Origin of the sequence: Paracidovorax anthurii (genome assembly GCF_003269065.1) — a bacterium.
GTDB lineage: Bacteria > Pseudomonadota > Gammaproteobacteria > Burkholderiales > Burkholderiaceae_C > Paracidovorax > Paracidovorax anthurii.
This window is the reverse complement of record NZ_QLTA01000044.1, coordinates 1-42,310: the sequence shown is the minus strand read 5'-3', so window position 1 is coordinate 42,310 and position 42,310 is coordinate 1. Positions and strand designations below refer to the sequence as shown.

At 67.7% G+C, this 42,310-nt stretch carries 50 protein-coding genes; 10 read left to right on the top strand and 40 right to left on the bottom strand.

Annotation, left to right across the window (positions count from 1 at the left end):
• Nucleotides 1-314 (top strand): integrase core domain-containing protein (locus tag AX018_RS18515; protein WP_146749364.1); only part of this gene is annotated, 314 nt, incomplete at its 5' end.
• A 131-nt stretch (nucleotides 315-445) separates the two neighbouring features.
• On the opposite strand, the gene AX018_RS18510 is transcribed toward AX018_RS18515, so the two are convergent.
• From AX018_RS18510 to AX018_RS18500, 3 genes are all read right to left on the bottom strand, one after another.
• A complete protein-coding gene (locus AX018_RS18510; RefSeq protein ID WP_111880304.1) occupies nucleotides 446-994 on the bottom strand; it encodes a DUF2946 family protein in 549 nt (182 codons plus the stop codon).
• Complete coding sequence (locus AX018_RS18505) at nucleotides 987-2,057, bottom strand: YheT family hydrolase (RefSeq protein WP_111880301.1); 1,071 nt, start codon at nucleotides 2,055-2,057, stop codon at nucleotides 987-989. Before AX018_RS18505 ends, AX018_RS18510 begins: the two co-directional genes overlap by 8 nt.
• 84 nt (nucleotides 2,058-2,141) lie before the next feature.
• Nucleotides 2,142-2,591, bottom strand: a complete 450-nt coding sequence (locus tag AX018_RS18500) for a YybH family protein (protein ID WP_111880299.1) — start codon at nucleotides 2,589-2,591, stop codon at nucleotides 2,142-2,144.
• 211 nt (nucleotides 2,592-2,802) lie between these two features.
• Between AX018_RS18500 and AX018_RS18495 the strand changes: the two genes are divergently transcribed.
• The 3 genes from AX018_RS18495 (at nucleotide 2,803) to AX018_RS18485 (ending at nucleotide 5,075) form a co-directional block, all read left to right on the top strand.
• Nucleotides 2,803-3,411, top strand: a complete 609-nt coding sequence (locus AX018_RS18495) for a LemA family protein (RefSeq protein WP_111880297.1) — start codon at nucleotides 2,803-2,805, stop codon at nucleotides 3,409-3,411.
• 28 nt (nucleotides 3,412-3,439) lie between these two features.
• Complete coding sequence (locus tag AX018_RS18490) at nucleotides 3,440-4,381, top strand: TPM domain-containing protein (RefSeq protein WP_111880294.1); 942 nt, start codon at nucleotides 3,440-3,442, stop codon at nucleotides 4,379-4,381.
• A 103-nt stretch (nucleotides 4,382-4,484) separates the two neighbouring features.
• Nucleotides 4,485-5,075 carry a TPM domain-containing protein gene (locus tag AX018_RS18485; RefSeq protein WP_111880291.1) on the top strand — a complete coding sequence of 197 codons (591 nt, stop codon included), beginning with the start codon at nucleotides 4,485-4,487 and terminating at the stop codon, nucleotides 5,073-5,075.
• A gap of 1,585 nt (nucleotides 5,076-6,660) precedes the next feature.
• On the opposite strand, the gene AX018_RS18475 is transcribed toward AX018_RS18485, so the two are convergent.
• The 9 genes from AX018_RS18475 to AX018_RS18435 all read right to left on the bottom strand — a co-directional run bounded on the left by AX018_RS18475 (nucleotide 6,661) and on the right by AX018_RS18435 (nucleotide 13,955).
• Complete coding sequence (locus AX018_RS18475) at nucleotides 6,661-7,077, bottom strand: F0F1 ATP synthase subunit epsilon (RefSeq protein ID WP_111880286.1); 417 nt, start codon at nucleotides 7,075-7,077, stop codon at nucleotides 6,661-6,663.
• A gap of 128 nt (nucleotides 7,078-7,205) precedes the next feature.
• On the bottom strand, nucleotides 7,206-8,636 hold the full coding sequence (atpD, locus tag AX018_RS18470) for a F0F1 ATP synthase subunit beta (RefSeq protein WP_111880283.1): 1,431 nt from the start codon (nucleotides 8,634-8,636) through the stop codon (nucleotides 7,206-7,208).
• Between the two features lie 18 nt (nucleotides 8,637-8,654).
• Complete coding sequence (gene atpG / locus AX018_RS18465) at nucleotides 8,655-9,521, bottom strand: F0F1 ATP synthase subunit gamma (RefSeq protein ID WP_111880281.1); 867 nt, start codon at nucleotides 9,519-9,521, stop codon at nucleotides 8,655-8,657.
• Nucleotides 9,522-9,627: 106 nt separating this feature from the next.
• The gene (gene atpA, locus AX018_RS18460) at nucleotides 9,628-11,181 is read right to left on the bottom strand and encodes a F0F1 ATP synthase subunit alpha (protein WP_111880278.1); all 1,554 of its coding nucleotides are present in this window, start codon (nucleotides 11,179-11,181) and stop codon (nucleotides 9,628-9,630) included.
• A 42-nt stretch (nucleotides 11,182-11,223) separates the two neighbouring features.
• Nucleotides 11,224-11,766, bottom strand: a complete 543-nt coding sequence (locus tag AX018_RS18455) for a F0F1 ATP synthase subunit delta (protein ID WP_111880275.1) — start codon at nucleotides 11,764-11,766, stop codon at nucleotides 11,224-11,226.
• A gap of 15 nt (nucleotides 11,767-11,781) precedes the next feature.
• On the bottom strand, nucleotides 11,782-12,252 hold the full coding sequence (locus AX018_RS18450) for a F0F1 ATP synthase subunit B (protein ID WP_111880272.1): 471 nt from the start codon (nucleotides 12,250-12,252) through the stop codon (nucleotides 11,782-11,784).
• A 35-nt stretch (nucleotides 12,253-12,287) separates the two neighbouring features.
• Nucleotides 12,288-12,536, bottom strand: coding sequence for a F0F1 ATP synthase subunit C (gene atpE, locus AX018_RS18445; RefSeq protein WP_011793551.1), 249 nt, complete (start codon nucleotides 12,534-12,536; stop codon nucleotides 12,288-12,290).
• 54 nt (nucleotides 12,537-12,590) lie between these two features.
• Nucleotides 12,591-13,469 (bottom strand): F0F1 ATP synthase subunit A, encoded by an 879-nt coding sequence (atpB, locus tag AX018_RS18440; protein WP_111880265.1) that lies wholly within the window; start codon nucleotides 13,467-13,469, stop codon nucleotides 12,591-12,593.
• 15 nt (nucleotides 13,470-13,484) lie between these two features.
• On the bottom strand, nucleotides 13,485-13,955 hold the full coding sequence (locus AX018_RS18435; protein WP_111880263.1) for an ATP synthase subunit I: 471 nt from the start codon (nucleotides 13,953-13,955) through the stop codon (nucleotides 13,485-13,487).
• A gap of 199 nt (nucleotides 13,956-14,154) precedes the next feature.
• Here AX018_RS18435 and AX018_RS18430 point away from each other — a divergent pair, with 199 nt between their 5' ends.
• Genes AX018_RS18430 through lipA form a run of 3 tightly spaced genes read left to right on the top strand, consistent with a single transcriptional unit; the run spans nucleotide 14,155 to nucleotide 16,189 of the window.
• Nucleotides 14,155-14,466, top strand: a complete 312-nt coding sequence (locus AX018_RS18430) for a YbeD family protein (protein WP_111880260.1) — start codon at nucleotides 14,155-14,157, stop codon at nucleotides 14,464-14,466.
• A 21-nt stretch (nucleotides 14,467-14,487) separates the two neighbouring features.
• Entirely contained in the window at nucleotides 14,488-15,177 is a 690-nt protein-coding gene (gene lipB / locus AX018_RS18425) for a lipoyl(octanoyl) transferase LipB (RefSeq protein ID WP_111880257.1), read from the top strand.
• 13 nt (nucleotides 15,178-15,190) lie between these two features.
• Nucleotides 15,191-16,189, top strand: coding sequence for a lipoyl synthase (gene lipA, locus AX018_RS18420; RefSeq protein WP_111880255.1), 999 nt, complete (start codon nucleotides 15,191-15,193; stop codon nucleotides 16,187-16,189).
• 106 nt (nucleotides 16,190-16,295) lie between these two features.
• Here lipA and AX018_RS18415 read toward each other — a convergent pair whose 3' ends face one another.
• The 10 genes from AX018_RS18415 to kdpF form a co-directional block, all read right to left on the bottom strand.
• The gene (locus AX018_RS18415; RefSeq protein ID WP_146749362.1) at nucleotides 16,296-18,326 is read right to left on the bottom strand and encodes a hypothetical protein; all 2,031 of its coding nucleotides are present in this window, start codon (nucleotides 18,324-18,326) and stop codon (nucleotides 16,296-16,298) included.
• A gap of 302 nt (nucleotides 18,327-18,628) precedes the next feature.
• A complete protein-coding gene (locus tag AX018_RS18410; RefSeq protein WP_111880251.1) occupies nucleotides 18,629-18,853 on the bottom strand; it encodes a hypothetical protein in 225 nt (74 codons plus the stop codon).
• Between the two features lie 60 nt (nucleotides 18,854-18,913).
• Entirely contained in the window at nucleotides 18,914-19,111 is a 198-nt protein-coding gene (locus tag AX018_RS24915; protein WP_146749361.1) for a hypothetical protein, read from the bottom strand.
• The gene (locus AX018_RS18405) at nucleotides 19,104-19,478 is read right to left on the bottom strand and encodes a hypothetical protein (protein ID WP_245951678.1); all 375 of its coding nucleotides are present in this window, start codon (nucleotides 19,476-19,478) and stop codon (nucleotides 19,104-19,106) included. Before AX018_RS18405 ends, AX018_RS24915 begins: the two co-directional genes overlap by 8 nt.
• A gap of 155 nt (nucleotides 19,479-19,633) precedes the next feature.
• Nucleotides 19,634-20,344 carry a two-component system response regulator KdpE gene (gene kdpE, locus AX018_RS18400; protein WP_415842080.1) on the bottom strand — a complete coding sequence of 237 codons (711 nt, stop codon included), beginning with the start codon at nucleotides 20,342-20,344 and terminating at the stop codon, nucleotides 19,634-19,636.
• Nucleotides 20,341-23,136: a DUF4118 domain-containing protein gene (locus AX018_RS18395; RefSeq protein ID WP_111880246.1), complete on the bottom strand. Its 2,796-nt coding sequence runs from the start codon at nucleotides 23,134-23,136 to the stop codon at nucleotides 20,341-20,343. Before AX018_RS18395 ends, kdpE begins: the two co-directional genes overlap by 4 nt.
• A gap of 83 nt (nucleotides 23,137-23,219) precedes the next feature.
• On the bottom strand, nucleotides 23,220-23,876 hold the full coding sequence (gene kdpC / locus AX018_RS18390) for a potassium-transporting ATPase subunit KdpC (protein WP_111880243.1): 657 nt from the start codon (nucleotides 23,874-23,876) through the stop codon (nucleotides 23,220-23,222).
• A 23-nt stretch (nucleotides 23,877-23,899) separates the two neighbouring features.
• Nucleotides 23,900-26,005 (bottom strand): potassium-transporting ATPase subunit KdpB, encoded by a 2,106-nt coding sequence (kdpB, locus tag AX018_RS18385; protein WP_111880241.1) that lies wholly within the window; start codon nucleotides 26,003-26,005, stop codon nucleotides 23,900-23,902.
• 18 nt (nucleotides 26,006-26,023) lie between these two features.
• Nucleotides 26,024-27,829, bottom strand: coding sequence for a potassium-transporting ATPase subunit KdpA (gene kdpA, locus AX018_RS18380; RefSeq protein ID WP_111880238.1), 1,806 nt, complete (start codon nucleotides 27,827-27,829; stop codon nucleotides 26,024-26,026).
• A gap of 1 nt (nucleotide 27,830) precedes the next feature.
• Complete coding sequence (gene kdpF, locus AX018_RS18375; RefSeq protein ID WP_092957575.1) at nucleotides 27,831-27,929, bottom strand: K(+)-transporting ATPase subunit F; 99 nt, start codon at nucleotides 27,927-27,929, stop codon at nucleotides 27,831-27,833.
• Between the two features lie 358 nt (nucleotides 27,930-28,287).
• On the opposite strand from kdpF, the gene AX018_RS18370 reads away from it, so the two are divergent.
• The gene (locus AX018_RS18370) at nucleotides 28,288-29,109 is read left to right on the top strand and encodes a TorF family putative porin (protein WP_111880236.1); all 822 of its coding nucleotides are present in this window, start codon (nucleotides 28,288-28,290) and stop codon (nucleotides 29,107-29,109) included.
• A gap of 58 nt (nucleotides 29,110-29,167) precedes the next feature.
• On the opposite strand, the gene ptsP is transcribed toward AX018_RS18370, so the two are convergent.
• From ptsP to AX018_RS18345, 5 genes are read right to left on the bottom strand one after another with little or no spacing between them, the layout of a single operon-like run.
• Entirely contained in the window at nucleotides 29,168-30,946 is a 1,779-nt protein-coding gene (gene ptsP, locus AX018_RS18365; protein WP_111880233.1) for a phosphoenolpyruvate--protein phosphotransferase, read from the bottom strand.
• A 43-nt stretch (nucleotides 30,947-30,989) separates the two neighbouring features.
• A complete protein-coding gene (locus AX018_RS18360; protein WP_111880230.1) occupies nucleotides 30,990-31,259 on the bottom strand; it encodes an HPr family phosphocarrier protein in 270 nt (89 codons plus the stop codon).
• Nucleotides 31,228-31,680, bottom strand: a complete 453-nt coding sequence (locus AX018_RS18355; protein ID WP_111880227.1) for a PTS sugar transporter subunit IIA — start codon at nucleotides 31,678-31,680, stop codon at nucleotides 31,228-31,230. Before AX018_RS18355 ends, AX018_RS18360 begins: the two co-directional genes overlap by 32 nt.
• On the bottom strand, nucleotides 31,677-32,912 hold the full coding sequence (locus AX018_RS18350; protein ID WP_111880310.1) for an MFS transporter: 1,236 nt from the start codon (nucleotides 32,910-32,912) through the stop codon (nucleotides 31,677-31,679). The genes AX018_RS18355 and AX018_RS18350 overlap by 4 nt, the downstream gene beginning before the upstream one ends.
• A 53-nt stretch (nucleotides 32,913-32,965) precedes the next feature.
• Nucleotides 32,966-33,523 carry a hypothetical protein gene (locus AX018_RS18345; protein ID WP_111880225.1) on the bottom strand — a complete coding sequence of 186 codons (558 nt, stop codon included), beginning with the start codon at nucleotides 33,521-33,523 and terminating at the stop codon, nucleotides 32,966-32,968.
• Between the two features lie 209 nt (nucleotides 33,524-33,732).
• Here AX018_RS18345 and AX018_RS18340 point away from each other — a divergent pair, with 209 nt between their 5' ends.
• Both AX018_RS18340 and AX018_RS18335 read left to right on the top strand, forming a co-directional pair.
• Nucleotides 33,733-34,236 (top strand): peroxiredoxin family protein, encoded by a 504-nt coding sequence (locus AX018_RS18340; protein ID WP_111880308.1) that lies wholly within the window; start codon nucleotides 33,733-33,735, stop codon nucleotides 34,234-34,236.
• A gap of 81 nt (nucleotides 34,237-34,317) precedes the next feature.
• The gene (locus tag AX018_RS18335; protein ID WP_111880306.1) at nucleotides 34,318-34,809 is read left to right on the top strand and encodes a GNAT family N-acetyltransferase; all 492 of its coding nucleotides are present in this window, start codon (nucleotides 34,318-34,320) and stop codon (nucleotides 34,807-34,809) included.
• 223 nt (nucleotides 34,810-35,032) lie between these two features.
• Here the strand turns inward: AX018_RS18335 and AX018_RS18330 are convergent, their stop codons facing one another.
• The 13 genes from AX018_RS18330 to tuf all read right to left on the bottom strand — a co-directional run bounded on the left by AX018_RS18330 (nucleotide 35,033) and on the right by tuf (nucleotide 42,307).
• The gene (locus AX018_RS18330; protein ID WP_111880222.1) at nucleotides 35,033-35,539 is read right to left on the bottom strand and encodes a peroxiredoxin; all 507 of its coding nucleotides are present in this window, start codon (nucleotides 35,537-35,539) and stop codon (nucleotides 35,033-35,035) included.
• Between the two features lie 125 nt (nucleotides 35,540-35,664).
• Complete coding sequence (rpsQ, locus tag AX018_RS18325) at nucleotides 35,665-35,934, bottom strand: 30S ribosomal protein S17 (protein WP_111880220.1); 270 nt, start codon at nucleotides 35,932-35,934, stop codon at nucleotides 35,665-35,667.
• 9 nt (nucleotides 35,935-35,943) lie between these two features.
• Nucleotides 35,944-36,141, bottom strand: a complete 198-nt coding sequence (gene rpmC, locus AX018_RS18320; RefSeq protein WP_111880217.1) for a 50S ribosomal protein L29 — start codon at nucleotides 36,139-36,141, stop codon at nucleotides 35,944-35,946.
• Between the two features lie 16 nt (nucleotides 36,142-36,157).
• Nucleotides 36,158-36,574 (bottom strand): 50S ribosomal protein L16, encoded by a 417-nt coding sequence (gene rplP / locus AX018_RS18315; protein WP_111880215.1) that lies wholly within the window; start codon nucleotides 36,572-36,574, stop codon nucleotides 36,158-36,160.
• Nucleotides 36,575-36,576: 2 nt separating this feature from the next.
• Complete coding sequence (rpsC, locus tag AX018_RS18310; RefSeq protein WP_111880213.1) at nucleotides 36,577-37,458, bottom strand: 30S ribosomal protein S3; 882 nt, start codon at nucleotides 37,456-37,458, stop codon at nucleotides 36,577-36,579.
• Between the two features lie 15 nt (nucleotides 37,459-37,473).
• A complete protein-coding gene (gene rplV, locus AX018_RS18305; RefSeq protein WP_111880211.1) occupies nucleotides 37,474-37,806 on the bottom strand; it encodes a 50S ribosomal protein L22 in 333 nt (110 codons plus the stop codon).
• Between the two features lie 9 nt (nucleotides 37,807-37,815).
• On the bottom strand, nucleotides 37,816-38,094 hold the full coding sequence (gene rpsS, locus AX018_RS18300) for a 30S ribosomal protein S19 (protein WP_111880208.1): 279 nt from the start codon (nucleotides 38,092-38,094) through the stop codon (nucleotides 37,816-37,818).
• Nucleotides 38,095-38,104: 10 nt separating this feature from the next.
• Complete coding sequence (rplB, locus tag AX018_RS18295; protein ID WP_111880206.1) at nucleotides 38,105-38,929, bottom strand: 50S ribosomal protein L2; 825 nt, start codon at nucleotides 38,927-38,929, stop codon at nucleotides 38,105-38,107.
• Nucleotides 38,930-39,244: a 50S ribosomal protein L23 gene (rplW, locus tag AX018_RS18290; protein ID WP_111880204.1), complete on the bottom strand. Its 315-nt coding sequence runs from the start codon at nucleotides 39,242-39,244 to the stop codon at nucleotides 38,930-38,932. It lies immediately after the preceding gene.
• Nucleotides 39,241-39,861, bottom strand: a complete 621-nt coding sequence (gene rplD / locus AX018_RS18285; RefSeq protein ID WP_111880202.1) for a 50S ribosomal protein L4 — start codon at nucleotides 39,859-39,861, stop codon at nucleotides 39,241-39,243. The genes rplW and rplD overlap by 4 nt, the downstream gene beginning before the upstream one ends.
• Nucleotides 39,861-40,532: a 50S ribosomal protein L3 gene (rplC, locus tag AX018_RS18280; RefSeq protein ID WP_111880199.1), complete on the bottom strand. Its 672-nt coding sequence runs from the start codon at nucleotides 40,530-40,532 to the stop codon at nucleotides 39,861-39,863. Before rplC ends, rplD begins: the two co-directional genes overlap by 1 nt.
• 250 nt (nucleotides 40,533-40,782) lie before the next feature.
• On the bottom strand, nucleotides 40,783-41,094 hold the full coding sequence (rpsJ, locus tag AX018_RS18275) for a 30S ribosomal protein S10 (RefSeq protein ID WP_054257904.1): 312 nt from the start codon (nucleotides 41,092-41,094) through the stop codon (nucleotides 40,783-40,785).
• Nucleotides 41,095-41,116: 22 nt separating this feature from the next.
• A complete protein-coding gene (gene tuf / locus AX018_RS18270; protein ID WP_111879388.1) occupies nucleotides 41,117-42,307 on the bottom strand; it encodes an elongation factor Tu in 1,191 nt (396 codons plus the stop codon).
• Nucleotides 42,308-42,310 lie beyond the last annotated feature (3 nt).

The following is a 42,310-nucleotide window of genomic DNA, read 5'->3' as shown; positions in this document are numbered from 1 at the left end:
TGGTGCATCACTCCGACCGGGGCATCCAGTACTGCTCTGGCTACTACCAGGCCATCCACGATCGCCACGGGCTGACCTGCTCGATGACCGATGGCTACGATTGCTACCAGAACGCACTGGCCGAGCGGGTCAATGGCATTCTCAAAGGCGAGTTCCTGCTGTGCAGACCTGCCGATCTGGCGCAGGCCCGGCGCATGGTGAGCCAGTCAGTTCCCATCTACAACAACCAACGGCCTCATCTGTCGTTGAAAATGCAAACGCCCGATGCCGTGCATCGGGCGTCTCTGGCCGGCCAATGCCGGTCTGTTCAATGATCCAGGTGTCAACCTAGATCAGGACGGGTCACCGGGCCATCCCAGTGCCCCCTGTGGAGGGCAACGGCCACGCGCAGCGAGGGAGCGTGAGCGCCCTTTTCATTGCCGGGCCGCCTCCACCCCTTCCGTGTTCAGACCTGGAACTGCGAAGGCCGCACCACGTACCCATAGCGGCGCGGCAGGTCGGCCGACTGCACGGGCGCGGGCACCCAGAGGCCGCGCTCCACGGCCCGGGCGGCCAGTTCCATGTCGAGGGTGTGCACGAGGCCGAGCACGCGGCCGTCGAACAGGTAGAGCCGGCCCGCCTCGTCGAGAAGGCACTCGCGCACGGCCGAGCGCATGCCGGTGTGCGCGGCGATGGAAAAGCCCTCCCCGCCATCCCCGGTGGCAGACACCTCGACGCGCCACACCACGGGCGTGGCCTCCAGCTCCACATACACGCGCTGCGGACCGTTCTGGAAGAACCAGCGGCCCTGGGCGTCGGCCTCGTAGTTGCGGTGGATGAAGTCGATGAGCTTCTCGTGCTGCAGCAGCGCGCCGCGCGCCCCGGGGAACGGGCCCTGCGCCTGCACGGCGTCGTCGCGCATGAACCAGCGGCCCCGCGCGTCCAGCCCCAGCCAGCCGTAGCAGTCGGGCACGTGGGGCCACCGGGCGATGGCCTGCTTGACGATGTCATCCATGCGGCGATCCTAAGCCGCCGGCCCCCGCCCCCGCGTCTGAGGGCGCGCCGGCCACGATGCCCGCGCGCCGGGCCAGCCAGTCGGCCACGGCCTCGGGCATGGCCCGCACGTGGCCCGGCAGCCGGCCGTGCGTGAAGCCCACGTGCCCGCCGTGCGCGGGCTGCCAGAGCGTGACGTGCGGGCCCGCCTCGTGCGCGCGCGGCAGGCTCGCGGCCGGCACGAAGGGGTCGTTGAGCGCGTTCACGGCCAGCGCGGGGATGCGGATGCGCCCGAGCAGCGGCTTGGCCGAGGCGCGGCGCCAGTAGTCGTCGGCATCGCGGAAGCCGTGCAGCGGCGCCGTGAACACGTCGTCGAACGCATGCAGGTCGCGCGCGGCCCGCAGCGCCTCGCGGTCGAACAGGCCCGGGTGCTGGCGCCACTTGGCCAGCGCCTTGGGCACCATGGTGCGCAGGAACATGCGCGTATAGACCTGCCGGTTGAACCCGCGCCCGATGGCGAACCCGCCTGCCGCGAGGTCCAGCGGCGAGCAGATGGCCGCCACCGCGTCGGCGCTGCGCGCCGCGAGCGCCCCATGCTCGGCCGCCCAGCGCAGCAGCGCGTTGCCGCCCAGCGAGACGCCCGCCACGATGACCGGCGCGCGCGGCCCCTCGCCCGCGCCGCCCGGGCGCTGGCGCGCGGCCATGCGCGCGAGGATCCAGTCGATCTCCTCATGGTCGCCCGAGTGGTAGGCGCGCGGCGCGAGGTTGAGCTCGCCGCTGCAGCCCCGGAAATGCGGCACCGCGCAGTCCCAGCCACGCTCGCGCGCCACGCCGGCGAAGGCCTCGGCATAGTGGCTGCGCGAGGAGCCCTCCAGCCCGTGGAAGAGCACGAGCAGCGGGCGCGGCCCCGCTGGCGACCCGGTGCCGTCCTCCAGGAAATCCACGTCCACGAAGTCGCCGTCGGGCGCGGTCCAGCGCTCGCGCCGGTAGACCGGCGGCCCCGGCAGCGCGCGGCGCGCGGCCAGCGCCGGCCAGATGGTCTGCAGATGGCCCCCGGGGAGCCAGCGGGGAGCTACATATTTCATAGCAACATCTTCAGCAAACACGGCGACATGAGCGCTATTCGATCCCCAGAAACCGTGCCGGAGGGATTCCGTGCGGCCTCAGGCTCAGTGCAGCACGGGCGGCGCGGCGCCGGCCGCGGCCTCGTGCACGGTGCCGGGGCTGGCGTGGTGGGCCACGAGGCGCCAGCCCTGCGGGGTCTTGTGGTAGACGTTGGTGGACTGCACCAGGGCCTCGCGCACGCCGCCGTCGATGCGCACCTCCACGTGCTCCACCACGCTGTGCACCGCGCTGGCGAGCGCCTGCACGCGGTGCACCTGCGCGGGCCGCGCGCGCAGCCCGCCATGCGCGAACATCGCGGAGAAGGCCGCGCGGATGGCGCCGGCGCCCAGCAGGCGCGGGCCGCCGGGGTTGACGCAGACGATGTCGTCCTCCTCGGCCCAGCAGGCCATGAAGCGGTCGATGTCGCCCGCCTGCATGGCCTCGTAGAACGCGGCCTCGATGTCGTCGGCGGAGCCGCCCACGAGGGCGGCGCGGTAGGGAGTGCGGGTGGTCATGGGCTTGGCGGACGGTCTTTGCGCACGGAAAGGGCCATTGTCGGGAATTCGGCCCGGATGCGCACCCACCCGCCAACCTCTTGTGACAACCGCGCTCCGGCCCGCGGCGCGGCCGCACCCCGCCCGGCTGCGGCAGAATGGCCCGGCGCCGGCGCGGCCCCTCTGGTTTCTGTCCGCTCCCTTCCGCTTTCCCCGCCCGGCAAACACCACCATGCAACGTCTTCTCGCCACCCTCGCCGCCGTGCTCGCGCTCTCGGGCTGCGGCTACAACGACTTCCAGCGCCTGGACGAGCAGAGCAAGGCCGCCTGGAGCGAGGTGCTCAACCAGTACCAGCGCCGCGCCGACCTCGTGCCCAACATCGTCGCCACCGTCAAGGGCGAGGCCGCCTTCGAGCAGGACACGCTCACCAAGGTGGTGGAGGCGCGCGCCAGGGCCACGTCGATCCAGGTCACGCCCGAGACGCTGAACAACCCCGAGGCGTTCAAGCAATTCCAGCAGGCGCAGGGCGAGCTCTCTTCCGCGCTCTCGCGCCTCATGGTGGTGGCCGAGCGCTACCCGCAGCTGCAGGCCAACCAGGGCTTCCGCGACCTGCGCGTGACGCTGGAGGGCACCGAGAACCGCATCACCGTGGCGCGCAACCGCTACATCCAGACCGTGCAGGAATACAACGTGCTCGCGCGCAGCTTCCCCACCAACCTCACGGCCAGCGTGTTCAGCTACAGCCCCAAGCCCAGCTTCGCCGTGCAGAACGAGGCGCAGATCAGCACGCCGCCCGCGGTGGATTTCTCCCGGCCGGCGGCCCCCGCGGCCTCCCGCTGACCCGCCGCCCCTGGTTGGCACGCCTTTCATGCTCCATGTCGCCGTCCTCCGGACTTTTCTAGCTATCTTTTGCATAGCAATCGGATGCGGTGCGGGCCCGGCGCGGGCGCAGCGCGCGGTGCCGCCCTTCACGGCCCACGTGACCGACGAGACCGGCACCCTCGGCGCCGCCGAGCGCGAGCGGCTGGAGGCGCGCCTTGCCGGCATCGAGCAGCGCCGGGGCACGCAGATCGCCGTGCTGATGGTGCGCACCACCGCGCCCGAAGACATCGCCGCCTTCGCCAACCGCGTGGGCAACGCCTGGAAGATCGGCAGAAAAGACGTGGGCGACGGCGTGCTGGTGGTGGTGGCGCGGGACGATCGGCGCATGCGCATCGAGGTGGCCAAGGCGCTGGAAGGCGCGATCCCCGACATCGCCGCCGCGCGCATCATCGACGAGGCCATGAAGCCGCGCTTCCGGGCTGGCGACTACGCGGGCGGGCTGGACGCCGCCATCGGCCAGCTCGACGCGCGCATCGAGGGCGAGAACCTGCCCACGCCCGGGGTCGGGGCTGGGGCCCCGCAGGCCCCGCGCGGCGAGCGCGGCACGGACTGGGGCGATTTCGCGATCTTCCTCTTCTTCGGCGTGATGGTCGGCGGCCCCGTGGCACGCGGCATCTTCGGCAACCGCCTGGGCGGCCTGATCATGGGCGGCGTGGTGGGGCTGTTCGCGTTCCTCTTCACGGCCAGCCCCTGGCTCGCGGCCGCGGCCGGGCTAGTGGCGCTGCTCTACACCGGGCTCTTCGGCGGGCGCGGCGTGACGGCCGGGCGGGGCCGGCGCACGGGCGCGGGCTTCTCCACTGGCGTCGGCACGGGTGCTGTCCTGGGCAGTTGGAGCAGCGACAGCGGCAGCAGCAGCAGTGACTCCGGCGGGTCCAGCTCCGGCGGCGGGGGCGACTTCGGCGGGGGCGGCGCCTCGGGCGACTGGTAGCCCGCCGGCCGAGCGCCCCCACCGCCCGCACCGTTGCCCGTCCATCCCGTCGCCCCTCCATCCCGTCGCCCCTCCACCTTTCGACTCCCACCGAGCACCGCCCATGGCCTCCAGCGCTTCCCCGCACCGCCCGCCTCCGCCCGCGCCGCGCCCGGGGCGGCTTGTCGCCCGCATCGCGCGCCTCCTGCGCCACCGCTGGGCGGAAGGCCGGCTGCACCGCGCCCTGCCCCCTGATCTGCTGGAACGCCTGGCCCGCCGCGTGGCCGCGAGCGAGGCGCGCCACACGGGCCAGATCCGCATCTGCGCCGAAGGCGGCCTGCCCGCGAGCTACCTCTGGCGCGGCGCCAGCGCGCGCGAGCGCGCCGTGACGCTCTTCGGCAAGCTGCGCGTGTGGGACACCGAGCACAACAACGGCGTGCTCATCTACCTGCTGCTGGCCGAGCAGGCGATCGAGATCGTGGCCGACCGCGCCCTGGCCCGCACCGTGCCCCCCGAGACCTGGCGCGCGATGGTCGCGCGCATGGGCGGCGCCTTCCGCGCCGGGCACTACGAAGACGGGCTCACGCAAGCGCTGGAAGAGGTGTCGGCGCTGCTGGTGGCGCATTTCCCGGCAGGCGGCGGCGCGGGCCCCCATGGCGGCAACGAACTGCCCGACGCGCCGGTGCTGGCGGGGAGTGCACTGCGCGAAGCGTAGTTTCTCGCGCCGCGGCTTCGCATGGCGGCAGGTTCCTGCGGTTGGCGGCTGGGCCCCTTTGCCGTTGCGCCCCAAGATCGCCGCAACGCTGGCGCCCCGAGGTGCCGCAGAAAGGCGCTCCTTGGACCCGGTACGACATTCCGGCCGCTCGCGGCCCCGCGAAAGCAGCCCAGCCGGCACACCCGAGGATGATGGGTCGGGCTTCGGGGTTTCGCGCGGGCCCCGGGGGGCTGGGTAGTGGCTTTTTTGGGGGATGTCGCGGGATTTGCTGGGTTTCTTGCTATTGTTTTTGTAGTTGCTGGGTGGTTACGTTCCGGGGCCGGGATTTCGCCCCGGCGGGCGAGTCACTTTCTTTCGCTTCGCCGAAAGAAAGTAACCAAAGAAAGGGCGACCCTGCTGTCTGCGTCCCCCTTCGCCCGTGGGGCGAAGGGGGCAACCTGCGGTGCTCGGTCGCGGGGCGCGGCTGCGGAACTCGCTGCGCGCTGCGCGCTCCGCTCGGACAACCGCAGCCAGTCAGATCACGAAGCGGATGTGTCCTGCGGCACATCCGCGCGCCCCGCGCCCTGTGCTCCTCGGCGCAGCCAGAAGGGTGGGGAGCACACGGGCCATCGCTGCGCTCGGCCCCCGATGCGCGAGTGCTTCGCACCGCGCACTGCAGCGCGGAAAGGATACAGAGCCAAGCCAGGGCCGAGCGCAGCGATGGCCCGTGTGGGTTTGGGGCCGAGCAACGCGACGGCCCGGCTCGCCCCTTCTGGATGCGCCTGGGGCGCGCAGGGCGCGGGGTGGCGGGTGTGCCGAAGGACACACCCGCTTCGTTGTCTAGCTCGCCGGGGTTGTTCGAGCGAAGCGCGCAGCGCGTAGCGAGTTCCACGGCGCACCCCGTGACTGAGCACCCCAGGTTGCCCCGTAGCGCAGCGAAGGGGTCGCAGACAGCAGGGTCGCCCTTTCTTTGGTTACTTTCTTTCGGCGAAGCGAAAGAAAGTAACTCGGCCGCCGGGCCGAGACCCGGCTCCGGAAAACAATCCCCCCACAAACCGTCCCACAGACAGCCACCGAGGACGATGGACAACCCGGTCAAAACCCCCCGGCAATCCTCAGAGCCCTTCGGCCCGCGCGATCAGCAAATCATCAGAACAGAAGAAAAGGCCGCCACGCAAAGGCCTCTCTCCACACAATGAGGGGAAGCGCCAACCCGCCGCCCCGCTGACCCCGCCGCCCAATGCGCCGTACGTAGAAGGAAGAAAGCCCTGGTGTGCGCTTGCATGCGGAATGCTATCGCCCGCCCTTTCCCGACCACCGTCGGGCGCACCGCATGCGAATGTCGGAGGGCACCTACCCGAGAGTCCAGTTTCCGCAGAGCGCAACGCCGTCCGGCCGCGCTCCGGCAAAAGGGCAAAAAAAAGCCGCCCGAAGGCGCAATGCCAGTCAGTTAAGCCCTGACCGACAGCCTTTGAGGCCGCTTGAAACAAAAAAGGAGCGCATTTCGCGCTCCTTCTTGCAGGGTTGGCTGGATCGCAAACGCTTAACTGACTGGCATTGGCCCGAAGGCGGCTTGCATGCATGCGCGGACAGGCGCGAGGGTCGGTCAGCGCTTCTGGCGGAACTTGCGCAGCGCGGCGATCTGGGCGGCCATCACGGCCAGCTCGGACTGCGCCTTGGCGAAATCGACGTCGCTCTTGGCGTTCTTGAGGGCTTCTTCGGCGGCCGCGCGGGCGGCTGCGGCCTTCTCGTCGTCCAGGTCCTTGCCGCGGATGGCGGTGTCGGACAGCACGGTCACGCGCTCGGGCTGCACTTCGAGAATGCCGCCGGCCACGAAGACGAACTCTTCGCCGCCATCGGCCGTCTCGATGCGCACCGATCCCGGCTTGATGCGCGTGATCAGCGGCGTGTGGCGCGGATAGATGCCGAGCTCGCCGGCCTCGCCGGGCAGCGCGACGAAGCGCGCCTCACCCGAGAAGATGGACTCTTCGGCGCTGACCACATCGACGTGGATGGTGTTCATGGGTTTTCCTCTGGGCTCTGGGAGAAGGTGGACTGAGCAAGCAGACGGGAGGGCCCGCTAGGCGCCGCGCACAGCCGTACGGAAGTACGGCGAGCACGGCAACGACGCGGGCTGCCCGTATGCGCCGCTCAAGCGACCTTCTTGGCCTTTTCGAAGGCTTCGTCGATGGTCCCGACCATGTAGAACGCCTGCTCGGGCAGGTGGTCGCATTCGCCGTTCACGATCATCTTGAAGCCGCGGATCGTCTCGGCCAGCGGCACGTACTTGCCGGGCGAGCCCGTGAACACTTCGGCCACGTGGAAGGGCTGCGACAGGAAACGCTGGATCTTCCGGGCGCGGGCCACGAGGAGCTTGTCCTCGGGGGCCAGTTCGTCCATGCCCAGGATCGCGATGATGTCGCGCAGTTCCTTGTAGCGCTGCAGCGTGCCCTGCACGCCGCGGGCCACGCCGTAGTGCTCCTCGCCCACGACCTGCGGGTCGAGCTGGCGGCTGGTGGAGTCGAGCGGATCGACGGCGGGGTAGATACCCAGCGCGGCGATGTCACGCGACAGCACCACGGTGGAGTCCAGGTGAGCGAAGGTGGTGGCGGGCGACGGGTCGGTCAAGTCATCGGCAGGCACGTACACGGCCTGGATCGACGTGATCGAGCCGACCTTGGTGGACGTGATGCGCTCTTGCAGGCGGCCCATTTCCTCGGCCAGCGTCGGCTGGTAGCCCACGGCGGAGGGCATGCGGCCCAGCAGTGCGGACACTTCGGTGCCGGCCAGCGTGTAGCGGTAGATGTTGTCCACGAAGAACAGCACGTCGCGGCCTTCGTCGCGGAACGACTCGGCGATGGTCAGGCCCGTGAGGGCCACGCGCAGACGGTTGCCCGGGGGCTCGTTCATCTGGCCGTAAACCATGGCCACCTTGGACTCGCCGAGGTTCTCCAGGTTCACCACGCCGGAATCGGCCATCTCGTGGTAGAAGTCGTTCCCTTCGCGGGTCCGCTCGCCCACGCCGGCGAACACGGACAGACCCGAGTGCGCCTTGGCGATGTTGTTGATGAGCTCCATCATGTTCACGGTCTTGCCCACGCCGGCGCCACCGAACAGGCCCACCTTGCCGCCCTTGGCGAACGGGCAGACCAGGTCGATCACCTTGATGCCGGTTTCGAGCAGTTCCTGCGAGGGCGACAGTTCGTCGTACGCAGGCGCCTTGCGGTGGATGGAGGCCGTCAGGGCCTGGTCCACGGGGCCGCGCTCGTCGATGGGGTTGCCCAGCACGTCCATGATGCGGCCCAGCGTCGCCTTGCCCACGGGCACGGTGATCGAGTTGCCGGTGTTGGTCACCATGAGGCCGCGGCGCAGGCCGTCGGACGAACCCAGCGCGATGGTACGCACCACGCCGTCGCCGAGCTGCTGCTGAACTTCCAGGGTCAGCGCGGAGCCTTCGAGCTTCAGCGCGTCATACACCTTGGGCATCCGGTCGCGCGGGAACTCGACGTCCACCACGGCGCCGATACATTGAACGATCTTGCCCTGAACGCCTGCGTTCACTTGGGTGTTCTCTTGAGCCATTGCATTTGCTCCAAAAATTTAAACTGCCGCGGCACCCGCGACGATCTCCGAAAGTTCCTTCGTGATCGCGGCCTGGCGCGTCTTGTTGTAGACCAGCTTGAGTTCGCCGATGACGTTGCCCGCGTTGTCCGTGGCGGCCTTCATGGCCACCATGCGCGCCGACTGCTCGGAGGCCATGTTCTCGGCCACGGCCTGGTAGATCAGCGATTCGACGTAGCGCACGAGCAGATCGTCGATCACGCTCTGGGCATCGGGCTCGTAGATGTAGTCCCAGCCGTGCTCGGTCTTCTCCGCCTTCAGCTTCTCGGACGAGAGCGGCAGGAGCTGCTCCACGACCGATTCCTGCTTCATGGTGTTGATGAACTTGGTGTACGACAGGTACACGCCGTTGATCTTGCCTTCGGCATACGCATCGAGCAGCACCTTGACGGGGCCGATCAGCTTGTCGAGATGGGGCGTGTCGCCCAGGCCCGTCACGTGCGAGACCACCTGGGCACCCACACGGTTCAGGAAGCCCAGGCCCTTGTTGCCGATGGCCACGGCCTGCGTGGACACGCCCTGCGATTGCAGGTCGCGCAGCTTGGCCGTCACGGCGCGCAGCACGTTGGTGTTCATGCCGCCGCACAGACCCTTGTCCGTCGTCACCACGATGAAGCCCGCCACCTTGGCGTCGTTCGTCTTCATGAAGGGGTGGACGTACTCGGGATTGGCCTCGCCCAGATTCGCCGCGATGTTGCGGATCTTCTCGCTGTACGGACGGGCGGCACGCATGCGGTCCTGCGCCTTGCGCATCTTGGACGCGGCCACCATTTCCATGGCCTTGGTGATCTTCTTGGTGTTCTCCACCGATTTGATCTTGCCGCGAATTTCCTTGCCTGCTGCCATGCTTAGACCCCTACGTTGGCCGCCGCCACGGCTACGCCACCCCCGAGGGGGGTGCGAGCGGGCGTGAAGCGGTTGTGCGCTGCGCTCATGTGGCTCCTCGTCCGGTTCAGGCGAACGACTTCTTGAACGCGCCGATGGCGGCCGTCAGCTCAGCCTCGGCATCCTTGTCCATCGCCTTGTCCTTCTCCAGCTTGGACAGCAGTGCGCCGTGGCTGGTCTTCAGGAACTGGTGCAGGCCGGATTCGAACGCCAGGACCTTCTTCACGTCCACATCGTCCAGGAAGCCCTTGTTCACCGCGAACAGCGTGGCGCCCATCAGGCTGATGGACTGCGGGCTGTACTGCGGCTGCTTGAGCAGTTCGGTCACGCGGGCGCCGCGGTCGAGCTGCTTGCGGGTGGCTTCGTCCAGATCGGATGCGAACTGCGCGAAAGCGGCCAGCTCGCGGTACTGCGCGAGGTCGGTACGGATACCGCCGGACAGGTTCTTGATCAGCTTGGTCTGCGCTGCGCCACCCACGCGGGACACCGAGATACCGGCGTTGATGGCGGGGCGGATGCCGGCGTTGAACAGGCTGGTTTCCAGGAAGATCTGGCCGTCGGTGATCGAGATCACGTTGGTCGGAACGAAGGCGGACACGTCGCCGGCCTGGGTTTCGATCACGGGCAGGGCCGTCAGCGAACCCGTCTTGCCCTTGACCTCACCCTTGGTGAAGGCTTCGACGTAGTCGGCGTTCACGCGGGCTGCACGCTCCAGCAGGCGGCTGTGGAGATAGAACACGTCGCCGGGGAAGGCTTCGCGGCCCGGCGGGCGGCGCAGCAGCAGCGAGACCTGGCGGTAGGCCACGGCCTGCTTGGACAGGTCGTCATAGACGATCAGCGCGTCTTCGCCGCGGTCGCGGAAATATTCGCCCATCGTGCAGCCGGAGTAGGCCGACACGTACTGCATGGCGGCGGACTCGGAAGCCGATGCGGCCACCACGATCGTGTATTCCATGGCGCCGGCCTGCTCCAGGGCGCGCACCACGTTCTTGATCGACGATGCCTTCTGGCCGATGGCGACGTAGATACACGTCACGCCCTGGCCCTTCTGGTTGATGATCGCGTCGATGGCCACGGCGGTCTTGCCGGTCTGGCGGTCGCCGATGATCAGCTCGCGCTGGCCACGGCCCACGGGCACCATGGAGTCGATCGACTTCAGGCCGGTCTGCAGCGGCTGGCCCACGGATTCACGGGCGATCACGCCGGGCGCGACCTTCTCGATCACGTCGGTCAGCTTGGCGTTGATCGGGCCCTTGCCGTCGATGGGCTGGCCCAGGGCGTTCACCACGCGGCCGATCAGTTCGGGGCCCACGGGCACTTCCAAGATGCGGCCCGTGCACTTGACGGTGTCGCCTTCGGAGATGTGCTCGTACTCGCCCAGGATCACGGCGCCGACGGAGTCGCGCTCCAGGTTCAGCGCGAGGCCGTAGGAGGGCTGACCGTCCTTGGCGGCGGGGAATTCGAGCATTTCGCCCTGCATCACTTCCGACAGGCCATGGACACGCACGATACCGTCGGTCACGGACACCACGGTGCCCTGGTTGCGGATGTCGCTGCTGGCTGCCAGACCTTCGATGCGGCTCTTGATCAGTTCAGAGATTTCTGCGGGATTGAGTTGCATGACTCTTTCCTTCTTTCTAGGGTTAGCCGAAACCTCGGGCGCTTACGCGACGAGGGCCGCTTTCATTTGTTCCAGACGGGCCTTGACCGAGGTGTCGAGCACCTCGTCGCCCACGACCACGCGAACGCCGCCGATCAGCGAATCGTCCAGCTGCACGGAGAGGTTCAGCTTGCGGCCGAAGCGCTTCTCGAGCGATGCGCCGAGATCCGCCAGCGCGGAGGCATCGAGCGGAAAAGCGCTGTGGACGACGGCGTCGGACGAGCCATTGCGGCGATTGACGAGGGCACGGAACTGCGCGGCCACCTCGGGCAGCGCTTCCAGGCGGCCGTTGTCGATGAGCACGCGCAGGAAATTGCGGGCCGCATCGGTCAGCGGGGCACGAACCACACCGGCGATCACGTCGAACAGCTGCTCGGGCGAAACCTTCGGGTTGTCGGCCAGCAGCCGGAGCTGCGGGTTGGCAGCGATCGCCGCCAGCTCGTCCACCCAGGCGGCGGTGCCGCCCAGGTCAGCGCCCGACTGGGCGGTGCTGGCCTTGAACAGGGCTTCCGCGTAAGGGCGGGCAATGGTGGCGAGTTCTGCCATGGTTGCGTCCCTTACTTACAGCTCGGTCTTGAGGCGGTTCAGCAGATCGGCGTGGACACCGGCATTGACCTCCTTGCGGAGAATCTGCTCGGCACCCTTGACGGCCAGCGCGGCCACCTGCTCACGCAGGGCCTCGCGGGCCTGCACGGTCTGCTGCTCGGCCTCGGCGCGGGCGGCGGCGACGATCTTGTTGCCTTCCTCGGTCGCGCGGGCCTTGGCCTCTTCGATGATGGCCTGGGCACGGCGTTCGGCGTCCGCAAGACGCGATGCCGTCTCGGTGCGCGTCTGCGCGAGTTCCTTCTCGACGCGCTGGTTCACAGCGGTGAGTTCGGACTTGGCGCGATCGGCAGCAGCGAGGCCTTCGGCGATTTTCTGGGCTCGCTCATCCAGCGCCTTCGCGATCGGGGGCCACACGAACTTCATCGTGAACAGCACCAGGATCAGGAAGACGATGGCTTGGACGAACAGGGTCGCGTTGATACTCACGGCAACACCTTTCTCGTTGGGCGTTGGACGGGGGCTCAGGCCAGGACGAAGGGGTTGGCGAAAGCGAACAGCAGGGCGATGGCCACGCCGATCAGGAAGGCGGCGTCGATCAGACCGGCCAAGATGAACATCTTGGTTTGCAGTTCGTTGATCAGCTCGGGCTGGCGTGCGGAAGCTTCGAGGTACTTGCCACCCATCAGAGCGATACCGATCGATGCGCCGATGGCGCCCAGACCCACGATCAGACCACAAGCCAGAGCGACGAGACCGAGAATGTTTTCCATGATGACTCCTAGGATGAAAAGAAGGAAAGGTTGAAAAGAAACGAAAGGGAAGGCTCAGTGAGCTTCATGTGCCTGGCCGAGGTAGATCAGCGCCAGCATCATGAAAATGAAGGCTTGCAGGGTGATCACCAGGATGTGGAAGATCGCCCAGATCGAGCCTGCAATGATGTGCCCCACGGGGAGCAACACACCGGAAAGCGACATGGCTGCCGCGCCGCCCATCAGGGCGATCAGCATGAACACCAACTCACCAGCGTACATATTGCCAAACAGCCGCATGCCATGCGACACGGTCTTGGCAACGTATTCGATGATCTGCATCAGCAGATTGATCACACCCAGGATCAGGGCGAAGACGGGATTCTTGCTCGTGCCGAACGGCGCCGTGACCAGCTCGTGCGCCCAGCCGCCCACGCCCTTGATCTTGACGCTGTAATAGAAGCAGAGGATGAGCACGGCCGTTGACAGGCCCAGCGTGGTGGACAGATCGGCCGTGGGCACGACGCGCAGGTAGGCGTGGTGCGGATCATGGCCGGCCGCGCCGTAGATCTGCGCCCAGATGGCGGGCAGCAGATCGACGGGAAGCATGTCCATCGCGTTCATGAGGAAGATCCACACGAACACCGTGAGGGCCAGGGGAGCGATGAACTTGCGGCTCTCGGCGTTGTGGATGTTGGCCTTGGCCTGGTTGTCCACCATCTCGACGAGGATCTCGACCGCGGCCTGGAACCGGCCGGGGACGCCGGACGTGGCCGTGCGCGCGGCGCGCCAGAAGACGAAAAGAGCCAGAAAACCGAGAACCAAACCGACCACCACCGAGTCAATGTTGACCACGGAGAAATCGACGATGGACTTCTGCTTGATGTTCTGGAGATGCTGCAAGTGGTGAACGATGTATTCACTGGCAGTCGGGGCGTGCGCTTCTGCGGCCATCGGACAACTCTTCTCTCAATCAATCGGTTTGCGGACACCGGGCCGCACCATGAGTGCGATCCAGTACGTTTTCATCGTCACCACCATGCCGGCGAGCAAAGCCAGCCAGCTCAATCCCGGCACCAGCCGGGGCGCCGCCGCCAGCATGGCGACGGTCAACGCAATCTTGACCAGCTCCCAGCCGAAGAGACCCGCCAGCGCAGCTCCCGCAGAAGCCCTTTCGCGCGCCATGCCCCGGGCAAAGAGCGCCGCGGGGATCACCACCGCCAGCGCGCCATATCCCGCAGACCAGGCGACATGGGATTTCCCGGACACCCACCACGCCACGAGGGCCGACAGGAATCCGACCAACACCTGGCTCGCGACGATGCGCCATACGGACACCCGTGGATGGCGCCTCCGCCACTCTTGCGCCTCAGCGGCGGAGAGGGGCTTGAAGCCAGGATCTTCGGCCTCAGTTTCAGTGTCCGGGACGACTGTTTTCATCGTTCGATAACGCCCCGTTTACGGTCTGAAACTTCTCACAAAGCCGCTGATTATAAGTAAAAACCCGTTGCATCCAGCAATGCCCTGGCACGCATGTGCAAAAGCGGTGCGCCGCCGCGCTCCGCGCCGGTGAACGCGGACCGGGCCGCACGCCGACATGGTGCGTGCGCACGGCAGCGCATCGCAGACAATCCACCGCATGACCCAGCCCCCCTCCCTCCCTCCCGTCATCGGAGCCGACGGCGATCCGCGCAAGGATTCGCTCATCGAATATCCCTCGCGCTTTCCCATCAAGGTCATGGGCCGCAAGGCGGACGGTTTCGTGCACGCGCTCACGGAAGTCGCTCGCCGGTTCGACCCCGCGTTCGACGCCTCCTCCATCGAACTGCGCGACAGCCGCGAAGGCAACTACCTGGGCGTCACCCTGACCGTGACGGCCACGAGCCGGGAACAGCTCGACGACCTGTACCGCGCCCTGTCCTCGCACCCGATGGTCAAGGTCGTGCTCTGAGAAGGTGTGAAAGAACCCGCCATGCAGGTGCAGTTCTTGGGCCGGGTGGATTACCGCGACACGGTGCGGGCCATGCAGGAATTCACCGAACGGCGGACGGCGGACATGGCCGATGCGCTGTGGATTTGCGAGCACCTCCCCCACTACACCCAGGGGCTCGCCGGCAAGCCGGACCATGTCCTCGCCCCGGGCGACATTCCCGTCGTGGCCACCAACCGCGGGGGACAGGTGACCTACCACGGCCCGGGGCAGGTGGTGGCCTACCCGCTCGTGGACCTGCGCCGCGCGGGCTACTACGTAAAGGAATACGTGTACCGCGTCGAAGAGGCCGCGATACGCACCCTGGCGCACTTCGGCGTCACGGGCCACCGGGTGGCGGGCGCGCCCGGCATCTACGTCCGGCTGGACGACCCGGGCGGCCATGCGGCGCTGCCGCAGCGCCGACGGGTCGAGGGCGAATCGCCCCCCTTGGCACCGGACTTCGCCGGCCTGGGCAAGATCGCCGCGCTGGGCATCAAGGTGACGCGCCACTGCACCTACCACGGGGTGGCGCTGAACGTGGACATGGACCTCGAACCCTTCTCGCGCATCAACCCTTGCGGCTACGCAGGCCTGCCGACCGTCGATCTTTCTACAATCGGCGTCCACACCACCTGGGACGAAGCCGCCTCCGTGCTGGCCCGCCAACTGGCCATTCGCCTCGCGCCCTGACCTCACACCAGCCATGAGCACTCCAGAAGTCGTGCGCGAAGCGCAGTCCACCGTCGCCTACAACCCGCTCGCCAAGCAGAAGGCGGCAGCGAAGCTCTCGCGCATCCCGATCAAGGTCGAACAGGGCGAAGTGCTCAAGAAGCCCGAGTGGATCCGCGTGAAGGCCGGCTCGCCCACCACGCGCTTCTACGAGATCAAGGAGATCCTGCGCGAGCACAAGCTGCACACGGTGTGCGAAGAGGCCTCGTGCCCCAACATCGGCGAGTGCTTCGGCAAGGGCACGGCCACGTTCATGATCATGGGCGACAAGTGCACGCGCCGCTGCCCGTTCTGCGATGTGGGCCATGGCCGCCCCGACCCGCTCGACAAGGACGAGCCGCTGAATCTCGCGCGCACCATCGCGGCGCTCCGGCTCAAGTACGTGGTGATCACCAGCGTGGACCGCGACGACCTGCGCGATGGCGGCAGCGGGCATTTCGTGGAGTGCATCCAGAACATCCGCGCGCTCTCGCCGCAGACGCAGATCGAGATCCTCGTGCCCGACTTCCGCGGCCGCGACGACCGGGCGCTGGAGATCCTCAAGGCCGCGCCACCCGACGTGATGAACCACAACCTGGAGACCGCGCCGCGCCTCTACAAGGAAGCGCGCCCGGGCTCCGACTACCAGTTCAGCCTGAACCTGCTCAAGAAGTTCAAGGCACTGCACCCCCAGGTGCCCACCAAGAGCGGCATCATGGTGGGCCTGGGCGAGACCGACGAGGAGATCCTGCAGGTGATGCGCGACATGCGCGCGCACGACATCGACATGCTGACCATCGGCCAGTACCTCGCGCCCTCCAACAGCCACCTTCCCGTGCGCCGCTACGTGCACCCCGACACTTTCAAGATGTACGAGGAAGAGGCCTACAGGATGGGCTTCACCCACGCGGCAGTGGGCGCCATGGTGCGGTCGAGCTACCACGCGGACCAGCAGGCCCACGCGGCCGGCGTTCGTATCGACGAAGCGGGGTAAAACAGGATCGGGCCCAGGCGGGGAGAACACCGCCAAGAGGCTGCATCCTGGTTTACTCCCTCGAAAAAAGCCGGTCCCCAGCCTCTCGCGCGCCAGGCGAGCAGGTTTAGGCGTACCTTGCCTGGATCTCTTCTTGCGCTTTCTTGATGGCTTCGCGCACGCTGCCGTGAGAAGTAGCCTGCTCGAAATGCGCAAAGCCCTGCGTCAACCGCGCCTGGGCTTCCCATCCTCCCCACAGGCTGCTCTTTTCGAGATTGGATAGGAATGCGGCCACGAGCTCTTCCTGAATGCGGACAGGCAGGGAGTCGACCAGTTTCCGGAGGTTCTCTGCATCCATGTGGGACATGCCATGCGCCAAGGCCTTGAGGGATTCTCTCGGCAGATTTGACCAACCCTCGCTCCACATTCCCGTTGGTGACTTGATTTCCATGAAATCGATGAGGGCCTGCCGGTGCTCCTCCGACAGCTTGGCAAAGCCCGGAGCCTCCATGACTTTGATGGTCGGCTCGTTCATCCCGGGGTAGTGCAGCTTCTTGACGAGCGCGGCGCTTTCCGTTGGCGACAGCGGCACCCCGTCCTGAGCAAGGATGAGGGATGCATTCATGGCTGCCTCCCGGGGGCTAACGCCCTGCACGATGGCGAGCACCGCCTGGCACTGGTCGCGGTCCAGATGCTCGAAGCGAGAGGAGAGTGCGCCCAACAGCTCCTCGGAGGCGTCGGCAACCTTCATGTCGGCATGGGCCATACGGACCAGCCGATTGCGCTGCCCGACATCGAGGTGCGGAAACCCGGCCCCCTCCCGTATCGCCTGGCTCAGAGCAGCCGGGCGTTTCCGATCGCCGGAACGCAGCTCCAGGGCATTCAGGAGGCTGGCGGACACGCTACCTGGAACGCGCTTGTCGCTACCGCTCAGGAGCCTGCCCATCAGGGGGAGTTTCTGCTTGACGGCGGGGTCTTTCAATACCAACTGGACGAAATTTTCCTGATCTGCCACGGAGAACTCGCTCAGATGCAGCGCCATCTTTTCGAGTGTTAACTGCACGTCGGAGAAGCGACCGCGCGCCACCGCATGCTTGACGGCCTTGAACAGGCTGGCCTTTTGCGCAGGGTCCAGCACATCGACGTGGCCCGCCATGGCATTGATGCCGCGGAGTCGCGCCAGATCGTCCCGGGCGCCCATAATGCCCTTGAAAACCGCGTTTCTGGACTCCACGAAGAGGTGGGGAAAGTCTTCGGCGATCCGCGCCTCGGCTCCTAACAGGTCGCGAACATGGGCATTCGCCAGCTCGGAAACCGTGGACTTGTACAGCTCCTGCTTCGCCTTTCGGATGCTTTTATCTTGACTCCAGATCTGCTCCGACCACTTTATCTGCTCTTTTCGCGGCTCCTCGGCAAGCTCCTGCGCCAGAAGCTCTCGCATCTCGTCATAGTCCTCGGCATTCGGCAGGTGAAGCACTCGAGTCACCAAATCATGGCGTTGTCTTTCAGTCAACTGATGGAATGCATTGATTCTCTGCTTGATGTCCTGCAGCGTTGCACGAGGGGGAGCACTGCTGGTTTCTTCCCGGCCCTGCAGCCCCCCCCCCGTGGGCGGGAGCGGCTCCATTCTCGAGAAAGCCACTTTTTCTAGCCGCGCCGCGACAGATTCTTTGGCGGCTTGCGGCGCCCCGGCATTGAATGTCTCGAACGTCTCGATCAGGCTGTCGATGCTTTTCCAGTCACGCTGCAGATCCCCCTCCGTCTTGACCGCACGGGATCTGGCGTCGATGATCGGCCTGCTGTACCTCACCTCTTTGCGGACCTCTTCGTTGGCCTCGATCACCGTCAACATCGTCCGGGCACGGACGTAGTCACGCGGCTGGGAGGCCAGCCGGTTGACGATGTTGCGAAGGGCGTTGGTTGGTAAATCGTTGAGTGACCTGCGTGCCGGCAACTCAAGGGTATGCTCCTTGGGTAGGGCGTTTTCCGGGCTTTCGGCTTGGATGCCCGGAGGCCGTCTTTTGAGGGGGGACAGGGCCCCGCTGTCAGGCATGGAGCTGCTGCACCGGGCAAGTGCGGGACCGGCGCTGGCGCTTCCGGAAGAGGAAGGCGTACTGGACGTGGTGGACAGAGGGGATAGCGCAACGGGTTTCACCATGGATGCTCCAGAAGAAGTCCCGGGGAAATCCGCAGGACGCAGGCGACAGGCCTCCCCCGAGTGTGCGGAGCCCGCGGCGCTGGACGCGTGTTTCGTGCGAAGACATCCGGGCCCCAGCGAATCCGCTGGCGACCCTTCCCTTCAATGGACCGTGAGCTTGCCCGGCCCCGCGTTGGCCGTCATATTGGCCTTGACGCTGGCGGCGGGATCCAGCGGGTAGCCGGTATAGGGAACGGCCCAGTTCGTGGTGGCGAACGTGCAGCCCGAAGTTTGATACCGTCACGTAGTCGCTAGAGCGTGGATCACGTCCGGGGCACCGCGCCAGCGCCAAGTGCGGCTTTCAATTGCGAGGCCGAACTGAAGCCGACCTTGCTGATGTACTTGGCCGTGGCGGCGGCGCCTCCCGTGGTGCCGCCGCCCTGGCTCGCCCAGCCATCGAGGGGCGCGGTGTCGGTGCGGTTGTCAGCGTGGGCGCCGCTGGCGAGCGCCGTGGCCAGGATGGGGATGAGCGCGTGATGTGCCGGCATGCTTCCTGGCTCCCGTTGCGTTGTCCGCCAACGGAGCAAATCACGCCATCCCGCCTGGCGTCAATGAGGCCGCCGTTCATGCGCCGCCTTGGCAGCGGAGACGCCCATCTCGACATCCGGTCCACGGCCGAGCCGGGCACGCCGATGTCCGGGCGCTTTCCGCCCGCACCAGCGCACGATGCACCACGCCACGGCCAGCGGCGCGAACAGGGCCAGGACGGCCACCAGGGCATGCCCCACCGGGGCCATGTCAGCCATGGACACGGCAGGCCTCGCGCATCGCCGGGCGCTCCACGGCGCCCGTGTCGTGCAACAGGCAGGACACGCGGCCGAACTCCGCCGTCGGCAGGGCCGCCATGATCCGGTCCATGCATTCGCCGACCTCGCCCTCCCGCAGGTGCAGATAGACCGTGCAGACCGGCCGCACTGCGTCCACCGACAGGCGGTAGGTGCCCAGCCGGCTTCCCAGCGCAGCGTGCAGGCGTTGCCGCACGCGCAGCGCGGGCTCCCTGGCCATCTTGACCGGCAGCACCACGAAGGGGGTGGCGTGCAGCACGGACCGGCGGGCGAAAGGATCGTTGGAGAAAGGCTCCTCCTCGCGGAGAAAGCTTCGGTGCAGCAGCATGATCGTAGGGCTTCGCGCGGCAGCCGGATGCAAGAGGGTGGCCGCCACGCCGAAGCAAGTGATGAAGCAGGCTTCAGTCTAGGAAGGCGCCCGTCAAAAGTGCGTAAAAAAACCGGAGTGCCGCGTCAATCGTCCATCAACGACCGCCCCCGGCGTCAGATGGCCAGCCGGTAGCCCACGCCCGTCTCGGTGAGCAGGTGGCGCGGCTGGGCCGGATCGGCTTCGAGCTTCTGGCGCAGGTGGCCCATGTAGATGCGCAGGTAGTGGCTCTGGTCCGAGCGCGCCGGGCCCCAGACCTCGCGCAGCAACTGCCGCTGCGTGATGACGCGGCCCGCATTGGCCACGAGCACCGTGAGCATGCGGTATTCGGTGGGCGTGAGGTGCACGACGGCGCCCGCGCGCCGCACGAGCCGCGCGGCGCGGTCCACCTCGATGTCGCCGAAACGGAAGACCGGCTCCGCCGCTTCGGACTGCAGGCCCTGGCCCGCCGCGGGACGGGGCCTGCGCAGATTGGCGCGCACGCGCGCGAGCAGCTCGCCGGTGCCGAAGGGCTTGGTGAGGTAGTCGTCGGCGCCGGCATCGAGCGCGGCGATCTTGTCGGCCTCGTCGGTCCGGGCCGAGAGCACGATGATGGGCACGGCCGACCAGCTGCGCACGTCGCGGATCAGGCCCACGCCGTCGCCGTCGGGCAGACCCAAATCGAGCACCAGCAGGTCGGGCTGGCGCGTGCCCGCGGCCGAGAGCCCCTCGCGCAGCGTGGCGGCCTCGTGCACCTGCCAGCCCTCTTCTTCCAGCGCGCCGCGCACGAAGCGGCGGATCTGGGGTTCGTCCTCGATCACGATCGCGGTGCGCAGGTTCATCGTCATGGCGGAAGGGCGGAAAAGGGTCGGTGCGGGGAGAGCGCGGCATCCGCCGGCTCCAGGGCCTCGGGCGCGGCCGGCGGATCGCGCCGGGGCAGCGTGACGGTGAATTCTGCGCCCGGGCCGCGCACCGCGCTCGCGGCGGCGATGTCGCCGCCATGCGCCAGCACGACGGCCTTGCAGATCGCCAGGCCGAGGCCGACGCCGGGCGTGGCGGATTCGGCCTGGCCCCGGGTGAATTTGTCGAAGAGGGTGTGCTCGCGCCCGCGCAGCGATAGGGGCAGACCCGGCCCGTGGTCGCGCACGGTGAGCCGCAGGCTCCCCGGCAAGGCGCAGGCGGCCAACTCGATGGGCGGCGCGCCGTACTTGGCGGCGTTCTCCAGCAGGTTCACCAGCACGCGCTCGATGAGCACCGCGTCGAACTCCACCAGCGGCAGGTCCGGCGGCAGCGAGGTGCGCACCTCCCACGTGCCGAGGGCCGGCCGCGCGGCGCGGATGGCCGAGCCGACGACCTCCTCCACCGACTGCCAGTCGCGCCGCAGGCTCACGCTGCCGCCCGCGATGCCGCTCTCCAGCCGCGCCATGTCCAGCAGGTTGCTGACCAGGGCATGGAGCTGGTGGGCCTGCTGGATGATGGCGCGGGAGGCGGCCTCCAGGGCCTCGCCCGGCTGCGCGGGCAGGGATTCGGCCAGGGCGATGAGCGCCGTGAGCGGCGTGCGCACATCGTGCGAAATGGCGCCCAGCAGCGCGTTGCGCAGGCGCTCGGACTCCATGTCCACCACGGCGCGCTGGGCCACGTCCACGTAGTGCACGCGCTCCAGCGCGATGGCGATCTGCCGCGCAAGGGTTTCGAGCTGTTGCGCCTGCTCGGGGATGAGCAGCCAGCGCGGGCGCGCGGGCGCCAGGGCGAGCACCCCGCGCACGCGCATGGGCGCGGTGAGCGGCACGTAGCGCCAGCTCTGCGCCGCCAGCGTGGCCGTGCCCAGGCCGGCGCTCTGGCCATGGCGCAGTGTCCAGTCGGCCACGCTCGTATCGAAGCCGGCCGGGGGCTGCTGCGGCAGCACGAGGCGGTCGCCGTCGTCCAGCGGCAGCACCACGGCCTGCCCGCCGAAGTGCTTGCGCACCGCCGCCGTGGCGATCTCCACGATCTGCGCGGCCTCCAGGGCAGCCGACAGCTCGCGCGTGAGCTCGAACAGCGAGCGGGTACGCTGCTCGCGCCCCGCCGACACGCCGGCGGAAAAACGCAGTCCCGCCGTGAGCTGGCCCACGAGCAGGCCCACGCCCAGCATCACGGCGAAGGTGACGAGGTACTGCACGTCGCTCACGGCGAACGAGAGGCGCGGCGAGACGAAGACGAAATCGAAGGCCGCCACGTTGAGCAGCGCCGCCAGCGCGGCCGGCCCGCGCCCGAAGCGCATGGCCACGCCGACCACGCCGAGCAGGTAGAGCATGACGATGTTGGTCAGCTCCAGCACGCCGGACAGCGGCAGGGTCAGCAGGGTGACCGCGACGCTGGCCGCCACGGCCGCGCCGTAGCCGGGCCAGCGGGCGACCTGCTGGTCCTCGCCGTCGTGCGCGGTGGCGGCCGCCGGGTCTTCGCCCTGGCGCCAGGGCGTCGATGCGAGGCGGCGGCTGCTGCCCGGGCGGCCGGCCTCCACGATCTCCAGGGCCGGCGCCGCGGCGGCGATGGCCTGGGCCGTGCCGGGCACCGGCCACCATCGCCGCCAGCCGGAGGCCAGGCGCGCGCGGCCCACCACGAGGGTGGCGCAGTTGAGGTGGTCCGCGTGCTCGGCCAGCGCGGGCGCCACCGCGTTGCCGGTCAGCACGGCGGTCTCGGCGCCCAGGCCCTCGGCCAGTTGCAGCACCGCCAGGATGCGGTCGCGCTGCGGGGCCGGCAGGCGCTGCAGGCGCGGCGTTTCCACATAGGCCGCGTGCCAGCGCACGTTGAGCTGCCCCGCCAGCCGCGCGGCCGTGCGCACGGTGTGGGCGGCTTCCTCGTGCGGGCCCACGCAGGCCAGCAGCGCGCCGGAGGTGTTCCACGCGGGCGGCACGCCGTGCCCGCCGCCGGACTGCTCCACGCGCCAGCCGCGCACGTCGTCCTCGACATGCTCGGCGGTGCGGCGCAGCGCGATCTCGCGCAGCGCGATGAGGTTGCCCTTGCGGAAGAAGTTCTGCGCCGCGCGCTCGGCCTGCTGGGGCACGTAGACCTTGCCGGCCGCGAGGCGCGCGGCCAGCTCGTCGGGCGTGGCATCGACGAGGATGACCTCGTCGGCCTCGTCCAGCACCGTGTCGGGCACGGTCTCGTGCACCCGCACGCCGGTGATCGCGCCCACCGTGCCGTTGAGGCTCTCCAGGTGCTGCACGTTGAGCGCGGTCCAGACCTCGATGCCCGAGGCCACCAGCTCCTGCACGTCCTGCCAGCGCTTGGCATGGCGCGATCCCGGCGCGTTGGAGTGCGCCAATTCGTCCACCAGCAGCACGGCGGGCCGGCGCTGCAGGGCCGCGTCGAGGTCGAACTCGGTGCGCGCGCGCCCCCGGTAGTCGAACGCGCGCAGCGGCAGCACGGGCAGATCGCCCAGCAGCGCCGCGGTCTCGCTGCGGCCATGGGTTTCCACCACGCCGATGAGCACGTCGCGGCCGGCCTGGCGCTCGCGCTGCGCGGCGCTGAGCATGGACCAGGTCTTGCCCACGCCGGCGTTCGCTCCGAAGTAGATGCGCAGCTTGCCGCGCTGGGTGCGCTGCTCCTCCGCGCGCATCTGGGCGATGAGGGCGTCGGGGTCGGGGCGGTGGTCGGGCATGCGGCGGAAGAAGGACGGGCGATTGGCGGAAAGGATGGGGCGGCAGGGGCACGGAGAGCCCCCCGCCCCGCAGTCTCCCGGATTCAGCGCAGCGCGTCGAGGGCGAGGTTCAGCGCCAGCACGTTCACGCCGGTCTCGCCCAGCCACGGCATGGCAGGCGCGTCGGTGTGCGCGCGGACCAGCGCCTGCACGCGCTCGATCGGCAGGCCGCGCGCGCGAGCCACGCGGGCGGCCTGGTACTGCGCCGCCGCCGGGCTGATGTGCGGATCGAGCCCGCTGGCGGAGGCCGTGACCAGATCCACCGGCACGGGCGCGGTGTTGCCGGGGTCGGCCGCGCGCAGGGCTTCCACGCGGGCTTTCACGGCGTCGGCGAGCGCGGGATTGAGGGGCCCCAGGTTAGAGCCGCCCGAGGCGCCCGCGTTGTAGGGCATGGGCGAGGTGGCCGAGGGCCGGCCCCAGAAGTGGCCGGGGTCGGTGAAGTTCTGGCCGATCAGCTCCGAGCCCACGGGCTTGCCATCGCGGCCCTGCACCAGGCTGCCCGCCGCCTGGTGGGGAAAGACGGCCTGCGCCACGCCCGTGACGGCCAGCGGATAGAGCACGCCCGTGACCACCGTCATCAGGGCGAACAGCACCAGCGCGGGCCGCAGCAGCGGGCCCTTGGCGGCGACGGGAACGGCATCGCCCGGAGCGCCGGACGGCGCAGGCGCGGGGACGGGGTGGGTGGAATGGGTCGTGGTCATGAAAGATCCTCCGGATGCCGCGCTCAGACCAGGCCCACGGCCACGAGCGCCCAGTCGATGAGCTTGATGCCGATGAACGGCACGATGAGGCCGCCCACGCCGTAGATGGCGAGGTTGCGGCGCAGCAGGGCCGCGGCTCCCACGGGGCGGTAGCGCACGCCCTGGAGCGCCAGCGGGATCAGGAACACGATGACGAGCGCGTTGAAGATCACCGCCGACAGGATGGCCGAGGACGGGCTGGCCAGCCGCATCACGTTCAGCGCCCCGAGCTGCGGGTAGGTGGACACGAACATCGCCGGGATGATGGCGAAGTACTTGGCCACGTCGTTGGCGATCGAGAAGGTGGTGAGCGAGCCGCGCGTCATGAGCAGCGCCTTGCCGGTCTCCACCACCTCCAGCAGCTTGGTGGGGTTGGAGTCCAGGTCCACCATGTTGCCGGCCTCCTTGGCGGCCTGCGTGCCGCTGCCCATGGCCACGGCCACGTCGGCCTGGGCCAGCGCGGGGGCGTCGTTGGTGCCGTCGCCCGTCATGGCCACGAGGCGGCCCTCGGACTGGTAGCGGCGGATGAGGGCCAGCTTGTCCTCGGGCGTGGCCTCGGCCAGGAAGTCGTCCACGCCGGCCTCGGCGGCAATGGCGGCGGCGGTGAGCTTGTTGTCGCCCGTGATCATCACGGTCTTGATGCCCATGCGCCGCAGCTCGGCGAAGCGCGCCTTGATGCCTGCCTTGACGATGTCTTTCAACTCCACGACGCCGAGCACGCGCGCGCCATCGGCCACGGCCAGCGGCGTACTGCCGCGCCGCGCCACGTCGTCGGCGGCGCGCGCCACCTCCGGCGGCAGGGTGCCGCCGAGCGCTTCCACGTGCCGCGCGAGGGCCTGCACGGCGCCCTTGCGCAGCGCCACGGGCTCGCCGCCGCCCGGCGCGGGCAGGTCCACACCGCTCATGCGCGTCTGGGCCGTGAAGGGCACCAGCACGAGGCCCTCGGCAGCGCCGCGTTCGGCTTCGACGCCCTCGCGCCGCGCCAACTCCACGATGCTGCGGCCCTCGGGCGTCTCGTCGGCCAACGAGGCCATGAGCGCGGCGCGCGCAAGGTGCGCACGGTTCACGCCGGGCGCGGGCAGGAACGCGCTCGCCTGCCGGTTGCCGTGGGTGATGGTGCCGGTCTTGTCCAGCAGCAGCACGTCCACATCGCCCGCGGCCTCGACGGCGCGGCCCGAGGTGGCGATCACGTTGGCCTGCATCATGCGGCTCATGCCCGCCACGCCCACGGCCGAGAGCAGGCCGCCGATGGTGGTGGGGATCAGGCACACCAGCAGCGCGATCAGCGCCGTGAGCGACACCGCCATGCCGGCGCCCGAGGCCGTGACGCTGAAGATCGAGAACGGCAGCAGCGTCACCGTGACCACGAGGAACACGATGGTGAGCGCCACCAGCAGGATGGTCAGCGCCACCTCGTTGGGCGTCTTCTGGCGCTTGGCGGCCTCGACCATGCCGATCATGCGGTCGAGGAACGACTCGCCCGGGTTCACGGTGATGCGCACCACGATCCAGTCGGAGAGCACGCGCGTGCCGCCAGTGACGGCGGAGAAGTCGCCGCCCGACTCACGCACCACGGGCGCCGATTCGCCCGTGATGGCGCTCTCGTCCACCGAGGCCACGCCCTCGATGACCTCGCCGTCGAGCGGGATCACGTCGCCGGCATCCACCTGCACCACGTCGCCCTTGCGCAGGTTGGTGGCCTGCTCGGGCAGGAAGGTCGCGCCGTGGCGCGGCTCCGCGAGCTTCTTGGCCCAGGTGTCCTTGCGCAGCCCGCGCAGCGATGCGGCCTGCGCCTTGCTGCGGCCCTCGGCCAGCGCCTCGGCGAAGTTGGCGAACAGCACCGTGAACCACAGCCACACGGCCACCGCCAGGATGAAGACCGGGCGCATGCCCAGGTCTTGCGCGGTGGTCAGGGCCTGCAGCCACAGCAGCGTGGTGAAGATGCTGCCGATGTAGACGATGAACATCACCGGGTTGCGCCACTGCACGCTGGGCTTGAGCTTGGCGAAGGCCTGCCACAGCGCCGGGCGCACGAGCGCGGCATCGAACAGCGAAAGATTCTTGGGTGTCGTTGTCTGGGGGGTTGTCATGTCGTTCTCCTCGCCCGCTTAGCGTGCCCAGAGCATCAGGTGCTCGACCACCGGGCCCAGTGCCAGGGCAGGCACGTAGTTCAGCAGGCCCACCAGCAGCACGGTGAAGATCAGCAGCGCCACGAACAGCGGGCCGTGCGTGGGCATGGTTCCGACGCTCGCCGGCAGGCGCTTCTTGGCGGCCAGCGAGCCGGCGATGGCCAGCACGGGCACGATCACGCCGAAGCGGCCGAACCACATGGCCAGCGCCAGCAGCACGTTGTAGAAGGGCGTGTTGGCCGAGAGGCCCGCGAAGGCGCTGCCGTTGTTGTTGCCCGCCGAGGTGAGCGCGTACAGGATCTCGGAGAAGCCGTGCGCGCCCGGGTTGGCGATGCCGGCCTGGCCGGCGGCCGCGCTCACGGCCACGGCAGTGCCCACCAGCACGAGGATGGGCGTCACCAGGATGGCCACCGAGGTGAGCTTCATCTCGCGCACCTCGATCTTCTTGCCCAGGTACTCGGGCGTGCGGCCGATCATCAGCCCCGCGATGAACACCGCGAGGATCGCGAAGATCAGCATGCCGTAGAGCCCCGACCCCACGCCGCCGAAGACCACCTCGCCCAGTTGCATGAGCACCATGGGCACCAGCCCGCCCGCGGGCGTGAGCGAGTCGTGCATGCCGTTGACGGCGCCGCACGAGGCGGCCGTGGTGATGGCGGCGAAGAGCGACGAGGCGGTGATGCCGAAGCGCACCTCCTTGCCCTCCATGTTGCCGCCGGCCTGCACGGCCGAGGCGGCCTGGTCCACCCCCAGTGCGCCCAGGCCCGGGTTGCCGGCCTGCTCGGCGGCCGTCAGCGGAATCACGGCCACCACGAACATCAGCACCATCGCCGCCAGAATGGCCACGCCCTGGCGCGGATCGCCCACCACGCGCCCAAAGGTGAAGCACAGCGCGGCGGGGATCAGGAAGATCGCCAGCATCTGCGCGAAGTTGGCGAGCGGCGTCGGGTTCTCGTAGGGGTGCGCCGAGTTGGCGTTGAAGAAGCCCCCGCCATTGGTGCCCAGCATCTTGATCGCCTCCTGCGAGGCCACCGGCCCCATGGGCAGCGTCTGGGTGTGGGTGCTCGCGTCCTTGGTGACGGGGTTGCCGGACGCATCCTTCAGGGGCTGGCCCTGCGCGTCGAGCTGCGGGTCCTGGAAGGCCGTCACCTCCACCGTGGCCACGTCCTGGTAGGGCTTGAAGTTCTGGATCACGCCCTGGCCCACGAAAAAGAGGGCCAGCACGAACGACAGCGGCACCAGCACCCAGGCGGTGATGCGCACCAGGTCCGCCCAGAAGTTGCCCACGTGGCCCTGCCCGTCCGTGCGGCGGGCCGCGAAGCCCCGGGCGAGCGCGAACGCCACCGCGATGCCCGTGGCGGCGGAGAAGAAGTTCTGCACCGACAGCCCGAGCATCTGCACGAGGTAGCCCATCGTGCTCTCGCCCACGTAGCCCTGCCAGTTGGTGTTGGAGACGAAGCTCACCGCCGTGTTGAAGGCGGAATCGGGCGATATGGCGGCCAGGCCCTGCGGATTGAGCGGCAGCAGCGCCTGCAGCCGCTGCAGGGCATAGACCACGAACACGCCGAGCGCATTGAAGGCCAGCAGCGCCAGCGCGTAGTGGCGCCAGTGCATGCCCACCTCGGGCCGCACGCCGGCCAGCCGGTAGAGGGGCGCCTCGGCGCGGTGCATCCAGGCCGGCAGGCGGCCCTCGCACACGGCGGCCAGCACCTTGCCGAGCGGCCACGCGAGCACGCCCAGAACGATCAGGAACAGGGCCAGCAGGCCCCAGGCGGAGGCATCCATGTCAGAACTCCTCCGCGCAGATCAGCGCGAACACCAGGTACGCGAACAGCAGCACGGCGACGATCGCGCCGAAGCCGTAGAGCACTTCGATGCCGATCATCGCGTCTCTCCCCGCGGCCGGCCATCGTGGCGACCCAGGAGCACCACGGCCTCGGCCATGGCGACCCACAACGCCGCGATCGCGGCAATCCACAGGATATCCATTGTTTGCACTCCATCAGCCCTGCCGGGCGATGGAAGGCATTCTGGAAAAGCGCCCGTAAAAAGTGTGCACAGCTTGGGAGGGGGGGCGTAAACGCGGCGTAAAAACCCACGGGCGGCCGCAGGCCTTGATGGCGCCTTGATGCGGCGCCCCGCTCTTTTGACACCGTTTTGACGGGCACCCTCCTACGCTGGCGGCTTCGTTTTCCGCACCGCCACACAGGTGCTTTCACGCCGCCGCCCGGCGGCCCTGTCCCATGACCTTTCCCACACGCACCGCCCTCCCCGTCGCCCTTTCCACCGCCCTCCTGGCCGCCTGCATGGCCGCGCCGCTCTCCGCCCGCGCGCAGTTCACCGGCAACATCGCGCTCACCACCAACTACAAGTTCCGGGGCCAGGACCAGGACATGCTGAACGCGGGCGGCTTCGCCAAGCGCGGCGCCTTCAAGCCCGCCGTGCAGGGCGGCCTCGACTACGCCTTCGGCGACAGCGGCTGGTACGTGGGCAACTGGAACTCCAGCGTGGACTGGCTGCGCGGCAACAGCCTGGAGAGCGACCTCTACGGCGGCTACCGTTTCAAGGCCGGCCCCTTCGACCTGGACCTTGGCGCCCTCGCCTACGTCTATCCCGGCAACCGCAGCGGCAACACGCGCGAGCTGTACGCCAGCGCCGGCTACGGCGACGAAACCCTGGGCCAGTTCACGCTGAAGTATTCGCACACCGTCTCGCGCGACTACTTCGGCTATGCCGGCGCCAGCGGCGGCTCGGGGCTCTCCGGACGCGGCACCGGCTATCTCAACCTCGCCTACAGCCGCGAACTGGCGCCCCACCTGACCCTGAAGGCCAGCGTGGGCTACACCCGCATGTCCGGCGACATCCGGTCGCTCGGCCTGCCCAGCTATGCGGACTACCTGCTCGGCGCCGCCTGGGACTTTGGCGGCGGCCTCACGCTGACGGGCGCCCTGCAGGGCGCCACCCGGCAGTCGGCCTACGCCGCGGCCACGGGCCCCGGCGTGGGCGCTTCGCGCTACTCACCCAACCACCAGCGCTTCATCGCCTCCCTGGCGAAGAGTTTCTGATCTTTTGGCCCCCACGTCGCCGAATTTGCTAGCCGAGTAGCTATCAAAAATATAGCGATCAGGGGGTCAGGCCGTTCGCCGGCTCGTCGGAGTCGATCACCCCCTGGGCCCAGGGCTGGAGCTTGCGGGTGTCGGCGCGCAGCACTTCCTGCTTCACGGCCAGGATCTGCGCGGGGTGCATGGAGAAGCTGCGCAGGCCCAGGCCCAGCAGCAGCCGCGTCATCGCCACGTCGCCCGCCGCCTCGCCGCACAGGCACACGCTCTTGCCCTGCCGGTGGCCCTCGGCGATCACGTCGGCCACCAGCTGCAGCACCGCCGGGTGCAGGGGATCGTAGAGATGGGCCACGCCCTCGTCGGCGCGGTCGATGGCCAGCGTGTACTGGATCAGGTCGTTGGTGCCGATCGAGAGGAAATCGAAATACTTCAGGAAGCGGCGCACGATGAGCGCCGCCGCCGGCACCTCGATCATGGCGCCGAGCTGCACCGCGCCGTAGGCCACGCCGCGCGCGTCCAGCTCGGCGCGGGCCATGTCCACCTGGGTGAGCGTCTGGCGGATCTCGCTCACGTGGGCCAGCATCGGGAAGAGCAGGTTCACCGGCCCGTGCGCGGCCGCGCGCAGCACCGCGCGCAACTGGGTGCGGAACATCGCCGGATCGGCCAGGCTCCAGCGGATCGCCCGCAGGCCCAGGGCCGGGTTGAGATAGCCCGCGCTGTCCTTGGAGGCCTTGTTGTCCAGCGGCTTGTCGGCACCCACGTCGATGGTGCGCAGCGTGACGGGCAGGCCGTTCATGCCCTCCACGGCAGTGCGGTAGGCCTGGTACTGCTCCTCCTCGCCCGGCAGGTTGCCGCCCCGGCCCATGAAGAGGAACTCGCTGCGGAAGAGCCCCACGCCGGCGGCGCCGGCCCGCACGGCCACGGCCGCATCGGTGGGCTGCTCGATGTTGGCCAGCAGCTCGATGCGCTCGCCGTCGAGCGTCACGGCCGGCGTGTGCCGCAGCCGCGAGAGCCGCTCGCGCTCCAGCTCGGTCTGGCGCTGGCGGAAGCCGTATTCGGCCAGGATGATCGGCGACGGATCAATGATGACGACACCCGCGTCGCCGTCGATGATGACCCAGTCGTCCTGCCGCACGAGCTGGCTCGCGGCACGCGCGCCCACCACGGCGGGGATGTCCATGCTGCGCGCCACGATGGCCGTGTGCGAGGTCTTGCCGCCCACGTCGGTCACGAAACCCGCGAACACGCTCTGCTTGAACTGCAGCATGTCGGCCGGCGACAGGTCATGCGCCACCAGCACCAGCGGCACGTCCACCATGTCGCCGGGCAAAAGGTCCTGCTGCAGCCCCAGCGCGGCACTGCCCCGGCGCGGGCTGCAGGGCGGCGGCGCCACCGGGCCCGCCACGCCCTTCATGTGCCGCAGGATGCGCTCGACCACCTGCTCCAGGTCGGCCTTGCGCTCGCGCAGGTACTCGTCCTCCATCTCGTCGAACTGGCGGGCGATGATCTCCAGCTGCGTGGTCAGTGCCCACTCGGCGTTGTAGAGGCGGTCGGTGATCCAGTGCTTGACGCCGCTCACCAGCGCCTCGTCCTGCAGCAGCATCAGGTGCACGTCCAGCAGCGCGGCGAGTTCGTGGGGCGCGTCGGCGGGCATCTCGGCCTGCAGGCGCTGCAGCTCCTCGACCACGGCATTGCGGCCATTGCGCACGCGCACGATCTCGGCCTTCACCTGGCCGGGCTCGATGAAATAGTGGGCCACGTCCACCCGGCTCGACGCCACCAGCACCGCGCGCCCGATGGCGATGCCCCGGGCGACGGCCAGGCCATGGATCGCGAACGTCATCGCGGCGCTCCGGAGCGGGGTTGGGCGGGGGCCATGCCGGGGCTCACTCGCCCTCGCCGAACTTGTTGTCGATGAGCGCGCGCAGCGCGTCCATCGCCTCCTGCTCCTGGGCGCCGTCGGTCTCCAGCGCCACCTCGGTGCCGATGCCGGCGGCCAGCATCATCACGCCCATGATGCTCTTGGCATTGACGCGGCGGTCGCCCCGGCTCATCCACACCTCGCAGGGAAAGCTGCCCGCCAGCTTCGTGAGCTTGGCCGAGGCGCGGGCATGCAGGCCCAGCTTATTGCTGATGGTGATATTCGTCTTGATCATGGTGGGAGCGTCGGATCTGGTTCTGGGGGGCCGTGGCGGCCACTTGCATCACCCCCTGCGTGCCCCCCACCACGGCGCGGGCGACGAGCGCGTCCAGCGGCTCGTGGCGGTAGCTCACGGTGCGCAGCAGCATGGGCAGGTTCACGCCGGTGACCAGGCGCGAGCGCTCGCCGTCCACGAGCCGCTGCGCCACATTGCAGGGCGTGGCGCCGAACACGTCGGTCAACACCAGCGTCGCGCCATCGCCGCGCTCCGCCGAGAGCAGGATGCGCGCGGCCGCGAGCGTGTCCTCGGGCGGTGCATTGGGATGCACGTCGAGTGCCAGGATGTCGTCGGCGGAGTCGGGGAAGACGTGCAGGGCGCAGGCGCGCAGGGCATGGGCCAGCGGTGCGTGGGCGATGAGGAGGATGCGCGTGCTCATGGGGTGATCGGGTGAACCGCATTATGGCGCCGGCCCCGAACCATGAACCACGCATAGGACAAGGCACTGCAAACGCCAAAGGCCGCCATGGTCGCACGGAAGGCCGAGGGCTCGGACCACCCCGCGGCCACGAACGCATCCACCGCCAGGCCGATGCCCCACTGCACGCAGAAGACGCCCAGGAACATCACGAGATTGAACGCCGAGAGCGCCCGCCCCGCCATGGCCTGCGGGAACGCCATGGCCAGCGCCGGCTGCGACAGCGTGACGCAGGACGTGGCCACGCAGTACAGCGCCCACGCGCCGCCCCCCGCGGAGCCGCCCGCGAGCACGATGCCCGCCAGCACCACCAGCGGCAGCGGCAACAGCACCGCCATCACCGGATCGGCGCCGCCCGCGCGCCGCATCAGCCAGGGATTGACCATGCCCCAGGCCCAGTAGGCACAGAGCATGGCGAGATTGATCGCGAACAGCCCGGCCGCGGCCTCCAGCGGCGAATACCCCGACACCCGCTGCATCCACGGGCCGGCCCAGAGCGTCTGCATGGCCACCATGCCGCCATAGGTGAAGAACCCCAGCGGCGCCAGCCGCCGGAAGTACGGATGGCGCCATACGGCGCCATAGCCGGACGGCGGCAGCGCCTCCCGGTCTTCGAGGCCGGGTGCCCCACTCCATGGCGGGACCCGGCACGCGATCAGCAGCATCGAAAGCAACAGCAGCAGCGCCAGCGCCCAGAAAAGCGGCCGCCATCCCGCCAGCGGCAGCAGCCACTGCACCGGCAGCGTCGAGGCCACCATGCCCAGCGAGCCAGTCATCAGCATCCAGGAATTGGCCCGCAACTGGGTCTCGGGTGCCATCCAGCGGCGAAAGCCCGTGAGCGGCGCCATCAGGCAGGCGCTCACGCCCGCACCGCAAAGCACGCGGCCCGCCAGCAGGCCGCTGAATCCGCTGGCCACCGCGAACACGGCGCACCCGGCCACCGCCACGCCCAGGAACCCCAGCACCACGGCCCGGGGACCGTGGCGGTCGAGCCACTGCCCCATGGGCAACTGCATGGCCGCGAAACCGAGGAAATAGCCGCCCGCCAGCAGCCCGAGATCGCGTGGCTGCAGCGCGAACTCCGCCACCAGCGACGGCGCCAGCGTGGCCGTGACGGCCCGGGAGGCCGCGGACAGGAAATAGGCGAACGCGAACGCCAGGAACACCGCGATGGCGGCGTGGGACTCCAGCATGGAACCCGGCCCGGCCTGGGGCGCCAGGGGAGGAAGGGCGCGCGCCGGCGCGCTCACCGCAGCACCAGCCCCGCGAAAAAGGTGTCCGCCACGGCCGGGCGGGGCTCGGGCGCGTAGACAACGGCGTGGTAGAGCCGCATCCGGGGCTCGGCCCCCGTCGCTTCGGCCCGGGCGAACCAGACTGCGTGCGCCACCACCGCGCGCCCGTCCCCGGGCCGCACGCCGTGGATCTCCGCGCGCACCGACTGTGGCAGCGCCAGCGCCCCGGGCAGCGTGAACGGCGCCGCCGCATCCGCGGACGCCTGCATCCGGCCGCGCACCGCCTCATGCCACCGGCCCAGCGCCGCATCGGCCTGGGCAGCGCCGGCCTCGCCCTGCAGCACCATGTGCGAGACGGCAAAGGTGGCGCCATCGGCATCGCAGCCTGCCATCGCCAGCTCCATGGAGCGGCCGTCCCACGCCACCGTGCGCACGGCGCGGTCCGGCTTGCACGGCAGCATGACGCCCAGGCCCGCCCCCTCCAGATCGACCGTGCGCCAATCCAGCGACGGGCTGCACCCCGCCAGCGACAGGGTGGCAGCCAGCAGGGCGGGGGCGAAAAAACGGGGCATCCGCGCATTATGGGCGGCGCCCCCCGCGCGCAAGCGCCACGTCGGCCGCGCCCGCCAGCGCACGCCGATGCCTTGAGGCACATCAAGGGACAGGCTCTCCCCTGGCCGCCACGCGCCCTCCCCCGAGCGGCGTCCACCCGGGTCCGGCACAATGTCGGCCGGGAGCGGCGCATCGCGACCGGCAGCAAGCACAGCAAAGGATGGCAGCCATGGGCATGAAGCATTGGATCGGCGCGGCCGCAGTGGCGGCCTTCGTGGGCGTGGGAGCCTTCGTTTTCCTGGGTGCAGGCCGCGCGCAGGCCCCTGAATCCACCTTCGTTCTGCTGGACGGCACCCGCCAGACCACCGCGGACCTGCGCGGCAAGGTCACCCTCGTGAATTTCTGGGCCACCAGTTGCACCACCTGCGTGGCCGAAATGCCGGAGATCGTCGCCACCTACGGCAAGTACCGCGAGCGCGGCTTCGAAACGCTGGCCGTCGCCATGAGCTACGACCCACCGAGCTACGTGGTGAACTTCGCGGAAACCCGCAAGCTGCCCTTCAAGGTCGCCATCGACAATACCGGCACCGTCGCCCAGGCCTGGGGCGACGTGCGCCTCACCCCCTCCACCTTCATCGTGAACAAGCGCGGCGAGATCGTGAAAAGCTATGTGGGCGCGCCCGACTTTCCCGAGCTGCACCAGTTGATCGAGCGGCTGCTGGCCGAAACCTGAGAAGGTCGACACCCGCCCACCCAGCCGGTCCAGCCAAGGTGCCCCGCTAGACTGGTCTTTCGCCCCATTCCCGCCATGCCCGTGGACCAGCCTTCTATCACTCTGCTGAAGCCGATCGCCCCCGCCGAGATGGACGCCGTGCGCGACATCTTCCGCGAGTATGGCGACAGCCTGGGCATCGACCTGCAGTTCCAGGACTTCGATGCCGAACTCGCCCAGTTGCCAGCCGACTACGCACCACCTCGCGGACAGATCCTGCTGGCGGAAGTCGAAGGCGCCATCGCGGGCTGCTGCGCGCTCAGGCCGCTCGACACGGCCGATTACCCCAATGCCGCCGAGATGAAGCGGCTCTACGTCCGCAAGGCCTTCCGGGGCTTTGGCCTGGGCCGCCAGCTCGCCGAAGCCATGCTGGACGTGGCCCGCCAGGCCGGGTATGCCTGCGTGCTGCTCGATACGCTGGACGGCATGGAATCGGCGCGCGCGCTCTACGCCGATCTGGGCTTCGAAGAAATCCCGCCCTACTACCACAACCCCGTGGCGGGGTCGCATTACCTCAAGGTCGATATCGACTGACCGGCTCTGCCATCCGGGGGGTGGCCGCGTTGCCTCGTCGCACCGTGCGCGCCCCCCGCCCGCAGACAGCACCGCGGTTTGCCCTCTCCTGCGCCGGAGAACGCGGTCACATCACAGTGATCCGCGTTCGTCCGCGTGCGGGGCACGCCCCGACATCGTCCGAGCCGCCCATCGCGCAAGTGCGCAGGGCATCAAGAAATGCACGCAGGCAGAAGAAAAGCGATCAGCCCTTGGCCTGCGCCAGCAGCGTGGCGGCGTCGCTCACTTCGAATTTGCCGGGGGCCTCGATGTTCAGCGATGCCACCTTGCCGTCTTTCACGAGCATTGAATAACGGTTGCTGCGCAGGCCCAGGCCCTTGCCGTTGAGATCCAGCGTCAGGCCCGTGGCCTTGGCGAAGGCAGCATCTCCATCCGCCAGCATGCGCACCTTGCCGCTGGTCTTCTGGTCGCGCGCCCATGCCCCCATGACGAAGGCATCGTTCACGCTCAGGCACCAGATTTCATCGACGCCGGCGGCCTTGAAAGCATCGGCCTGCTCCACATAGCCGGGCACGTGCTTCGCGGAACAGGTGGGCGTGAATGCGCCCGGTACGGCGAACAGGGCGATGGTCTTGCCGGCCGTGGCCTTGTCGGCCGCCACGGGATTCGGGCCGATGCTGCAGCCTTCGCCCTCGACCTCCGAGTACTCCATCAGGGTCACAGCGGGCAGGGTATCTCCAACTTTGATCATGCTCTCTTCTCCTATGGTTCGAGCGGGGGTGTAAAAGCGTCCGCGGCACGCGAACGCCCAAAAAGAAAAACGGCCCACGATTGTGGGCCGTTTTTTGAGGGCATGCAGCCGAAGCCGTCGAAGGCTCAGACCAGCACGGCCTTTTGCACGAGGCGCGTTGCCACCCAGTTCTTGGTCTTGGACAGCGGACGGCTCTCCGTGATCTCGATGGTGTCGCCGAGCTTGTAATCGCCGTTTTCGTCGTGCGCGTGGTACTTGCTCGACTTCATCACGATCTTGTCGTAGATCGGGTGCTTCACACGGCGCTCGACCAGCACCGTGACGGTCTTGGCGCGCTTGTCACTGACCACCTTGCCAACCAAGGTGCGCTTGAGGGATTTTTTAGCTTCCGTCATGTCGGCTCCTTACTTGGCGGCTTGCTTCTCAGCAAGAATGGTTCTGGCGCGGGCAACGGCACGGCGCGTGGAGCGCAGCGTGCTCGTGTTGCCGAGCTGTTGCGTGGCCTTCTGCATGCGCAGACCGAAATGGGCCTTTTGCAAGGACTTGATTTCGGCTTCCAGGCCGGCAACGTCTTTCTGGCGCAGTTCAGCAGCTTTCGTCATTTGTCGATTCTCCTGATCAGGCGCCAATCTGGCGGGCTACGAACGTGGTGCGCAGCGGCAGCTTGGCAGCAGCCAGGCGGAACGCTTCGCGTGCCAGCTCTTCAGGAACGCCAACAATTTCGAAGACGATCTTGCCGGGCTGGATCTCGGCCACGTAGTACTCGGGGTTGCCCTTGCCGTTACCCATCCGCACTTCTGCGGGCTTGGTGGAAATCGGCTTGTCGGGGAACACACGAATCCAGATGCGACCACCACGCTTCACGTGGCGAGAGATCGCACGGCGTGCGGCCTCGATCTGGCGGGCCGTCAGGCGGCCACGGTCCGTGCACTTCAGGCCGAAGTCACCGAAAGCCACCGAGTTACCCCGGGTGGCAATGCCGGTGTTGCGGCCTTTTTGCTCCTTGCGGAATTTGCGACGAGCAGGTTGCAGCATCTTTATTCTCCTTTACCGTCCGCTGCTGTAGCGGGCGCGTCAACCTTGCGAACGCGCTTAACGGCGGTGTTGTCGGCGCCACCGGCACCTGCGGGCTTGTCGCTGCCATCGGCCGGAGCGGCATTGCCACCCATGGGACGACGGGCGCCACGGCCTGCACCGGCACGGTCGCCACCCGGGCGGCCATCACGGCGCGGGCCGCGGGGACGACGCTCTTCTTCAGGACGCGGCGTTTCCACGGCCGGCAGATCGTTGCGGCCCAGCGTATCGCCCTTGTAGACCCACACCTTCACACCGATCACACCATAGGTGGTCTTGGCTTCGGAGGTGCCGTAGTCGATGTCGGCGCGCAGGGTGTGCAGCGGCACGCGGCCTTCGCGGTACCACTCGGTACGCGCGATTTCGATGCCATTCAGACGGCCTGCGGACATGATCTTGATGCCCTGGGCACCGAGACGCATGGCGTTCTGCATCGCGCGCTTCATGGCACGGCGGAACATGATGCGCTTCTCGAGCTGCTGGGTGATCGAGTCGGCGATCAGCTTGGCATCGATTTCGGGCTTGCGCACTTCTTCGATGTTCACGGCCACCGGCACGCCCAGACGGGTCGCGAGTTCCTTCTTCAGGTTCTCGATGTCTTCGCCCTTCTTGCCGATCACGACGCCCGGACGTGCCGAGTAGATCGTGATGCGGGCGTTCTTGGCGGGGCGCTCGATCAGGATGCGCGAGACGGCGGCGTTCTTGAGCTTGGCCTTCAGGTATTCACGCACCTTGATGTCTTCAGCCAGCATGCCTGCGAAGTCACGGTTGCTCGCATACCAGCGGCTGGCCCAGTTGCGGCTCACGGCCAGGCGGAAGCCGGTAGGATGGATTTTTTGTCCCATATTCTTCCTTTGGCCTCAGTTGCCGACCGTCACGTACACGTGGCAGGTAGGCTTGCTGATGCGATTGCCGCGACCCTTGGCACGGGCCGTGAAGCGCTTGAGCGTGGTGCCTTGCTCGACGTAGATGGTCTTGACCTTCAGTTCGTCGATATCGGCGCCGTCGTTGTGCTCGGCGTTGGCGATGGCAGACTCCAGCACCTTCTTCACGATCACGGCAGCTTTTTTCTGCGTGAACGCCAGGATGTTCAGGGCTTGGTCGACCTTCTTGCCGCGGATCAGGTCCGCAACCAGACGGCCCTTGTCCACCGACAGGCGGACACCACGGAGGACAGCACGTGTTTCAGACATGTCTACTCCTTACTTCTTCTGGACCTTCTTGTCCGCGGGGTGACCCTTGAAGGTGCGCGTCAGGGCGAATTCGCCCAGCTTGTGGCCCACCATCTGGTCGGTGATATAGACAGGCACGTGCTGCTTGCCGTTGTGCACGGCGATGGTCAGACCGATGAACTCGGGAATGACCATGGAGCGACGCGACCAGGTCTTGACTGGCTTCTTGTCCTTGGTGGCGATGGCCTTCTCGACCTTGGCCAGCAAGTGGTGGTCAACAAACGGACCCTTTTTGAGAGAACGAGTCATTTGTTATCCCTTACTTCTTGCGGCGCGACACAATCATCACTTGTGTGCGCTTGTTGTTGCGGGTGCGATAACCCTTGGTGAGATTGCCCCAAGGATCGACAGCATGGCGGCCTTCGCCGGTGCGCCCTTCACCACCACCGTGCGGGTGGTCGATCGGGTTCATGGCCACGCCGCGAACGGTCGGACGAATACCCATCCAGCGCTTCACACCAGCCTTGCCCAGTTGGCGCAGGCTGTGCTCTTCGTTGGCGACTTCACCGATGGTGGCACGGCATTCGATGTGGATCTTGCGCACTTCACCGGAGCGCATACGCACCTGGGCGTACGTGCCTTCGCGGGCCAGCAGCGTGGCCGACGTACCGGCGGAACGGGCGATCTGGGCACCGGCACCGGGCTTGAGCTCGATGCAGTGGATCGTCGAACCCACGGGGATGTTGCGGATCGGCAGCGTGTTGCCGGCACGGATCGGAGCCTCGGAGCCGGACAGCAAGGTCGCGCCCACTTCCAGACCGCGCGGAGCGATGATGTAACGACGCTCGCCGTCGGCATAGCACACCAAGGCGATGTGGGCCGTACGGTTCGGGTCGTATTCGATGCGCTCGACCTTCGCGGGGATGCCGTCCTTGTTGCGACGGAAATCCACCACGCGGTAGTGGTGCTTGTGACCACCGCCCTTGTGGCGGGTGGTGATGTGACCGTTGTTGTTACGGCCAGACTTCTGGTGCTGGGGTTCCAGCAGCGCAGCAAATGCCTCGCCCTTGTACAGGTGGTCACGCGTGACCTTCACCACGGCGCGCTGGCCCGGCGAGGTCGGTTTCATCTTGATGACTGCCATTTAAGCGGCCTCCCCGGACAGGTTCAGCTCCTGGCCTTCCTTCAGCGTCACATAGGCCTTGCGAACGTTGTCGCGGCGACCCATGGTCTTGCCAAAGCGCTTGGCCTTGCCTTTGGTGTTCACCACAGAAACGCCCTTGACCTCGACCTTGAACATCAATTCCACAGCGGCCTTGATTTCGGGCTTGGTTGCGTTCTGCAGCACCTTGAACGTCACAGCATTGGACTTCTCGGCAACCATCGTGGCCTTCTCGGACACGATGGGAGCGACCAGCACTTGCATCAGACGGCCTTCGTCAAACTTGAGCGTGCTCATGCGAACATCTCCTTGAGTTTGTCGATAGCGCCCTTGGTGACGAGCACTTTCTTAAAGTGAACCAACGACACGGGATCTGCATAGCGCGGCTCGACGACGAACACGTTCTTCAGATTGCGCGAAGCGAGGTACAGGTTTTCGTCCACTTCATCGGCGATCACCATCACCGATTGCAGGTTCATCGCCTTGAACTTGTCGGCGAGCACCTTGGTCTTGGGCGTATCGACCTTGAGCGAGTCCACCACGGCCAGACGGCCTTCGCGGGCCAGCTGCGACAGGATGGAGGCCATACCGGCACGGTACATCTTCTTGTTGATCTTCTGCGTGAAGTTTTCTTCAGGCAGGTTCGGGAAGATGCGACCGCCCCCACGCCACAGCGGCGAGGAGGTCATACCGGCACGTGCGTTGCCGGTGCCCTTTTGCTTGAAGGGCTTCTTGGTCGAGTGCTTGACCTGCTCGCGGTCCTTCTGAGCGCGCGTGCCCTGGCGGCCATTGGCGCGGTAGGCCACGACGATCTGGTGGATCAGGTCTTCGTTGTATTGACGATCGAACACGGTTTCGGGCACGTCGATCTTCGACGCGGCCTGACCTTGGTCATTCAGGAGTTCGAGCTGCATTAGTTCGCTCCCTGGGAAGCTTTGGCCTTGACGGCGGGACGCACGGTCACGAACCCGCCCTTGGATCCGGGAATCGCACCCTTGATCAGGAGGAGTTGACGCGCCTCGTCGACGCGGATCACGTCGAGGTTCTGCGTGGTGGTGGTGACGTCGCCCAGATGGCCCGTCATGCGCTTGCCGGGGAACACACGGCCGGGATCCTGCGCCATGCCGATGGAGCCGGGCACGTTGTGCGAACGGCTGTTACCGTGCGATGCGCGCTGCGAAGCCATGTTGTGACGCTTGATCGTGCCAGCGTAGCCCTTACCGATCGAGGTGCCTTGCACATCGACCTTCTGGCCCACGGAGAACAGCGACACGGGCACCGAATCACCAACCTTGTAGTTGGCGGCGGCTTCAGCGGTCACGCGGAATTCACGGATGATTTCACCGGCTTCGACACCCGCCTTGGCGAGATGGCCGGCTTCGGGCTTGGTCACGCGAGAAGCCTTGCGCGAACCGAACGTGACCTGCAGGGCCACGTAGCCATCGTTCTCTTGGGTCTTGATCTGGGTCACGCGGTTGTTGGACACGTCCACCACCGTGACGGGCACAGCGTCCCCGTCATCGGTGAACAGGCGCATCATGCCCACCTTGCGGCCCAGCAACCCTTGGGAGTTGCTCTGACTCATTGATTTTCTCCAAAACTTTCACCGCCCCGACTTCAATTGGCCAAAGCGTTTGCACGGGCGGTTTGCACCCTGACGTGCGCGAAAGAAGGTTGATAAAACTCCGCCTCTTGACACACCTCGAACCGAGGCTCGACATGCACAAAAGGCGAAGCCGCAAAGTATAACGCGGACTGCTTTTTCAAGCAAGTCCGCGTTATGCAAGCCATCGAGTGAATCACCCGGACCCAGCTAACCCATCACAGGAGGGAAATCACTGGAGCTTGATTTCGACGTCCACACCAGCCGGCAGGTCGAGCTTCATCAGGGCATCCACGGTCTTGTCGGTGGGATCCACGATGTCCATCAAGCGCTGGTGGGTGCGGATTTCGAACTGGTCGCGGCTGCTCTTGTTAACGTGCGGCGAACGCAGAATGTCGAAACGCTTCATGCGCGTCGGCAGGGGCACCGGGCCCTTGACGATGGCGCCGGTGCGCTTGGCGGTATCGACGATCTCAGCGGCGGACTGGTCGATCAGCTTGTAATCGAAAGCCTTGAGGCGGATGCGGATTTTTTGCTTGGACATGGCAAGTTCCTCGACTTGGCGATTAGGCGATGATCTTTGCCACGACGCCGGCGCCGACGGTGCGGCCGCCTTCACGAATGGCGAAGCGCAGGCCTTCTTCCATGGCGATGGGGTTGATCAGCTTGACGGTGATCGACACGTTGTCGCCGGGCATGACCATTTCCTTGTCGGCCGGCAGCTCGATGGCGCCGGTCACGTCGGTCGTGCGGAAGTAGAACTGCGGACGGTAGTTGTTGAAGAAGGGGGTATGGCGGCCGCCTTCATCCTTGGACAGCACGTACACCTCGGCGGTGAAGTGCGTGTGCGGCTTGATGGAGCCGGGCTTGCACAGCACTTGGCCACGCTCGACGTCTTCGCGCTTGGTGCCGCGCAGCAGCAGACCCACGTTGTCGCCAGCCTGGCCTTGGTCCAGCAGCTTGCGGAACATTTCCACGCCCGTGCAGGTGGTCTTTTGCGTGTCGCGGATACCGACGATCTCGATTTCCTCGCCGACCTTGATCACGCCACGCTCGACACGACCCGTCACCACGGTACCGCGACCGGAGATGGAGAACACGTCTTCCACGGGCATCAGGAATGCGCCGTCCACGGCACGCTCAGGCGTGGGGATGTAGGTGTCCAGGGCTTCAGCCAGCTTCATGATGGCCTCTTCACCCAGCTTGCCCTTGTCGCCTTCCAGAGCGAGCTTGGCGGAGCCGCGCACGATGGGAGTGTCGTCGCCGGGGAAGTCGTACTTGTCCAGCAGTTCACGCACTTCCATCTCGACGAGCTCGAGCAGCTCTTCGTCGTCGACCATGTCGCACTTGTTCAGGAAGACGATGATGTAAGGCACGCCCACTTGGCGGGCCAGCAGGATGTGTTCGCGGGTCTGGGGCATCGGGCCGTCAGCGGCCGAGCACACCAGGATGGCGCCGTCCATCTGGGCGGCACCGGTGATCATGTTCTTGACGTAGTCGGCGTGGCCGGGGCAGTCCACGTGGGCGTAGTGGCGGTTGGCCGTTTCGTATTCCACGTGGGCGGTGTTGATGGTGATGCCGCGGGCCTTTTCTTCGGGAGCCGCATCGATTTCGTCGTACTTCTTGGCTTCGCCGCCGAACTTGGCGGACAGCACCGTGGCGATGGCTGCCGTCAGCGTCGTCTTGCCATGGTCCACGTGGCCGATCGTGCCCACGTTCACGTGGGGCTTGGTACGTTTGAACTTACCTTTTTCCATTTC

Bases quoted from the DNA above. Each gene is read 5' to 3' on its own strand.
- rpsS (WP_111880208.1), bottom strand. From the start codon at position 38,094: ATGACTCGTTCTCTCAAAAAGGGTCCGTTTGTTGACCACCACTTGCTG.
- AX018_RS18345 (WP_111880225.1), bottom strand. From the start codon at position 33,523: ATGCCCCGTTTTTTCGCCCCCGCCCTGCTGGCTGCCACCCTGTCGCTG.
- AX018_RS18370 (WP_111880236.1), top strand. From the start codon at position 28,288: ATGACCTTTCCCACACGCACCGCCCTCCCCGTCGCCCTTTCCACCGCC.
- atpA (WP_111880278.1), bottom strand. From the start codon at position 11,181: ATGCAACTCAATCCCGCAGAAATCTCTGAACTGATCAAGAGCCGCATC.
- AX018_RS18430 (WP_111880260.1), top strand. From the start codon at position 14,155: ATGACCCAGCCCCCCTCCCTCCCTCCCGTCATCGGAGCCGACGGCGAT.
- kdpA (WP_111880238.1), bottom strand. From the start codon at position 27,829: ATGGATGCCTCCGCCTGGGGCCTGCTGGCCCTGTTCCTGATCGTTCTG.
- AX018_RS18340 (WP_111880308.1), top strand. From the start codon at position 33,733: ATGGGCATGAAGCATTGGATCGGCGCGGCCGCAGTGGCGGCCTTCGTG.
- ptsP (WP_111880233.1), bottom strand. From the start codon at position 30,946: ATGACGTTCGCGATCCATGGCCTGGCCGTCGCCCGGGGCATCGCCATC.
- AX018_RS18350 (WP_111880310.1), bottom strand. From the start codon at position 32,912: ATGCTGGAGTCCCACGCCGCCATCGCGGTGTTCCTGGCGTTCGCGTTC.
- rplW (WP_111880204.1), bottom strand. From the start codon at position 39,244: ATGAGCACGCTCAAGTTTGACGAAGGCCGTCTGATGCAAGTGCTGGTC.
- AX018_RS18410 (WP_111880251.1), bottom strand. From the start codon at position 18,853: ATGCCGGCACATCACGCGCTCATCCCCATCCTGGCCACGGCGCTCGCC.
- AX018_RS18415 (WP_146749362.1), bottom strand. From the start codon at position 18,326: ATGGTGAAACCCGTTGCGCTATCCCCTCTGTCCACCACGTCCAGTACG.
- AX018_RS18435 (WP_111880263.1), bottom strand. From the start codon at position 13,955: ATGAAAACAGTCGTCCCGGACACTGAAACTGAGGCCGAAGATCCTGGC.
- rplP (WP_111880215.1), bottom strand. From the start codon at position 36,574: ATGCTGCAACCTGCTCGTCGCAAATTCCGCAAGGAGCAAAAAGGCCGC.
- AX018_RS18405 (WP_245951678.1), bottom strand. From the start codon at position 19,478: ATGCTGCTGCACCGAAGCTTTCTCCGCGAGGAGGAGCCTTTCTCCAAC.
- atpB (WP_111880265.1), bottom strand. From the start codon at position 13,469: ATGGCCGCAGAAGCGCACGCCCCGACTGCCAGTGAATACATCGTTCAC.
- AX018_RS18505 (WP_111880301.1), bottom strand. From the start codon at position 2,057: ATGAAATATGTAGCTCCCCGCTGGCTCCCCGGGGGCCATCTGCAGACC.
- AX018_RS18510 (WP_111880304.1), bottom strand. From the start codon at position 994: ATGGATGACATCGTCAAGCAGGCCATCGCCCGGTGGCCCCACGTGCCC.
- AX018_RS18455 (WP_111880275.1), bottom strand. From the start codon at position 11,766: ATGGCAGAACTCGCCACCATTGCCCGCCCTTACGCGGAAGCCCTGTTC.
- kdpC (WP_111880243.1), bottom strand. From the start codon at position 23,876: ATGACCACGACCCATTCCACCCACCCCGTCCCCGCGCCTGCGCCGTCC.
- atpD (WP_111880283.1), bottom strand. From the start codon at position 8,636: ATGGCTCAAGAGAACACCCAAGTGAACGCAGGCGTTCAGGGCAAGATC.
- rplD (WP_111880202.1), bottom strand. From the start codon at position 39,861: ATGCAGCTCGAACTCCTGAATGACCAAGGTCAGGCCGCGTCGAAGATC.
- lipA (WP_111880255.1), top strand. From the start codon at position 15,191: ATGAGCACTCCAGAAGTCGTGCGCGAAGCGCAGTCCACCGTCGCCTAC.
- rplV (WP_111880211.1), bottom strand. From the start codon at position 37,806: ATGTCTGAAACACGTGCTGTCCTCCGTGGTGTCCGCCTGTCGGTGGAC.
- AX018_RS18485 (WP_111880291.1), top strand. From the start codon at position 4,485: ATGGCCTCCAGCGCTTCCCCGCACCGCCCGCCTCCGCCCGCGCCGCGC.
- AX018_RS18355 (WP_111880227.1), bottom strand. From the start codon at position 31,680: ATGAGCACGCGCATCCTCCTCATCGCCCACGCACCGCTGGCCCATGCC.
- rplB (WP_111880206.1), bottom strand. From the start codon at position 38,929: ATGGCAGTCATCAAGATGAAACCGACCTCGCCGGGCCAGCGCGCCGTG.
- AX018_RS24915 (WP_146749361.1), bottom strand. From the start codon at position 19,111: ATGGCTGACATGGCCCCGGTGGGGCATGCCCTGGTGGCCGTCCTGGCC.
- kdpF (WP_092957575.1), bottom strand. From the start codon at position 27,929: ATGATCGGCATCGAAGTGCTCTACGGCTTCGGCGCGATCGTCGCCGTG.
- atpE (WP_011793551.1), bottom strand. From the start codon at position 12,536: ATGGAAAACATTCTCGGTCTCGTCGCTCTGGCTTGTGGTCTGATCGTG.
- rpmC (WP_111880217.1), bottom strand. From the start codon at position 36,141: ATGACGAAAGCTGCTGAACTGCGCCAGAAAGACGTTGCCGGCCTGGAA.
- kdpB (WP_111880241.1), bottom strand. From the start codon at position 26,005: ATGACAACCCCCCAGACAACGACACCCAAGAATCTTTCGCTGTTCGAT.
- AX018_RS18475 (WP_111880286.1), bottom strand. From the start codon at position 7,077: ATGAACACCATCCACGTCGATGTGGTCAGCGCCGAAGAGTCCATCTTC.
- AX018_RS18330 (WP_111880222.1), bottom strand. From the start codon at position 35,539: ATGATCAAAGTTGGAGATACCCTGCCCGCTGTGACCCTGATGGAGTAC.
- AX018_RS18495 (WP_111880297.1), top strand. From the start codon at position 2,803: ATGCAACGTCTTCTCGCCACCCTCGCCGCCGTGCTCGCGCTCTCGGGC.
- AX018_RS18395 (WP_111880246.1), bottom strand. From the start codon at position 23,136: ATGCCCGACCACCGCCCCGACCCCGACGCCCTCATCGCCCAGATGCGC.
- kdpE (WP_415842080.1), bottom strand. From the start codon at position 20,344: ATGACGATGAACCTGCGCACCGCGATCGTGATCGAGGACGAACCCCAG.
- AX018_RS18490 (WP_111880294.1), top strand. From the start codon at position 3,440: ATGCTCCATGTCGCCGTCCTCCGGACTTTTCTAGCTATCTTTTGCATA.
- rpsQ (WP_111880220.1), bottom strand. From the start codon at position 35,934: ATGACGGAAGCTAAAAAATCCCTCAAGCGCACCTTGGTTGGCAAGGTG.
- rpsC (WP_111880213.1), bottom strand. From the start codon at position 37,458: ATGGGACAAAAAATCCATCCTACCGGCTTCCGCCTGGCCGTGAGCCGC.
- AX018_RS18360 (WP_111880230.1), bottom strand. From the start codon at position 31,259: ATGATCAAGACGAATATCACCATCAGCAATAAGCTGGGCCTGCATGCC.
- tuf (WP_111879388.1), bottom strand. From the start codon at position 42,307: ATGGAAAAAGGTAAGTTCAAACGTACCAAGCCCCACGTGAACGTGGGC.
- rpsJ (WP_054257904.1), bottom strand. From the start codon at position 41,094: ATGTCCAAGCAAAAAATCCGCATCCGCCTCAAGGCTTTCGATTACAAG.
- lipB (WP_111880257.1), top strand. From the start codon at position 14,488: ATGCAGGTGCAGTTCTTGGGCCGGGTGGATTACCGCGACACGGTGCGG.
- rplC (WP_111880199.1), bottom strand. From the start codon at position 40,532: ATGAGTCAGAGCAACTCCCAAGGGTTGCTGGGCCGCAAGGTGGGCATG.
- atpG (WP_111880281.1), bottom strand. From the start codon at position 9,521: ATGGCAGCAGGCAAGGAAATTCGCGGCAAGATCAAATCGGTGGAGAAC.
- AX018_RS18500 (WP_111880299.1), bottom strand. From the start codon at position 2,591: ATGACCACCCGCACTCCCTACCGCGCCGCCCTCGTGGGCGGCTCCGCC.